Annotated in this window: 40 protein-coding genes and 2 pseudogenes (2 of these 42 only partly in view); 19 read left to right on the top strand and 23 right to left on the bottom strand. The window is 60.9% G+C overall.

Features of this window, described 5'->3' with window-relative positions; all coding sequences use genetic code 11:
• The 8 genes and pseudogenes from OKW43_RS39550 to OKW43_RS39515 form a co-directional block, all read left to right on the top strand.
• On the top strand, positions 1-907 hold the 3' portion of the coding sequence (locus tag OKW43_RS39550) for an AMP-binding protein (protein ID WP_429454125.1). 626 nt of this gene lie to the left of the window's left edge; the window shows 907 of its 1,533 coding nt (coding positions 627-1,533); its start codon lies off the left edge, out of view; the stop codon is at positions 905-907.
• Between the two features lie 97 nt (positions 908-1,004).
• Positions 1,005-3,263: an AMP-binding protein gene (locus tag OKW43_RS39545; RefSeq protein ID WP_429454123.1), complete on the top strand. Its 2,259-nt coding sequence runs from the start codon at positions 1,005-1,007 to the stop codon at positions 3,261-3,263.
• A gap of 40 nt (positions 3,264-3,303) precedes the next feature.
• Positions 3,304-8,961: a type I polyketide synthase gene (locus OKW43_RS39540; RefSeq protein WP_429454121.1), complete on the top strand. Its 5,658-nt coding sequence runs from the start codon at positions 3,304-3,306 to the stop codon at positions 8,959-8,961.
• Positions 8,958-13,766, top strand: a complete 4,809-nt coding sequence (locus OKW43_RS39535; RefSeq protein ID WP_429454119.1) for a condensation domain-containing protein — start codon at positions 8,958-8,960, stop codon at positions 13,764-13,766. Before OKW43_RS39540 ends, OKW43_RS39535 begins: the two co-directional genes overlap by 4 nt.
• Positions 13,767-13,867: 101 nt before the next feature.
• Positions 13,868-18,292: a thioester reductase domain-containing protein gene (locus OKW43_RS39530; protein WP_429454117.1), complete on the top strand. Its 4,425-nt coding sequence runs from the start codon at positions 13,868-13,870 to the stop codon at positions 18,290-18,292.
• Between the two features lie 13 nt (positions 18,293-18,305).
• Positions 18,306-18,521, top strand: a complete 216-nt coding sequence (locus OKW43_RS39525; RefSeq protein ID WP_429454115.1) for a hypothetical protein — start codon at positions 18,306-18,308, stop codon at positions 18,519-18,521.
• Between the two features lie 97 nt (positions 18,522-18,618).
• Positions 18,619-22,614 (top strand): DUF3683 domain-containing protein, encoded by a 3,996-nt coding sequence (locus tag OKW43_RS39520; protein ID WP_429454113.1) that lies wholly within the window; start codon positions 18,619-18,621, stop codon positions 22,612-22,614.
• 34 nt (positions 22,615-22,648) lie between these two features.
• Positions 22,649-23,268: pseudogene (locus tag OKW43_RS39515) on the top strand (DDE-type integrase/transposase/recombinase); the annotation flags it as partial.
• Here the strand turns inward: OKW43_RS39515 and OKW43_RS39510 are convergent.
• Positions 23,259-24,044, bottom strand: a complete 786-nt coding sequence (locus tag OKW43_RS39510; RefSeq protein ID WP_429454111.1) for a thioesterase II family protein — start codon at positions 24,042-24,044, stop codon at positions 23,259-23,261. The pseudogene OKW43_RS39515 and the gene OKW43_RS39510 sit on opposite strands and share 10 nt — an antisense overlap.
• Positions 24,045-24,331: 287 nt before the next feature.
• Between OKW43_RS39510 and OKW43_RS39505 the strand changes: the two genes are divergently transcribed.
• The 7 genes from OKW43_RS39505 (at position 24,332) to OKW43_RS39475 (ending at position 29,887) form a co-directional block, all read left to right on the top strand.
• Positions 24,332-24,739, top strand: a complete 408-nt coding sequence (locus OKW43_RS39505; RefSeq protein WP_429454109.1) for a hypothetical protein — start codon at positions 24,332-24,334, stop codon at positions 24,737-24,739.
• A gap of 518 nt (positions 24,740-25,257) precedes the next feature.
• Entirely contained in the window at positions 25,258-26,097 is an 840-nt protein-coding gene (locus OKW43_RS39500; protein WP_429454107.1) for a hypothetical protein, read from the top strand.
• A 216-nt stretch (positions 26,098-26,313) separates the two neighbouring features.
• Positions 26,314-26,640 carry a hypothetical protein gene (locus OKW43_RS39495; RefSeq protein ID WP_429454105.1) on the top strand — a complete coding sequence of 109 codons (327 nt, stop codon included), beginning with the start codon at positions 26,314-26,316 and terminating at the stop codon, positions 26,638-26,640.
• A gap of 218 nt (positions 26,641-26,858) precedes the next feature.
• Positions 26,859-27,101, top strand: a complete 243-nt coding sequence (locus OKW43_RS39490; RefSeq protein ID WP_027803752.1) for an AbrB/MazE/SpoVT family DNA-binding domain-containing protein — start codon at positions 26,859-26,861, stop codon at positions 27,099-27,101.
• Positions 27,098-27,529, top strand: coding sequence for a PIN domain-containing protein (locus tag OKW43_RS39485; RefSeq protein WP_429454103.1), 432 nt, complete (start codon positions 27,098-27,100; stop codon positions 27,527-27,529). The genes OKW43_RS39490 and OKW43_RS39485 overlap by 4 nt, the downstream gene beginning before the upstream one ends.
• Positions 27,530-27,901: 372 nt before the next feature.
• Positions 27,902-29,323, top strand: a complete 1,422-nt coding sequence (locus OKW43_RS39480; protein WP_429454097.1) for an ISNCY family transposase — start codon at positions 27,902-27,904, stop codon at positions 29,321-29,323.
• A gap of 249 nt (positions 29,324-29,572) precedes the next feature.
• Complete coding sequence (locus tag OKW43_RS39475) at positions 29,573-29,887, top strand: hypothetical protein (RefSeq protein ID WP_187639771.1); 315 nt, start codon at positions 29,573-29,575, stop codon at positions 29,885-29,887.
• 679 nt (positions 29,888-30,566) lie between these two features.
• Here OKW43_RS39475 and OKW43_RS39470 read toward each other — a convergent pair.
• From OKW43_RS39470 to OKW43_RS39430, 9 genes and pseudogenes are all read right to left on the bottom strand, one after another.
• Positions 30,567-31,049 (bottom strand): RES family NAD+ phosphorylase, encoded by a 483-nt coding sequence (locus tag OKW43_RS39470; RefSeq protein ID WP_018420328.1) that lies wholly within the window; start codon positions 31,047-31,049, stop codon positions 30,567-30,569.
• Positions 31,046-31,540, bottom strand: a complete 495-nt coding sequence (locus OKW43_RS39465) for an antitoxin Xre/MbcA/ParS toxin-binding domain-containing protein (protein WP_018420329.1) — start codon at positions 31,538-31,540, stop codon at positions 31,046-31,048. Before OKW43_RS39465 ends, OKW43_RS39470 begins: the two co-directional genes overlap by 4 nt.
• Before the next feature lie 87 nt (positions 31,541-31,627).
• Positions 31,628-33,110: pseudogene (locus tag OKW43_RS39460) on the bottom strand (UvrD-helicase domain-containing protein).
• A 163-nt stretch (positions 33,111-33,273) separates the two neighbouring features.
• Positions 33,274-33,702, bottom strand: coding sequence for a hypothetical protein (locus tag OKW43_RS39455; protein WP_429454101.1), 429 nt, complete (start codon positions 33,700-33,702; stop codon positions 33,274-33,276).
• 88 nt (positions 33,703-33,790) lie between these two features.
• Positions 33,791-34,528, bottom strand: coding sequence for a DUF7686 domain-containing protein (locus OKW43_RS39450; protein ID WP_429454099.1), 738 nt, complete (start codon positions 34,526-34,528; stop codon positions 33,791-33,793).
• A gap of 287 nt (positions 34,529-34,815) precedes the next feature.
• On the bottom strand, positions 34,816-36,237 hold the full coding sequence (locus OKW43_RS39445) for an ISNCY family transposase (protein ID WP_429454097.1): 1,422 nt from the start codon (positions 36,235-36,237) through the stop codon (positions 34,816-34,818).
• A 226-nt stretch (positions 36,238-36,463) separates the two neighbouring features.
• Positions 36,464-36,772, bottom strand: coding sequence for a type II toxin-antitoxin system RelE/ParE family toxin (locus OKW43_RS39440; protein ID WP_187639667.1), 309 nt, complete (start codon positions 36,770-36,772; stop codon positions 36,464-36,466).
• Positions 36,760-37,044, bottom strand: coding sequence for a CopG family ribbon-helix-helix protein (locus OKW43_RS39435; RefSeq protein ID WP_187639668.1), 285 nt, complete (start codon positions 37,042-37,044; stop codon positions 36,760-36,762). Before OKW43_RS39435 ends, OKW43_RS39440 begins: the two co-directional genes overlap by 13 nt.
• 336 nt (positions 37,045-37,380) lie before the next feature.
• Complete coding sequence (locus tag OKW43_RS39430) at positions 37,381-39,054, bottom strand: electron transfer flavoprotein-ubiquinone oxidoreductase (RefSeq protein WP_429454094.1); 1,674 nt, start codon at positions 39,052-39,054, stop codon at positions 37,381-37,383.
• A 439-nt stretch (positions 39,055-39,493) separates the two neighbouring features.
• Here OKW43_RS39430 and OKW43_RS39425 point away from each other — a divergent pair, with 439 nt between their 5' ends.
• The 4 genes from OKW43_RS39425 (at position 39,494) to OKW43_RS39410 (ending at position 43,486) form a co-directional block, all read left to right on the top strand.
• Positions 39,494-40,435: a PDR/VanB family oxidoreductase gene (locus OKW43_RS39425; protein WP_429454092.1), complete on the top strand. Its 942-nt coding sequence runs from the start codon at positions 39,494-39,496 to the stop codon at positions 40,433-40,435.
• A 58-nt stretch (positions 40,436-40,493) separates the two neighbouring features.
• Positions 40,494-41,714 (top strand): aromatic ring-hydroxylating oxygenase subunit alpha, encoded by a 1,221-nt coding sequence (locus OKW43_RS39420; RefSeq protein ID WP_187639606.1) that lies wholly within the window; start codon positions 40,494-40,496, stop codon positions 41,712-41,714.
• Between the two features lie 564 nt (positions 41,715-42,278).
• Positions 42,279-42,899 (top strand): TetR/AcrR family transcriptional regulator, encoded by a 621-nt coding sequence (locus OKW43_RS39415; protein WP_312893024.1) that lies wholly within the window; start codon positions 42,279-42,281, stop codon positions 42,897-42,899.
• A 104-nt stretch (positions 42,900-43,003) separates the two neighbouring features.
• The gene (locus OKW43_RS39410) at positions 43,004-43,486 is read left to right on the top strand and encodes a hypothetical protein (protein ID WP_429454089.1); all 483 of its coding nucleotides are present in this window, start codon (positions 43,004-43,006) and stop codon (positions 43,484-43,486) included.
• Between the two features lie 322 nt (positions 43,487-43,808).
• Here OKW43_RS39410 and OKW43_RS39405 read toward each other — a convergent pair whose 3' ends face one another.
• The 13 genes in view from OKW43_RS39405 to OKW43_RS39345 are tightly spaced (at most 54 nt apart) and all read right to left on the bottom strand, a layout consistent with a single transcriptional unit that may run on beyond the window.
• On the bottom strand, positions 43,809-44,930 hold the full coding sequence (locus OKW43_RS39405) for an aminomethyltransferase family protein (protein WP_187638441.1): 1,122 nt from the start codon (positions 44,928-44,930) through the stop codon (positions 43,809-43,811).
• Positions 44,931-44,944: 14 nt separating this feature from the next.
• Positions 44,945-45,892, bottom strand: coding sequence for an electron transfer flavoprotein subunit alpha/FixB family protein (locus tag OKW43_RS39400; protein WP_429454087.1), 948 nt, complete (start codon positions 45,890-45,892; stop codon positions 44,945-44,947).
• A gap of 14 nt (positions 45,893-45,906) precedes the next feature.
• Positions 45,907-46,656, bottom strand: a complete 750-nt coding sequence (locus tag OKW43_RS39395) for an electron transfer flavoprotein subunit beta/FixA family protein (RefSeq protein ID WP_187638443.1) — start codon at positions 46,654-46,656, stop codon at positions 45,907-45,909.
• Positions 46,657-46,710: 54 nt separating this feature from the next.
• On the bottom strand, positions 46,711-47,601 hold the full coding sequence (folD, locus tag OKW43_RS39390) for a bifunctional methylenetetrahydrofolate dehydrogenase/methenyltetrahydrofolate cyclohydrolase FolD (RefSeq protein ID WP_187638444.1): 891 nt from the start codon (positions 47,599-47,601) through the stop codon (positions 46,711-46,713).
• Between the two features lie 34 nt (positions 47,602-47,635).
• Entirely contained in the window at positions 47,636-48,511 is an 876-nt protein-coding gene (gene purU / locus OKW43_RS39385) for a formyltetrahydrofolate deformylase (RefSeq protein WP_429454084.1), read from the bottom strand.
• A 46-nt stretch (positions 48,512-48,557) separates the two neighbouring features.
• Positions 48,558-50,597 (bottom strand): FAD-dependent oxidoreductase, encoded by a 2,040-nt coding sequence (locus OKW43_RS39380; protein ID WP_429454082.1) that lies wholly within the window; start codon positions 50,595-50,597, stop codon positions 48,558-48,560.
• A gap of 17 nt (positions 50,598-50,614) precedes the next feature.
• On the bottom strand, positions 50,615-53,083 hold the full coding sequence (locus OKW43_RS39375) for an FAD-dependent oxidoreductase (protein WP_429454080.1): 2,469 nt from the start codon (positions 53,081-53,083) through the stop codon (positions 50,615-50,617).
• 34 nt (positions 53,084-53,117) lie between these two features.
• Positions 53,118-53,900: an SDR family NAD(P)-dependent oxidoreductase gene (locus OKW43_RS39370; protein ID WP_187638448.1), complete on the bottom strand. Its 783-nt coding sequence runs from the start codon at positions 53,898-53,900 to the stop codon at positions 53,118-53,120.
• Between the two features lie 2 nt (positions 53,901-53,902).
• A complete protein-coding gene (locus OKW43_RS39365) occupies positions 53,903-54,310 on the bottom strand; it encodes a hypothetical protein (protein ID WP_429454078.1) in 408 nt (135 codons plus the stop codon).
• Positions 54,267-55,163: a Tm-1-like ATP-binding domain-containing protein gene (locus tag OKW43_RS39360; protein WP_429454076.1), complete on the bottom strand. Its 897-nt coding sequence runs from the start codon at positions 55,161-55,163 to the stop codon at positions 54,267-54,269. Before OKW43_RS39360 ends, OKW43_RS39365 begins: the two co-directional genes overlap by 44 nt.
• Positions 55,160-55,981, bottom strand: a complete 822-nt coding sequence (locus tag OKW43_RS39355; RefSeq protein WP_187638450.1) for an SDR family oxidoreductase — start codon at positions 55,979-55,981, stop codon at positions 55,160-55,162. The genes OKW43_RS39360 and OKW43_RS39355 overlap by 4 nt, the downstream gene beginning before the upstream one ends.
• On the bottom strand, positions 55,978-57,381 hold the full coding sequence (locus OKW43_RS39350) for a transaminase (RefSeq protein ID WP_187638451.1): 1,404 nt from the start codon (positions 57,379-57,381) through the stop codon (positions 55,978-55,980). The genes OKW43_RS39355 and OKW43_RS39350 overlap by 4 nt, the downstream gene beginning before the upstream one ends.
• Positions 57,378-57,671: the end of an aminotransferase class III-fold pyridoxal phosphate-dependent enzyme gene (locus tag OKW43_RS39345; protein WP_376776492.1), read on the bottom strand. The gene runs 1,065 nt beyond the window's last position; the window shows 294 of its 1,359 coding nt (coding positions 1,066-1,359); the start codon falls outside the window, past its right edge — the gene reads right to left on this strand; its stop codon occupies positions 57,378-57,380. Before OKW43_RS39345 ends, OKW43_RS39350 begins: the two co-directional genes overlap by 4 nt.

Below are 57,671 nucleotides of genomic sequence, written 5' to 3'. Positions count from 1 at the left end.
CTGCCTCTACCACGGCGTCGACTTCGTTGCCGTACCGTTCCAGTTGCTGTTTGCCGGTCTGAAACTGCAGCGGCCCACCTTCGTGATCGCGCCACCGGTCCTGTACGAGACACTGCAGAATCTCGCGCGTGCCAGCGTCGGCACGCAGAAAGGCGATGATGCCGCGGGCCGTGGCGGGGCGCTTTCGCAGCGTCTCAAGGAACTGACGGGCGGCAACATGCGTTACATGATCACCGGCATGGCGCCCATCAAGCGCGCGGCGCTGGACTTCTTTTGGGAGTGCGGGATCCCGCTGTTTGAGGCGTTCGGCATTACCGAGGCAGGCATGGTTGCCTGGAACAAGCCTGGCTGCGTGCGGGTTGGGACCGTGGGCAAGCCGGCCGAAGCAGGCAGTGTGTCGTTGTCCGGAGAGGGGGAAGTGATCGTCACGCGAAAGGCGTTGTTGTCGTTGGGCTATTTCGAGTCGTCGGAAGAGGACGCACGCTCCACTTTCATCGGGCCGAATGCGGTGGCCACGGGTGATATCGGCGAGTTCGACGACGACGGTTTCCTGCGTGTGATCGGCCGCAAGAAGGACGCGATCGTCACCAGTAATGGCGAGAAGTTTCATCCAGAGCCGATCGAGACGATGCTCCATCAAGATCCGCGCGTCGAGGTCGCGGTCGTCATGGCGGGCCGGCGCGCCGGCTTGTGCGTCGTCATCTCAACCCGACGACATGACGATCCAGAGGTGACGCATGCATTGCGCGTGCATGTCGCAACGGTCAATGAGAAGTTGCCGGCGCAGCGGCAACTGACGCACATCGTGTTCACGGGCAGCGAGTTCAGTGTCGAGAATGGCTTGCGGACCAGCAATCTGAAGCTCAACCGGAGGGCTATCGCCAAGGCCTTTCTGCCGCCGGGATGAAAACCCGGCAGGAATAAGCCGCACCGTCGACGCAGCGCGGTGAACGTGTCGCGTCGCGCGCCGCGAAACCTGCCCGCCATCATTAGAGAGACCGCCCATGACCTCAAATCCGTTTCCGACCACACACAGACCTGCGTCCATCATCGAGACACTCACCGCATGGAGCGAGCGTGAACCGGATCGCATTGCATTGACGATCCTGCGCGACGGAGAGGCGATCGAAAGCGAAAGCACGTTCAGCGAACTGCATGCCGGTATGTTACGCGTGGCATCCGGTTTGCGCAGCCGCCTTGCCACCGGCGCGCGTGTTCTCCTCCTGTTGCCCACCGGTATCGAGTTTGTATGCACTTTCTATGGTTGTCTCGCGGCGGGGATGGTGGCGGTGCCGGCATACCAGCCACAGCAACCCCGCAAAATCGCGCAGTGGAAGAAATTGCAAGCCATCGCTGAAAACTGTGGCGCGACGCTGATTGTGGCGCCACAGAGTTCGATTGAAACGCTGTTGACGCTGCGCGAGAAGGAGGGCCTGTTCGGCCATTGTGCGTTCGATACCTACGAGGGGCTGTGGACGGCCGGCGCATCTGCGACACATCTCCCACTAAGACCGCCGTCGCACAACGATCTCGCGTTCCTGCAATACACGTCCGGTTCGACGGGCACGCCAAAGGGCGTCATGATCACCCATGCGAACATCGTCGACAACCAGTGCGTGATTGCAGGCCTCATGGGTCACACCAGTCAGTCGCGCGTTCTGTCATGGCTACCGCTCTATCACGACATGGGCCTTTCGATGGTGTTGCACCTCGCATCGATCGGCACCAGTATGGTCCTGATGTCGCCGGTTGCGTTCATCCAGCAGCCGGCGCGCTGGATGCGCGCGATTGCCGCTCATCGCGTGAACACGTCGGGCGGTCCGAATTTCGCCTATCAGCTTGCTGGCTCGGCATTGCAGCAGGAAGACGACCAGTCGCCACTCGATCTTTCCACGTGGAAGGTCGCCTTCTGCGGCGCGGAACCGATCAACCGCAATACCGTCACGGCATTTCTCGAAGCGGCGACGCCGCATCGCTTCGCATCAAAGGCATTTTATCCGTGTTACGGCATGGCCGAAGCCACACTGCTCATCACTGGCGCGAGGTGCGACGAGGGCGTTCGGTATCTCGAAGTCGACAACACGCAGCTGTCAGCGGGCGTCATTCAACGTGCGCAGCCGGGCAACGCGGACATCAAGAGTCTGGTGTCCTGCGGGACGACGGGACCTGGCACAGAGATACGCATTGTGAATGCCGCAGGCAACGCGGTGTCAGATCAATATCAGGTCGGCGAGGTCTGGGCACGCGGCCGCGGCATCGGCATCGGCTATTACGGCAATCCGGAGGAGACCAAAGACACCTTTGGCGCGAGGCTCGCGGGAGATACGGCCGAGGGCCTGCCGTTCATGCGCACGGGTGACCTGGGCGCTATCGTCGACGGCGAACTTTTTGTCACCGGCCGCGTAAAGGACATGCTGATCATCCGGGGCCGCAACCTCTATCCGCAAGATGTCGAAGACTGCGTGCAAGACGCCGTGCCGGCGTTGCGTCGCGGGTGCGGTGCCGCTGTGTCGGTACCGGTGGATGGGGAGGAGAAGCTGGTCATCGTGCAGGAGGTCGGACGCACGCAGCGCCGTACCATGGACGTGCCGACGACATTGCGAAGCATGATCGTGGCGGTGGGTGAGGACTTCGGCATTACCCCGCACGCCGTGGTGCTGGTTGAACCCGGCACCATCGAGAAGACATCAAGCGGGAAGATCGCGCGTGCACTATGCCGCCGGGCGTACCTGCAAGGCGAGTTGCGCGCGGTCGCGAGCTGGAGGGAAGGCGAGTATGAGATCGGCGAACAGCAAGTCCCGAGTCTGTCGCAGACCGGCCACGACGAGGTCACATCGGCCGCGCAGGTTCTGCGGCGGGACCTGGCGACGCGCATTGCGCGCATTGTCGCCGAGCACCTGAAGATCGGTGAACAGCAGGTGTCGCGCACGACACCATGGGTCGAAATGGGATTCGATTCGATGAGCGCGTTGCAATTCGCAATGAACGTGCAGCACCTGACGGGTCTTACTTTCGACGCTGCGGTGCTATGGGATTGCTCAAACATCGAACTACTGGCGGCGCACCTCGCCTCCATGCAGGGCGCCGGCAGCCTGATCGCGGCGCGCAACGCGGTAGCGGCGGTGAAGCCCGAGCGGAACGACGGCGCACCAGCGAGCTCCACGGCCGCCAACGAGGATGCCGCGCCGCGAATGGCTGAACAGTTGATGGAACTGTCGGACGCCGAGGCCGAGGCGTTGCTGATGAAGGAACTGCAACGCTAGACGCGGCGCAAGTCGAAAAGCGATTCTTGAGAGTGCGATGATGAACGAGCCTACCTCCGCAAAACTGACACCCGTCAAGCAAGCCTTGCTGAAGATCGAAGCCTTGCGGCGCGAACTGAACAACGCCCGCCTGGTGGCGAGTGAGCCGATTGCGGTGGTTGGCATGGGCTGCCGTCTTCCCGGCGGCGCCAATTCGGCTGACCAGCTGTGGGCGATGCTTGCCGCCGGCACGGACGCGGTCATCGAGGTGCCCGCCGAGCGCTGGACCGACGCGATCTACGATCCGCGCCCTGGACGACGCAATACCAGCTACAGCCTGCACGGCGCCTTCATCGACGAGGTCGACCGATTCGATCCGGAGTTCTTTGGCCTGTCGGGCCGCGAAGCTCACCATGTCGATCCTCAGCAACGCTTGCTGCTCGAGTGCTCGTGGCGCGCGATCGAGGATGCGGGATTCACCCGGGAAGGCATCGGCGCTTGCCGGACAGGCGTGTTCGTCGGATCGTCGCTTGACGACTATGCGCGCATTAGCGAACTGGTGCCTGGCGCCGATCTCAGCTATGCGCAGACGTCGCTCGGCACCGCTCGCCCCTTCGCGGCAGGCCGCATTTCATACCTGTTCGGCTTTCATGGGCCAACGCTGCAACTCGATACCGCGTGTTCGTCGTCGCTCGTGACCGTGCATCTGGCCTGCCAGAGCCTGCGTAACCGCGAATCCGATGTCGCGCTGGCGGGCGGCGTCAATCTGATGCTGTCGCCCGAGATGACGATCGCGTTGTGCGAGCTTCAGGCGCTGTCGCCGGATGGCCGGTGCAAGACCTTCGACGCGTCGGCCAACGGCTATGTGCGCGGCGAGGGTTGCGGCGTGATCGCGCTGATGCGCCTGGCGGACGCGCGTGCGCAGAAGCGCCCGATTCGCGCGGTGATTCGCGGTTCGTCGGTGAATCATGACGGCAGGAGCAACGGCATGACCGCGCCGAATGGCCGCGCGCAGCGCGAAGTGATCCGCGACGCGTTGACCCGCGCGGGCGTCGCGCCGGAGGAGGTCGACTACGTCGAGGCGCACGGAACGGGTACGCAGCTCGGCGATCCGATCGAACTGCGCGCGTTGCATGACGTCTATTGCCGCGACGTGCAGCGCAATCAGGACCTGTACGTCGGCAGCGTCAAGACGAACATGGGGCACCTCGAAGCGGCCGCGTCGGTGTCGGGCTTGATGAAGGTTATCTGTTCGCTCGAGAAGGCCGAAATACCGAAACATCTGCACCTGGACACACCGACGCCGCACGTCGACTGGCAAAGCAATGGCATCAAGGTTGTCACGCAGCACATGGCGTGGCCGTCGAACCGGCCAGGCAAGCGCGTCGCGGGGATCAGCTCGTTCGGCATGAGCGGCACCAACGCTCACCTGATCATCGAATCGTGGCAGGATGACCGTGCAGACGGGGCCGACGCGCACACTGCGGATGACCCCGCGCTCGTGCCATCGCTACCCGCGCGTCCCGAAATCTTTCCTTTCTCGGCACACACGCCGTCGACGCTCGCTCGCTCGCTGGCCGACTGCGCAGCGCAACTGCGCACGAATCCGTCCATTCGGCCACACGACTTCGCGCATTCGCTGCGGGTCGGACGCGACACCCAAAGACATCGCATCGCGCTCGTCGCAGGTACCCGCGAGCAACTTATCGAGGCGTTGACGCAGACCGAACACGCGTGTCGTGCCGAACGGTCTCCTCGGGCAAACGAGCCGGGCAAGCTTGCCTTTCTGTTTACGGGGCAGGGTGCGCAGCACGCGGGCATGGCGCGGCAGCTCTATCAGACGTTTCCGCTCTTTCGCGAAGCACTCGACGAGTGCGACGGCCACTTCGAGGCACTCGGCGAACACTCGCTGATCGATGTGCTGTGGGGCGACAAACAGACGCTGATTCACGAAACCCGCTACACGCAACCGGCGATGTTCGCAATCGAGATGGCGCTGGCGCGCCTGTGGATGCATTGGGGCATCGTGCCGGACGTGCTGATGGGACATAGCATCGGCGAGTATGCGGCCGCTTGCCTCGCGGGCGTGTTCTCTCTCTCGGACGCATGCCGGCTGGTCGTGGCGCGTGGGCAGCTGATGGAGACGATGACGCCTCCCGGCAAGATGTTGGCCGTGCTGACGCCGGCTGCGAACCTGGCTGGCTACCTGAGCGCATACCGTGGACGCGTCGAGCTGGCTGCGGACAACGGACCCAGCAATGTTGTCGTGTCGGGCGATGCCGATGATATCGACGAACTGGCGCGACAGCTCGAGCGCGAGGGCATCTCGACACGCGCGCTCAGTGTGTCACGCGCGTTTCACTCGCCACTGATGGAACCGATGCTCGATGCGTTCGGCGAAGTCACGGCGTCGGTCCGATATCAGCCGCCGCGCATCCGTCTCGTGTCAAACGTCTCGGGCATCTTCGAGGCAGAGCGGTTTTGCGATCCGGCGTACTGGGTCCGGCACGTGCGTGCCGCGGTGAATTTCCGCCAGGGCGTGGGTACGCTGTCGGCCGACGGCATACGGACATTCATCGAGATCGGATCGGGTAAGACGCTCACGAGCCTCGTCAAGGCATGTTGTGCCGTGCAGGGGGGAGGGCGCGCAATTAGCGCGCTGCATAGCTTCGGCGATCCGGAGAATGAATGCGAGCAGTTGCTCAAAACGCTGGCCGACGTGTACGCAGCGGGACGTCGCGTCGATTGGGACGCCTTCGAACGCTCGCGTGCGCAGCATCGCACCGCGCGCCGAGTCCTGTTGCCGCCATATCCGCTCGAGCGGGGCCATTACTGGATCGGCGCGCGTCAGGCGGTGGAGCGCGCGCGGCCGTTGAGTAGCGCTCTCGCCGCGGCTGCGCCAGCACACAACAGCCTGCTCGGTCAGCAATTGATGCTGCCAGCGCTCGACGGACGGCGTTACGAGAACCGCCTCTGCGTCAGCGAGCTGCCCTTTCTCGAAGGCCATGCAGTGCACGGAGGGCTCGTGTTTCCCGCTGCGGGGTTCATCGAGGTTGTGCTGGATGCGGCGCAGCGTGGCAAGTCGTCTGCCGATACCGCGGACGGGTCTCGTGCGCCGTGGTTGCACGTGCAGGAGCTGTCGTTCGACCATCCGCTTGTGCTCGATCGTCAGCGGCCGTTTCTGCTCGGCACGGTCGTGCACGCAGCAGAAAGCGCAAAAGGCAACGTGAAGGCGGCGCGCGCGCACCTGGAAATCTACTCACGAAACGCTGACGATTCAGAGCCGGCGCCGCAATGGGTCAATCATTGTTCGGCGTGGCTGCCTGAGACGGCGGATTGCACCCATGGCGACGCCGACACCCCGACACTCACGGCGTGCCGGGACGGTTGCACGCAGGAGCTGCCCGTCGACCTGTTCTACGAGCGGCTGCGTGGAACGGGGCTCGCGTATGACGGCGCGTTCCGATCGATCCGCCGCATCTGGCGCTCGGACGATGCGGCGCTGACCCGCATTGAGATCGATCCGGCGCACACGTGCGTCGCGGCGCGATCGATCCATCCCGCCGTGCTCGACAACTGCTTCCAGACAGTGGCCGCCGCGCTTTGGGACGCGGGGCTCAAAATGACGTACGTGCCGGTCGGCATCAATCACCTTGCTTGTCAGCCCATCCCCGACACGCGTGCGGTATGGTGCGCAGTGCGCGTCAAGTCGCGCCAGCATCTGGTGAGCGCAAATCTGTGGGTTTATGACGATGCAGGGCAATGCGTTGCGTCGATCGCACATCTGCAACTGCTGGCCGTCGATTCACGAAAATTCGCTGCGGCGCGTTCACACGCGAACCTTTACAGCCTTGCCTGGCGTGCGCTACCAATCGAGACCGGCAGCGCACTGCCTGCGCAGTCCAGTTATGTGCTGGTAACGGGCGATGCGGCGCCGGGCGACCAGATCGCAGCTCGGTTGAGTGCGGTCGGCAGGGATTGCCCTATTGTGCGGCAGTTCGCAGATCCGCCCGATGGCGACGACGAGTGCGTGCGGCGCTTTCGCAAGGCGTTTTCAGCAGTCGCGTCGCGTGCAGCTGCGTCCGATTCCGTTCAGATCCTGTATGTCTGGCCGCACGCTCCATCGGCGGGCGATGCGACGTCAAGCGAAGGGGAGTTGAGGCACGTCGCCGACGCGTATCGCCGGTTCGCGAACTTCTGGCGCGCCGTGCAGGCGACCGACTGGTCAGGTCGCCGGTTGATGGTGTGCATCGTCACACAGTCGGCCCAGTGCATTCCGGACCACGACCGGCTCGTCGATCCAGCCCAGGCCGCTGCCTGGGGCGTCGCGCGCAGCCTGATGCACGAAAGTGGCGATATCCGCGTGCTTGCGGCCGATCTGCACGGGCCGGACGCGGCCTCTTGCGAGGCATTGCTGGTGGCAATCGGCGAGTCGGTCCGGACCGGCGAAATGCAGTTTGCGATGCGCGGCCATGCGATGTATGTACCGCGCCTCGTGCGGCGTAACGTGCCCGCGGCGAAGCCGCTCGCACGCGGTGCGTATCTCGTCACGGGGGGGCGCGGCGCGATCGGCACCCGGCTGATCGAGTGGCTGATCGCAAAGGGGATGCCGAAGATCGTGTCGGTGAGCCGGCAACTGCCTGCGGAGGCGGAACGCGGCAGGCTGACCCAACTTGCCCTTGCGCATGACTCGATGCTCGAGTTCGTGGCCGCCGATATCGCATCGGCTGCGGAGGTGGACGAGCTGATCAAGTCCATCGAAGCGGATGCGGCCCGTCCACTCAAAGGTATCCTGCACGCGGCCGGCACGCTGGAAGACGGGCTGCTGCTCACGCAACCGATGTCGTCGGTGATGAAGGTGCTGACGCCGAAAATCGCCGGCACGTTGAACCTGCATCGCGCCACTGCCCATCTTGCCGTGAATCACTTCGTGTCGTTCTCGTCGATCGTGTCGTGCATCGGATCGCCGGGGCAGTGCGCCTACGCGGCAGCCAACGCGTATCTCGATGCGCTCAGCCTCGGGCGTAACGAAGAGGGTCTGTCAGGCCATGTGATGAACTGGGGGCTGTGGGGTGGCAAGGGCATGGCCGAACAGCTCGACGCACAGCAGCTGAGGCGAATCGAGACCTACGGCCTCAAGGTGCTCGACCCTGACGCGGCGCTGCACGACCTCGACGCGTTGATGGCCGAGCGCCAGGGTCATAGCCAGATCTGGAACGTCGATGTCGATACGTTGCTCAAGCGCAGCGCCAGCGGTTCGCTGCGAACGCTGCTGAAGGAAATCACGGATGGCCCGGCGAACGTCCCGGCCGGAACCGCCGGTAGCGCGTCGAGTCTCGGACAACGGCTCGCTGCTCTGTCAGACGGCGAACGTGAAACGGCCCTGCGCGATCATCTGGTCGGCGAGATCGCGGCAACGTTGCAGATTGCGCCCGAGCGCGTCAGCCCGAGCGTAGCGCTGATCGAACTCGGGCTCGACTCGCTGATGGCTGCGGAATTCCGTAACGCGTTGCGCGACGAACTGGGCATCGATATTCCGTTCGGGCGGCTTCTGGAAGGCGCCACGCTCAACGAGGTCGTCAGCACGATCGTCGACACCATGGGTCGCGGCGCGCCTGCGCCCACGGCGGTGCAGACAGAGCCGCGTTCGGCCAACCAACTCGACGTCGTATCCAGCGAAGCCACATTCGGCGTGGAAATGGAGGGTGGCGAACTATGAGTTCGATCGACTACATCAACGAACTCGCCGGACGAGGCATCCAGCTTTGGACGCAGGATGGCAAGCTGCAATACAAGGCGCCGAAGGATGCTGTAACGCCGGAACTGCTTGCCGAGCTCAAGCAACACAAGGCGACGCTGATCGCTCTGCTCGAACAGTTCGCCGGAACGGCGGGCAGCTATCCGCTCTCATATGCGCAGAAGTCGTTGTGGTCGCTGCACCAGCTCAATCCGGACAGTGCTGCCTATAACGTGACGTATGCAACCCGACTTGACGACTCGGTCGATCTGCCGACGCTGCATCGCTGCATCGACTATCTGATCGCCCGGCATCCGATCCTGCGCACCGTCTATCGCGTGATGGACGTGCAGCCACGCCAGCAGGTCAGCGCCGAGTCCAGCACGCGGTTCACCATCGACCGTGTCTTTGATGCCGACGATGCCGCGATCCGGCGCTGGATCGACCAGGAGGCGAACCGGCCGTTCGACCTCACACAGTCGCCGATCCGCATGAAGTTGCTGGTCAACGAGCGTAGCGAAACGACCGAGCAAACAATCGGACGTGTGCTGCTGCTTAACGTGCACCACATCGCGGCAGATTTCTGGTCGCTCGAAATTCTGATCCGTGAACTGCACGCGTTGTACCAGATGGCCATTGCACAGCCAGAATCGGAACAGCCGCTGAAATTGCCACGCCTGACACTGCAATACAAGGACTGTGTACAGCACGAGGCAGAGCGGCTGCAGAGCGGTGACGGTGTGGCGCTCGCCGAGTTCTGGCGACGCGAGTTGCAAGGCGAGTTGCCGGTGCTGAATCTCGCGACTGACCGCATCCGGCCGTCGCTGAAAACCGAGAATGGCCGGGTACATAGTGTTGCGCTCGGCATGGACCTATCGAGAGGCGTCAAGGAAGCCGCGCGGAGCCTGCGTGTCACACCGTACATGCTGCTGCTCGCCGTCTATCAACTGTTCCTGTTTCTGCATACGGGGCAGTCGAGGCTGATGATCGGCACACCAACGGCGGGGCGCAGCGTTCCCGGCAGCGAAAGCGTGCTCGGACACTTCGTCAACACGGTGGTGCTCGCCTGCGAAGTTCGTGACAATGAGCCGTTCGGCGCTCTGGTGAAGCGCACGCGCGAGATGATGCTGCGCGTCCTGGATCATCAGGATTATCCGTTTCCACTGCTGGTCGAGACATTGCGGCCGCCGCGCGATCCGAGCCGGTCTCCGGTCTATCAGGTGATGTACAACTGGAACCAGGCGCGTAGCGAAGCGAATACCGATCGGCCGCCTCAGTCGGCGTTCTATCGGGAATTACTGGCCGCGTCGAGCACAGGCACGCGCGGCGCAACGCACGACCTGACGCTGAACATGCAGGACATGGGTGTCGAGTATGTCGCCGCATGGACGTTCAACACCGATTTGTTCGACGATGCGACGATCGAGCGTTTCGCGACCCAGTATGCTCGTCTTGTGGATCAAGTCCTGGCCCACCCCGACCGGCTGACAATCGAATACCGGATGGCGGCCCAGACGGCTCACGACGAAGCGTATGGGTGGATCGCGGATAGGGGTGTCAACGCCGGACAGTCGTCGTTGCGGCGCGTATCGCTCTTCCCGGATGCATCGAGGGATGCCCACCGGACGGCTTGGCAGTTCGACGGTCGTGCGATCGGCTATGCAGAATTGGCTGAAGCAGTTGATGTGGTGCGATCCCGATTGAAGGCGCTCGGAATCGGCGCGGGCAACACTGTCTCGCTTCAGCTGCGCAGCATCGCCGAGCTGGCCGCCATGTTGCTCGCCGTGCTCGAGGTCGGCGCATCTTGTCTGCTGCCGGACGAGCGGGCTCACGACGCCAATCATTCGAATGAACCGCACGTGTCCGTTGACGCGATCTGCCGCGGTGCGAGCGAAGCCTGGTCGGACTGGAATCCGCGTGAGATCGTCGTACTCAAGGGAACGGCGATGGACCCACCCGCAGGAGCGCATTGCGGCCATGGGGCCGAGCGGATCAAAGGGTTCATCGATGGGTTCGGCCAGCTGCTTCAGCTTGACGAAAACTGTCGCGCACTGGTTCTTCAAGGAACGGACCGGCAACTCGCGCTATCGATCATGGCGAAGGCCGTGCTCGAAGGCGGGTGGGTCCGCCTGTCCGAACGCGTCTCGATCGGCCAGCTTGTCGGTGACATCGGCGCGCAATCCGAACAGGCCCTGGCGGGTCTTCGCGAGTTGATTGCGAGCGAGCGTATCTCAGCGTTGCTGTTACCGGCTCTATTGCTGCCGGTCGCACCAACCGATCTCGAGAGTGTGAACGCACTGATCGCGTACGGCGATCATCCACACACACTCGAACAGTTGGCGCGCGTCCATTCGACACCGTGGGCGCTGTATTTCATGCCATTGCGCTGTTCCGATGCGTGGACGGGACCCGTCGCGTTCAGCCCGTCGCGCGGCGATTGGCACCTGGCACCGTTGCAGGGCTCCTATCATTTTCCAATCGTGCTCGGTCAGTTCATGCGTCTCGCCGACGAGCGACAAGCCGGACGGCTCCATCTGGTACGCCGTGCGGGGGCTCGAGCGCAGCCGGCAGACCACATAACGGGCTCGCAAGCCGATCAGGCGGCCGAGGTACAGCGCAGCCCCGGCTCCGACGACGAGCTGGCGCGCGCGCTGATCGACGGCGAGATTGTCGCCACGCCCGTAATGATCACGAAGCGGTCCGGCTGCATGGTATGCCTCGATCCGTCATCGCGCGTCGTGACGCACCGTTTGGCGCCGTTTGCCATCGGCCCCGTGGAGCGCTTCATCGCATCTCGTCCGGGCGTGCAAACAGCGGTCTGTCACATGATCGAATCGGACGGGACGGCCGTTTTCGCCGCCTACCTGCTGCCGGAGGCTGGCGAATCGCCCGCTCAGCTCGAAAGTGCACTACGGAAAAGCCTAAAGCAGAGATTTCCGGACTACATGCATCCGGAGGCTTTCATGATGCTGGAGCACCTGCCGCTCAATCGCGCCGGTGCACTCGACGCCGGCCGCCTGCCGTTGCCGCAACGCTCTTCGGCGGCAAGCCGCGCCGCAATCAGCGACATTGAGCAAAAGCTCGCGGCTATCTGGTGCGAAGTGCTAGGGAAAACATCGGTGGGCATCGATGACGACTTTTTTGCGCTCGGTGGAGATTCGATACTTGCGGCCGTCATCGTCTCCAAGTCCACGCTCGAGGGCATGTATCTGAAGCCGAAGGATATCTTTGAACACCCGACGATCGTCGGCCTCGCGGGCGCGGTGAGCGCGGTTCCCGGCATCCAGGTGGAGCAGGGGGCGGTCACGGGCGAGGCCGTGCCAGGTCCCGCGTCGCAATGGTTCTTCGATCAAGTCAAGGTAGATCGCTCGCACTTCAATCAGGCACTTCTCGTCAGTCTGCGCGAGGCGCCGGACCTGGCCCTCATGCGGGAAACGCTGCGCCTCGTGTCGCGCCATCATGACGTCCTGCGCTCACGCTTCGAAGAGCGCGCAGACGGATGGCGTCAGGTATTCACCCCGGACGATGACCAAGCGTGCGAGCCCGACTGGGCCGTCGTCTCATGTACGACGAACGAAGGCCTGCCCTGCGCGAAAACCTGGAAGCAGGCGATTGCCAGCGCCCAGGTGGCACTCGATATCGAACGCGGCCGACTCTTGAGCGTGCGCTGGCTCGAAAGTACGACGCCGAGCGCGAGCCGGCTCCTGATTGTCGTGCATCACCTCGTCATCGACGGCGTGTCGTGGAACATCCTGCTGCAGGACATCGGTGACATTTACATGCAATTGCGTGAGCAGTCAGCGGTGAAGTTGCCGCTGAAGACCAGTTCGGCCAAGGCATGGGTCGAGCAGTGGACCGCGCTCAACCAAAGCGATGCACTGGACGACGATCGCAGCTACTGGCAGAGCTTCTCGGCCCACGTGCATGGCGCGCTGCTGGACCAAACCAAGGTCGCGCTGATGCGGCATGGCCTCGCACCTATCGTGCACCATACCTACAACGAATCTTCGGGAAGCTGTACCACCACGCTCGACGCTGAACTGACGGAAGCGTTTCGCACCATCGCCCATCAGGCATACGGAACGGACGCCAACGATCTGCTGATCGCGGCGTTACATGCGGGTTTCCGCTCGTGGAGCAGCAGCGACGCGTTGCTTGTCGATCTGGAAGGCCATGGCCGCGACGCGCTTGCCGATGTCGTCGATCTGAGCCGGAGCATCGGCTGGTTCACATCGATTTACCCGGTTCTTATTGAAGCGTCGGCATCTGACGATCCCGGTCGCCTGATCAAGCAGGTCAAGGAGCGGCTGCGGCAAATCCCACACAAAGGGGCCAGCTTCGGTGTTCTGCGATATCTTGACGCGCCTCTACGTGAGTCTCACGATCTGGACCGACCGTCGCTGGCTTCGCTGCCGAACTCGCCGGTACTGTTTACGTATCTCGGTCAACTAGACCAGATGGTCGGGTCGCCGACGTTTTATGGTGAGGCGCTCAAGCCGGCACTTGGCATCCGTAGCCCGCGGCAACGCCGTACGCATCTGCTGGACGTATGCGCCTACATCGCGGACGGCCGGCTCACGATCGAATCGAGCTTCCACGGCATGCCTGGCGTCGACGAGAGCATCGGCTGTCTGATGGGCCGGGTCAACGATGCACTGACGATGCTGATTCGACATTGCTGCACCGAAGGCGCGGGTGGGCTGACACCGTCCGACGTTCCGCAAATCGACGTCGACCAGGATGGGCTCGACGAACTGCTGGACGAGATCGAAGCGCTTGAGCGCTAACAATGGCTTGTGGCGGGCAATCCCGGTCGCCAGGTGCCACGCGTCACGGCGCGTTGCACCGCCCGCACGCTAAACGCACGAAACCGAGGCAGGAAGCCGAGATGAGCAAAAACGTCGACACTATCTATTACCTCACGCCGCTGCAACGCGGCATGCTGCACCATTCGCGCATGGATCCGGAATCGGGCGTATATGTGGAGCAGTTCTCGTGTGTACTCAAAGGATCGTTCGATATCGAGCGCTTCAGGCATGCGTGGGAGACCGTCGTCCATCGTCATGATGTCCTCAAGACGCTGTTCATTCGCCTGCATGAAGAAAGGCCCATGCAGGTGGTGAGAAAGAATGTCGTCTTGCCGTTCGAGACGCTGGACTGGAGTGGCTTCGACGTCGCCGATCAACAGCGATGCTTCGATATCCTGTTAGCCGAAGATCGGGCAAGGGGATTCGACTGGAGCGTGGCGCCGCTGATGCGGTTAACCCTTGCGGCGCTGGGACGGGACACATTCCGTTTTCTCTGGACTTACCATCACGCAATTCTTGATGGTTGGTCGATGCCGATCCTGCTCAACGAGGTGTTCCAGTTCTACGCGCGGCCGGACAACTTGCTGCCGGCTCCTTCGACGGACTTCCGGCACTACGTGGCGTGGCACCGTGTGCAGGACACTGCACAGGCTCGCAAATACTGGCAGGAAACGTTGAAGGGGTTTCGCACCCCGTTGAGCTTTTGTGCGTCGATGGCGCCAGCTTTGAGGCAGTTGAGCGACGGGCGGCGACGCCTCGCGACCGTGTCCCGCGCAATGTCGTCAGAGTGGACCACAGCAGCGACAAAGCTGTGCCGGGACAACAAGCTAACGATGAATACCCTATGCCAGGGAGCGTGGTCCGCGCTGCTCGGACGCTATTGTGATAGCGACGATGTAGTCTATGGCATGGTGATGTCGGGGCGTTCTTCAGAGATCGATGCCGTCAATGCAATCGCCGGGTTGTTCATCAACACATTACCGGCGCGCGTACGGCTTGATGGAGAGCTCGACACGATGGAATGGCTGCACCGCATTCAGTCGACTACGCAACAGGCCGAGCGCTTCGCCTATAGCTCGCTCACGGACGTGCTGCAATGCAACGCGCTGCCACGTCAACGCGCGCTGTTCGAATCGTTGTACGTCTTCGAGAACTATCCCGGTCAGGAAACCTTCGGCGCGGTGGCGACCGACTGCGGACTGGCGATCGAGGAATTGCATGCCGTCGAGGAAACAAACTATCCACTCGCGCTGATCGTCCTGCCGCAGGAGCCGCTGACATTCCAGCTGACCTATGATACGGCACGCTTCGACGGCTCAGCCATCTCGCGCATGGCTGATCAGTACCGCGCGCTCGTTGAAAGAATGCTGCTTGCTGAAGGATATCGCGTAGGCGATCTGCATCTGCAAGCCGCGTGCGTGTCGAGCTTTCATAAAAGCGCAGAGCTTCCCGCTCGAGCGGACTCGCTGCTTGCGATGATCGCCCGCCACGCCGACGTCACGCCCGACCGGCTGGCGTTCTCGGCGTCAGCAATCAAGTGCACGGGCAGTTCCACACTGACGCTGTCGGCCAGTCTCAGTTACTCGATGCTGCGTTCCCGGATCGTGCGGGCCATATGGCAATGGCACAGATTGGGATACCTGCCCGGTGATCGGGTGCTCGTGCTGTGCAAAGAGCCGGTGGCAGGCCTCGTGATACTGTTGTCCGGTCTTGCATATGGTGTCGACTGCGTACTGCCTGACCCAGAACTGAGCGTCGATACGCTGACGAGTTCGGCAAAAAAGGCGTGCGGCCCGGAACAGCTGCGTGGCTGCGTCAGCACCGCGAGTTCCGTGTCGATCCCAGGTATGCAATGCGACGTGTTCGTTGAGCGTGATCCGGTGGATGGCGATGGCGGCGAACGCGCCGGTGACTTGGCGATGCCCAGCGTGGCCGACTTTGCACGAGGAGCGTGCTCGTTGCTGGGCAGAAGTGAGTTGGGCGCATGGAAGCTGCTTCGCTACCATCAATCGCAGCTGGTCCGCGCGGCCGAATCGTTTTCTCGAACGTATCCCGCGAATTCAGCGCTCGACATGGCGCTATGCTGCTCGCCTCTCGCCCACTCGACGATATGGACAGCGCTGGCGGGCTTGTGCGCAGGCCTCTCCCTGCATCATGTAGCGTGTCCTGAGGAAGAAATGTTCCTGCCCATGTTGGCGTCACCGGACATGCATTGGCATAGCATCGTGTTGCTTTCGACGCATACGCGACGCATTGGCCGAGCTGCGGCAACGCTCGCAAGCAGGACGATCGACACCGATTACTGGATCACGGACGCCTGTGGACTCACCCAGCGCGACGCTCGACGTCTTGAGGCAATAGCGCCAGGGGCCCGAGTGATGCGCGAATTGCGCTGGCCAGCGCAGTCCCTTGCCCATTCGATGATGACGATGAACGATCCGGCAGACGCCAACAGCCCGGCGCCGACCGATGTCGGTTGGTCAGCTATCGGCACCGTCATTGGCGTGCTTGACAGGCATCTGCATCCTGCCGGGGTGGATGCGCGAGGCCATCTGGTCATTTCGGGTTGGACGGTTCCCGATATGCTGCTGAGCAACGGAAAGCCGGATCTCGATGCATGGATATCGACACGAGAGGGGGTTCAATTGCGCACCGGACTGCGCGCATGGATGACCGAGGCCGCGTGTCATACCGAACTCCCGAACGCCGAGGCCACGCTCGACACCTTGACTGAAGCTTGGGTGGAGCGGGAAAGTGAACTCGCCACCCGCGCTGCTGTATCCGAAGTGGCCATCGTCGAGCGTGTGTCAGATGCTGGCGATTGGGAGTGCGCAGTTTACTATAGCGGGCGCGACGACGAACCGACCGGGGAATACGCTGAGCGGATATGCGAGGCAAGCGAGTCGTGCGGGATTCACGCCTCGGCGTGCGTGGAGCTCAGCAAGTTGCCGCGCAATGAGTGCGGTGTGGATCGCCTGTCCCTGTTGCACGGCGATGTGGCACCGCTGCGCAAGGGGGCTGATCTGGCGCCGCGCGATGCCGTCGAATCCGCAATACACGAAATCTGGTCCGCGCTGCTGAATTGCGATCGAATCGGCATTCACGACAGCTACTTCGATCTCGGCGGCGATTCGTTGCAGGCCACGGTGATGTTGTACCAGATCGAGGAGAAGTTGAGGTGCAAAGTCGACATGGAAACGCTGCTTGGACGCCCCACGATCGCCGGTCTTGCCGAGGCGATTTCGAGCGGAAGTGACGGCGAAGGTCGAGCGCAGCTCGACTTGCCCGCAGATGCGATCCTGGAAGATGACATCGTTCCCGCGAACGAATATCGTCCTCGCGCCTACCAACAGGTTCTGCTCACAGGCGCAACAGGTTTCCTCGGCGTTCATCTCCTCGCAGAATTGCTGAAAAGTACGCAAGCAAGCGTACATTGCCTGGTGCGTGCGACTGACGAAGCGTCAGGATTCCGGAGGCTCGTCGACGCGCTCAAGGAACATGGTCTGTGGGATGAAAATCAGGCGGCGCGCATCGTTGCGGTGCCGGGCGACCTGGGCCTGGCGCGCCTCGGCATGTCAGAGCAGGCATTTTCGGCTCTGGCGCGCGATATCGACGCAGTCTATCACAACGGCGCGCTTGTCAATTTTGTCTACCCATACAGTAATCTCAAACAGGTCAACGTTGTGGCCACACGGGACGTCCTGCGCCTCGCGAGCCTGCACAGGACCAAGCCGGTGCACTACGTGTCGACTGTCGGCACACTCGACCGATTCGCCGAAACGATTCCCGAGACCCTTGCGGTTGGTTTGCACGACAGGCTGATGAGCGGCTACGAACAAAGCAAGTGGGTTGCTGAGCAAACCCTGTCGATTGCCGCCCAACGAGGCCTGCCTGTCACGATTTATCGTCCGTCACGCATTGTCGGTCATTCCGGAACTGGAAGGATGAACGTTGACGATCTCTTTTGCCGTCTCATCAAAGGCATCGTGCTATTCGGCAAAGCGCCGCGTGACACAGGCTTCGACAACATGCTTCCCGTCGATCTCGTCAGCCGCATCATCGTCAAGGCATCGCTACAGCCGACTGCGTCCGGCAAGGCCGTGCATGTGATTAACCCACAATGGAATTCCATGGACGCGCTGGTCGATTTCATCGAATCCGAGGGGTACGCCATTCAACGCATGGACTACGAAGGCTGGCTAGACGCGCTCACCGCTCACGTTCGGCACGACCAGACCCATCCGTTGGCGATGTTGATTCCGGTGCTCAAGAAATTGAACCCTGTGGTCGACCCGTCAGTCGGTCGCCAGCTTCCGATCGCGATCGATCATCTCAATCTGCTCGCAGGCGATGTTATCAGCGAAGGGGTAAGGCCGGCCAACGAATGGTTGCGCGTGTATTTCGACTACTTCTACAACACGGGCTATCTTGCGCGTCCGGCCAGCGGCCGGCGAGCGCCAGCATCATGCGGTAACACGCTGCCTCACGACGTGGTCGGGAATTAGTGATCTAGTTTGCGTGGGTGAAATTTCGAATCGAAGAAAATTTGAACAGGTCATCGCTGCTTCTACCACCCGCTGCAGTCTATATCCCTCGAAGAAGCTCAATCTGCCGCTGGTCGGCCGCATCTTCCTTGGTGCGACGGCGATCGTCACACCGCCTTTCATCGGCGGCGAGACGATCGTGATGCTCAGATCCGCGCTGGACCTCCTTCGTACGATGTTTATGACCTGACCTGACCTGACCTGACCTGAAGCGAGGCGCTCCCGTCGTTTGGACACGGCGCAGAGGACAAGCAACGCACAACCGGAACAGATATTGGTTGATTTCAATGAACGCCCATTTGCCCACGGCACTCCTACGCGCTGATACCCACATTGCTGTTGAAGCGAACGTAAGATTTCGAGACATTCCATACAACTACACATCTTTCTCTGATCGTGAGATCGTTGTTCGTCTTTTGAATGAGGCGGCATGGGACGCGCTTTTAGGCCTGCGCGCCGACCCGAAGTTCCGACAATCGCTGCGACTTCTCCACTTGCTGCTCGGCGATATCTGGGTCGTACGCCGCAATCCGTATCTGCAGGACGACCTGCTCGACAATCCGAAGCGCCGCGCGCTGCTGATCGAGGCGCTCAATCACCGCCTCCCCGAAATCGAGAAGCGCCGTCGCGCCGATCTGCGCGAACACGGCGACGAAGCTGGCGTCGAGCGCGCCGCGCGGGTCGAAAAGCTGGTGCAGGCCGCGCGCCGCGCGATCGACGAGTTCGCCAGCGAATTCCAGCAGACCTACGACCTGCGCCGCCGCGCGACGCGCGTGCTCGGCAAGGTCACGCAGAAGGACAACATCAAGTTCGACGGCCTGTCGCGCGTCTCACACGTGACCGACGCGACCGACTGGCGCGTCGAATACCCGTTCGTCGTGCTGACGCCGGATTCCGAAGCCGAGATCGCCGGCATGATCAAGGCCTGCTTCGAACTTGGCCTGACCGTGATTCCGCGCGGGGGCGGCACGGGCTATACGGGCGGCGCGGTGCCGCTCACGCCGTTCTCGGCCGTCATCAACACCGAAAAGCTCGAACAGCTCGGCCCTGTCGAAATGACCCAACTGCCGGGCGTCGATCGCAAGGTGGCGACGATCTTCTCGGGCGCGGGCGTCGTCACGCGGCGCGTGACCGAGGCGGCCGAGCAGGCCGGCTTCGTGTTCGCGGTCGACCCGACCTCGCTCGACGCGTCCTGCGTCGGCGGCAACGTCGCGATGAACGCGGGCGGCAAGAAGGCGGTGCTGTGGGGCACGGCGCTCGACAACCTCGCGTGGTGGCGGATGGTCGACCCGGAAGGAAACTGGCTCGAAGTCACGCGTCTCGCGCACAACATGGGCAAGATCCACGACATCGAAGTCGCGCGTTTCGAGCTCAAGTGGTTCGACGGCAACTACGCGCCGGGCGAGAAGCTGCTGCGCACCGAAGCGCTGGACATCAAGGGCCGTGTGTTCCGCAAGGAAGGCCTCGGCAAGGACGTCACCGACAAATTCCTGGCCGGTCTGCCAGGCGTGCAGAAGGAAGGCTGCGACGGGCTCATCACGTCGGCGCGCTGGGTGCTGCACAAGATGCCCGCGCATACGCGCACCGTCTGTCTCGAGTTTTTCGGCCAGGCGCGCGAGGCGATTCCGAGCATCGTCGAAATCAAGGACTACCTGTTCGAGACGTCGCGCCAGGGCGGCGCGATTCTCGCGGGTCTCGAGCATCTGGACGAGCGCTATCTGCGCGCGGTCGGCTATGCGACGAAGAGCAAACGCAACGCGTTCCCGAAGATGGTGCTGATCGGCGATATCGTCGGTAGCGATGCGGACGCGGTCGCGCAGGCCACGTCGGAAGTCGTGCGCATGGCCAACGGCAAGAGCGGCGAAGGTTTCGTCGCCGTCAGCGCCGAGGCCCGCAAGCGCTTCTGGCTCGACCGCAGCCGCACGGCCGCGATCGCCAAGCACACCAACGCGTTCAAGATCAACGAAGACGTCGTGATTCCGCTCGACCGCATGGGCGAGTACACGGACGGCATCGAGCGCATCAACATCGAGCTGTCGCTGAAGAACAAGCTGCAACTGGTCGACGCGCTCGAAGCGTTCTTCAAGGGCGGCAAGCTGCCCGAATTGATCAATGCGGGCAAGAGCGACGACGCGAACGAAATCCCGAGCGCCGAGCTGCTCGAAGACCGCGTGCAGCAGGCGCTCGATCTGCTCGCGCGGGTGCGCACCCGCTGGGAATTCGTGCGCGACAAGCTCGACCTGTCGCTGCGCGAGGCGCAGTACTATCTGGTTGGTCTCGGCTATGAATCGCTCGCCGAGCGGTTCGCCGACCGGGTCGACGCGCAACCCGACGCAACCGTGTTCCACCTCGCGCAGGACCGCACGATCCGCGTGTCGTGGAAGCAGGAAATCCGCGCCGAATTGCGGCAGATTTTCAACGGCGGCGAGTTCAAGCCGATCCTCGACGAAGCCCAGGCGATCCACAAGCAGGTGCTGCGTGGCCGCGTGTTCGTCGCGCTGCAGATGCACGCGGGCGACGGCAACGTCCACACGAACCTGCCGGTCAACTCCGACAACTACGAGATGCTGCAGGACGCGCACACGGCGGTCGCGCGCATCATGAAGCTCGCGCGTTCGCTCGACGGCGTGATCTCCGGCGAGCACGGCATCGGCATCACGAAGCTCGAATTCCTGACCGACGACGAGATCGGCGAATTCCGCAAGTACAAGCAGCGCGTCGATCCGCATGGCCGCTTCAACGCGGGCAAGCTGCTCGAAGGCGCGGACCTGCGCAACGCGTACACGCCGAGCTTCGGCCTGATGGGCTACGAATCGCTGATCATGCAGCAGTCCGATATCGGCGCGATTTCCGAGTCGATCAAGGACTGCCTGCGCTGCGGCAAGTGCAAGCCCGTCTGCGCGACGCACGTGCCGCGCGCGAACCTGCTGTACAGCCCGCGCAACAAGATTCTCGCTACGTCCTTGCTGGTCGAGGCGTTCCTGTACGAAGAGCAGACGCGCCGCGGCGTGTCGATCAAGCACTGGGACGAATTCAACGACGTCGCCGATCACTGCACCGTGTGCCACAAGTGCGTGACACCGTGCCCGGTGAAGATCGACTTCGGCGACGTGTCGATGAACATGCGCAACCTGCTGCGCAAAATGGGCAAGAAGAAGTTCAACCCGGGCAACGCGGCGGGCATGTTCTTCCTGAACGCGACGAATCCGCAGACCATCAACCTCGCGCGCACCGCGATGATGGGCGTCGGCTACAAGGCGCAGCGTCTGGGCAACGAGGTGTTGAAGAAGTTCGCGAAGAAGCAGACCGCGCATCCGCCCGCCACGGTCGGCAAGCCGGTGATCACGCAGCAGGTGATCCACTTCATGAACAAGAAGATGCCGGGCAACCTGCCGAAGAAGACCGCGCGCGCGTTGCTCGATATCGAGGACAACAAGATCGTCCCGATCATCCGCAATCCGAAGACGACCACCGCCGACACCGAAGCGGTGTTCTACTTCCCGGGCTGCGGCTCCGAGCGGCTGTTCTCGCAGGTTGGTCTCGCGACCCAGGCAATGCTGTGGGAGGCGGGCGTGCAGACCGTGCTGCCGCCGGGCTACCTGTGCTGTGGCTATCCGCAGCGCGGCTCGGGCCAGTACGACAAAGCCGAGCAGATCGTCACCGACAACCGCGTGCTGTTCCACCGCGTCGCCAATACGCTGAACTACCTCGACATCAAGACGGTGGTGGTGTCGTGCGGCACGTGCTACGACCAGCTCGCCGGTTACGAATTCGAAAAGATCTTCCCGGGCTGCCGGATCATCGACATTCACGAGTATCTGCTCGAGAAGGGCATCAAGCTCGATGGCGTGAACGGCGTGCGCTACATGTACCACGACCCGTGCCATTCGCCGATCAAGACGATGGACCCGGTCAAGCTCGTCAACCAGCTGATGGGTTCGGAGAAGGACGGCTACAAGATCGAGAAGAACGATCGCTGCTGCGGCGAATCGGGCACGCTTGCGGTGACGCGTCCCGACATCTCGACTCAGGTGCGCTTTCAGAAGGAAGAGGAACTGAAGACAGGCATTGAGCGTTTTCGTGCAGCGAAATTTGATGGCAACGTGAAGGTCCTGACCACTTGCCCTGCGTGTCTTCAAGGTCTTTCACGCTACTCGGAAGACATAGACGCTGCCTCCGAGTATATCGTTGTGGAGATGGCAAGGAAAATTCTGGGGGAGGACTGGCTCGCAAACTACATCAACCAGGCTACTCGAGGTGGTATTGAGCGTGTCCATATGTAGGTCGGTTAGTCGGGTCTTGTCATGCTGGAACTGGATGATGCGCGTTCACGGTCTCCTGTTACAGCGCAAAGCCCCCCCACCACGCCCGCAGCGCCGATATGATGGCAAGGTCGCAGTGGCGAAGAGCAACCAGCGCTGGTGCTCGGACGGCTTCGAGTTTCGTTGCGACAACGGTGAGCCGCTGCGTGTCACGTTTGCTCTGGATTGCCGTGACCGTGAGGCGATGATCTGAGTAGCGACAACTGGTGGCCGCAGTGGCGATGTGGTGCGCGACGTCATGCTGGCAGCCGTCGAGAAGCGCTTTGGCAACGTCCCGAAGGCAACGTCCCGAAGGCACCGGCTGAAATTGAATGGCTGACGGACAACGGCTCGGGTTATACGGCGGAGAAAACCAGGACCTTTGCGTCCGACATTGGTTTGAAGCCATTGACCACACCGATGTGCAGCCCGCGAAGTAAAGGCATGGCGGAAAGCTTCGTGAAAATGATGAAGCGTGATTATTTCGCCTTCATGCCAAAGCCAGATGCAGCAACCGCAGCGCGCAATCTCGCCGTCGCGTTCGAGCATTACAACGAGCAGCACCCTCATAGCGCGCTGAAGTACCGCTCGCCACGCGAGTTCAGGCGCAGGGCCGATTCATCAACTCATGTGTGAGGCGGGCAAATCCCAGCAACGTTGTCATGCACCATGGAGAGGTCAGTGAGAATATGTGACATCACTTCTACTGCCGATGTGTGTATGAAGAAGTGTCCCCCTTCGACGAGCCGTAGCTTGAACGGCCCGTCACTGTAAGTCTCCCAGGCCAGGAGCGACCCGATTTCGACATTTGTATCGAGAGTCCCTCCAAAGACAGAAAGCCTGCTAGGTAATGCAAGAGGTGTGCTTGTGCAGTAGCGCTCAGCAATTCGCAAATCTGCTCGAATCGTTTTCAAGAACGGCCGTAACCATTCTGGTCTAGCGAGAAGCTCCTCGGACGTACCTCCCAATTCCGCAAGACGCTGGACGAGTTCATGGTCGGTCAGCATGTGGACTGGATCCTTGCGTGGCTCGATATGTGGCGCTCTATGCGCCGAACAGAACATGTGTATCGGAGCCGGCTTTCCTTTCTGCACAACGTTGCGCACAAATTCGACACTTACGATGCTGCCAAGGCTATAGCCAAACGTTGCGTATGGCTTTCCCATAAGGGCGTCCGTGGCGTCAGTCAAGGCGTCGACTATTTCGCCGAGTCCGCCGGGAGGCGGCTCCGACAATCTCGTTTGACGTCCGGGCGGTTCGACAGCGACGACTTCGATATGCGCTGGCATGTCCAAGGCCCAACGACGATAAAGTCCAGATCCGCCACCCGCATAGGGAAAGCAGAACAATCGGATTCGAGCTTCGGGGCGCGGCTCGTGCAGAATCAACCATGGTGTTTTCTTGACGAGCATGATTCTGCGAACAACCTTTTGATGGAGAAGGTCAGGAAAGTGAATCGCTGGCCGTGTGGCCGAGCGCTCGGAACCAATAGCATAAGCGCCGACATCAAGAACCGTCCCCCGTCCTTTAGTACAGGGTGGGTCTGCTGTGTCATGGACTGGCGTAATCGGGCCGAGTCAGGATCGGCGGAGTCGAGCCACGCATCACACTCGTCGATAGGAGACCGCGCCAAATCGGGGGCGAAGTCGGGTCCCAGGAATATGGCCGATCGGAATTTTATAGTGGGTCGCGGGAACGCTTGCTCAATGGGGCGGGCCAGGTCTTTCTGGTCGGCGAATCGCTGGGCGCCGGCATGGCGTCGCAAGTGACGAAAGGCAACGAGGCGGCGGTAGCGGGCGTCGTGCTTATCACGCCGTGGGACTCGCTCGCCGATGTCGCCGCGGAGAAATACCCACTTTTCCCGGTGCGCTGGCTGCTGCACGATCCCTTCGATTCGGTCGCCGCGCTGTCGCGCTACGACGGGCGGGTCGTCATCGTCGGTGCGCAGCAGGACACGTTGATTCCCGTCGCGCATGCACGCCGGTTCGCGAGCGAACACGATCACGCGCGGCTTCTTTTATTACCGACGGCCGATCATGACGACTGGTTCGGGGCCATGAGGCAGGGCGACTGGAAGCAGATCTTTGCGTGGCTTCGCGCCGGGTGAAGCGGCCCACGCCGCAAGCTCAAGCATATGAAGCGCAACGCCCGAGAGATACGGAATTTTACATAAAAGCAATGACCACTTTTTCGTGTGCTATGTGTAGGATCACTAATTATTTGTCGTCTTGCTCCATACGTGCCTTACTTCACCGATGCCTGTTTCCCCGTCTACGAATCCGTCGGGAGCCCAGTCGTTTCACGCCAGTAACAACGCCGGCTCGACTGGCCGGATCAGGGCATCCATTCATCTATCGGAAGCGCAGTGCTTCTGCCGACGGCTGGTGATCGGCGCGTGAACCATGCATCCACGATGCAAACGTCAGGAGCTGCGGCTTCGCGCAGTATGTGGCGGCACATGTCTTCCGATCGCCGGTGATGGGCGCGATAATGTAAATTCTTGATCGGATGCGCGTACCTGGGCGCCGAAGACTGTGGAATGGATGCCAAATCCTAGGCGGTCATTGGCGTGGAGTGCCTCGCAAGCCCTGCTGATCGAGGCGGCGATGAAATGAGGAACGGGACATGAGCATGCCCGCGGTCGGTTCGTCCTTGTGGATCAAAGGCGAAGTCCGGCGTTACCTGACAAGGGGCGACTATGACGGCTTCTTTGCCGGCTGGCCGGGAAGCACAGTGATTGATATCGCGAGCGACGCCACGCAACGGCTCCGGGCGGCGCTTGTGGAAGTCACACTGCGCCGGGCGCGTGGTTTCGAGCGATCGGTGCCATTGCCGGAGCCGATCGATCCATGGCTGCGCAGCAAGCTCAGCCCCATGGTGCAGGGACTGTTTACCGTCCATGAGCGTAACTGCGTGCTCGACGCGCTCGCAGGGGGGATCATCTTCCTCACACCGCACAATATCGTCGACGTGCTTACCACGGAACCGTGGCTGTCGACCGCGTGGCGCCTCGCGAATCTGTATCTGGACAGCCTGGGCGCGCAGCGGCTCGGCTCGCAGGCCGGCGAGCTGGTCGGATTAAGCCAGGGCACCACCTGCTACGTGTCGCTCGCGTACTTTGACCAGACCGATCCGTTTGCGGATTATGTCGTGCACGAGGCGGCACACGTACTGCACAATTGTCGCCGCACAGCGATCGGTCTACCGGAGCGTCGTCACTGCCCAATGCCGCTCGACATCGCTTTCCACCAGCGCGAGACCTTTGCCTACGCGTGTGAGGCCTACAGCCGGATTCTTGCGATGGGGCGCGATGGCGAGTCCAGAGAGACGGCGCTCGAACGGCACAAGGCGTCGGAGTTGCCGCCGGATGAGCGGGTCGATCACGGAACATACCTGGCAATCCTGGCGGAGGCAGTTCGCGCGCGCAATGGATGGCGATGCATCGCAAAGCGGTGTGCGCCGTAATGACGAGTTCAGGACGCGGCCGCATCCGGGATCCGCGTGCTGCGTGCCCCCTGTGATCGCAAGCGAGAGGGCGAGGGTGAGAATCGCGTCGAGGATTGGGGCAGATCGGCACGAAAGCAGAAATGTAGCGTCGACTCGATTTCCGGCACGACGGCGATGATCAGGCAAAGCACTTCCACCTGCCGCCTGCGGCACGCGACAGCAACTGGAGCCCACTTGGATGTCGGGGACTGGGGAAAAACGGCAGAGCAGGGCTGGATGCCCATGAATTCAGGGGGGGCTGATACGATGGCAGCACCAAGTTTTGTCTATACGATCTCCTGTGTCGCAAAGATGCTCGGAGAGCCGGAGGATTGGCTGGAGGAACTGGCGAGCATGAACCTGGAGCCAGAGGACGGGTGTCTCGGGATCATCGAGGATCTGGACGTCCCTGCTGAGCAGTTGGCCACGGTAACCGCGTTCACGGATGCCGGGATCGAGGCGCTCAGGGAACTGGTTGCTGAAGCGAAGCGACAGTCTGGCGGGATGGGCAGCGAAGGGTAGATAGGCGCCGATCAGGTGGGGCGCCTCTTGCACCATGAGGCCAAAAAGACCCCTTGGGGGGGTGGGTATGCCGTGGGGCGCGCCAAAGCATGAGTTTGCGCTTGCGAGCGACGTGCCCGGATAGTCGCCCGCGAGGCAATCATCAAAACCGCCCTCGGGCTTGAAAAGCATTGGGTTGGATATACAATACGATTTATGTGTATCTATTGGAGATAATGATGCAAGTCGCCAAATGGGGCAACAGCCTTGCCGTCCGGCTGCCCGCGAGCGTCGTCGATGCACTGGGGTTGAAGGAGGGCGACGACATTGAGATCTATGCCGAACAATCGGGCGCGTTCTCGGTCAGCAAAAGGCCGACAGTCGCTGAGCGGATCGAGCGCCTGCGCAAGTACCGCGGACGACTGCCTGCCGACTTCAAGTTCGATCGGGAATCGCTCAGCGAAAGGGGAAACGCTGAATGACGGTTGAGGCACCGGCGCGATTTGCCGTCGATAGCAATGTGATTGCCTATCTGTTCTCCGGCGACGCCGCGAAGGCTGACCGGGCCGAGGCGCTGGTGCTGCAGGGGGCTCCGATGCCCGTCATCAGCACGCAGGTAATGAACGAGGTTACGCTCGTCATGAGCCGGAAAATGGGACTCTCGTGGCCGGAGATCAACGTTCTCCTGGGCGATGTGGAGGAGTTCTGCGAGATCGTGCCACTGACGCTTGAGGTCCACAAGGAAGCACGCCGTATCGCCGAACACTACGGATTCAGGTTCTACGATTCGTGCATCATCGCCTTCGCGTTGCTTGAAGATTGCGAAGTACTCTACAGCGAAGATATGCAACACGGCCAGGTCATCTTCGACCGGCTGACGGTGGTCAATCCGTTCCGATCACCCAGTTGACCGCCGCCTAATTCGTCATCGGGCGTCGCACGGTTTATAGCGTCGACGCTTTTTCCATCCGGCGCGGCGAACTGCTGCGCCAGGAAACGGTCGCCAGTCCATATCCACGCGCCGCTGTTCAGCTCGCAGAATTCCTTGCGCGAGCCGGTGAAGCGATTCGGCTCGCTTGTATCGACGCATGAACGCGACGGCCACGATCGCAAAAATGGGACTGCCTGCACTCTGCCCGCGCACTAATTTGACATAATGTTAATTATCAACAATCCGGATGTAGCGGCAATATGAGAATGTCGTGTTCTAGCAAGATACAAATGTCGTGTTTTACGGTGGCTGGCAAGCTGGCGTTTTGCAGCGTGATCGCAGGAGCCAGTCATGAGCCCAGCCGCACTGGTGACATTGAACATGCGCGAACTCGACCGTTTGAAGGTGATCCAGGCCGTGGTGGACATGGGGCTCAAGCCAGGGCGTGCCGCCGGGCGACTGGGTCTGACCGTGCGTCAGGTCGAGCGGCTGGTAACGCGATATCGGGAATCGGGCGCGGCGGGACTGGCTTCACGCAAGCGCAAGTCGCCCGGCAACCGGAAGCTCGATGAAGGACTGGCCGTGCGGGCCCTGACCACCATTCGCGAGCGCTACGCCGATTTTGGGCCGACGCTGGCGTGCGAGAAGCTGCGCGAATGTCATGGCCTCGTGCTGTCGAAGGAAACCGTGCGGCACCTGATGATGGACGCCGGCCTGTGGGTACCGCGCCGGCAGCGGCCACCGAAGATCTACCAGCCGCGTGCGCGGCGTGCATGCCTGGGTGAGCTGGTGCAGATCGACGGCAGCGACCATCATTGGTTCGAGGACCGGGCGCCGGCCTGCACGCTGCTGGTGTACGTCGATGACGCCACGAGCCGCCTGATGATGCTGCACTTTACGTCGACCGAATCGACCTTCAGCTACTTTGAGGCGACGCGCGCGTATCTTGAGCAGCATGGCAAGCCGGTGGCGTTCTACAGTGACAGGGCCAGCGTCTTTTACGTGAAGCGACGCTCGGAGACAGCGGGTAAAGGTGTTACACAGTTCGGCCGGGCGATGTACGAGCTGAACATCGACACGTTCTGCGCGAACTCAAGCCCCGCCAAGGGACGCGTCGAGCGCGCCCACCTCACGCTGCAGGACCGGCTCGTCAAGGAGCTCCGGCTGCGCGGTATCAGCACCATCGAGGCTGCCAACGCCTGGGCGCCCGCGTTCATGGCAGCCTATAACGCGCGCTTTGCGAAGCCGCCACGCAGCGCTTTCGATGCGCATCGACCCGTGCGCGCTGACGAGGATCTCGACGCGGTCCTGACCTGGCGGGTTCTGCGCAAGGTCTCGGATTCACTGACGCTGCTGAACGACCGCGTGATCTGGCTGCTTGACGATACGCCGGCCAACCGCAGGCTGATTCACCGCTATATCGACGTGTGGGAGTATCCGGACGGACGCCTCGAGATCCGTGCCGATGGTGTCGCACTGCCCTGTGTCCAGTACGACAAGCTTGCCGAGATCGACCAGGGCGCGGTGATCGAGCACAAGCGTCTTGGTCATGCGCTGCAGGTCGCGCAGGCGCTCCAGGCCCAGCGCGACAACCGCCGGATCTCCGGCTCACCGTCACGCACGAACCGCGGTGAACCCGTGCGTGCGAAGGCGCGGCTACCTGGCACGAAGAAGCAGCGCGAAGTGACGCTCGATGACTGGAATGCGGCAGTCATGGGGACACACCAGAACCCGGGAGGCTCGGTGCTAAAAACCCCCTCCAGAGAGATATAAAAGGACCGCAAGACAACCCTAGCCCAACACCCAGAACCGACCTCAACCCCGACATCTGTATCTAGCTAAGACCCCGACATTTCAATCTGGCTTTGACATTAGGGTCGCGATGTAATTTCGGATAGACCCGGTTTTCGGACGCGCTGTACATGTCCAGATCGTTTGTAGTGTGCGTTGCCGCCCCTAATTCGGCCCGACCTCGCGCTAACGTCTATCCATTCCACCTGTAGGGGCAGTCGGGAGGCGACGATGGAGCATTTGGTCAGAGTACACAACGAGAAGGACCGGCAAACGATGGAATGGCTGCGCCGGAATATTGGCGACGCAGCCATCGCTGCCGCCATCCAACGATGCGAGAACTCGGGCAAGCCGTATCTTTCCGCCGTCTGCCGGCAGCTGCGCGTCCGTGTTCCGGAGTTTCCTCTGCCACGGCGGGAAAGCCCAAGCCCGGTGGCGGAACAATCTCTCGCTACCATCCGGCACATCCTCGCAGCGCGCAACGCCTTGACCGTCGCGAAGCCGATCAGTGCGCGCCAGAAAGCGACTCCAACCCCATTCGCCTGATCGAGACGGGACAATGCGTCCTTTGACGCGATGCTTGTACGACGCTGGAACAGCGATTTTCGGACGCGGGCATGGCAAACAGCTCAACATCATCTGGATGGACCCGTCGCAAACACCCAAGGGTTGGCCCGAATTCCGTGAAGAAGTTTTCGGGGGCGCCTTTACTGACGCCAGGACTACATCATGAGTGTGGCCGGGAATGCCGGATTTGTCGCAGGTCAAATTCTCGGTCAGGACGGAGAGATTCTGGCAACCGTCGCTCCTTTGAAAAGCGTTCGCCTTCGCGGATGAACGATTCGTTTTCCAGAGCCGTGAACGGCCAACGTTCGCCGGTCCCCGCGCGAAAGCGTGCCGACTACGTTCCTCCGATCAGTGGGTCGTCCTGGTCGATTCGCCATTTGGGTCAAGCTGTCTACAGGCACCCGGTATCAACGATTCAGACAGTGAGCAGCGGGGCCGCACAAGTCCGTCCGGGATACGCCGGACGCAAACGGCGCAACAGGGCCACTTCCCGCGCCGGCGGATTTCCCCGCAGGAAACTTGCGCGGCTCGCCACCACGAAGCCAGCGGCACACCCCCGGGGGCGCTCCTGCCCACGAACGCAGACCACTATAGCTTTCAGTTTATGACGTTTGCTCCCGGACGCCTCGTCCTTGCGCTGGCGAGATCGACATCGGGCTCATCGCCTCACCTGACCAAACAGCCGCGGATCCAGCGTAAAGGGCTCGCTGCTGATGACCCTGACGCTTGCCATCTCCGGATGCATCGGGTTCAGCAGCAGATTGAAATCACTCGGACAGACGACCGACGGTACCCGCATCGCCAGCTGCTCGCCCGCTTCGAGCCATTGCCGCCCAAGCGTCCTTGTCGCCGCGGGATCGCGCGTCAGGTCTGCCCAACCTTCTGGCACATCCGGGACGAACGCGGCGGCGTCGACGGCGTCTGGCACCTCCAGCGTCACCAGGAAATATCCCCCGGCCGGCAGCAAGCCCGCCATGTGCACCAGCGCCTCCAGCAGCGCTGTCGACGCGTGGCAGCACGTGTACAGTACCCGCATGCCACGCGGGTTCCAGCGGCCTCCGGCGATCGCCGCACCGTTGCCGCTCAGATCATCGGCGCGGTAATACCCGCGCCGTTCCTTCGCCAGACGGTAAAGCCTCATGCGGACACGCCGTGGATGACGCGTAGCAGAATTTCACGCACGCGATCGTACCCCGGCTGTGAGTCGAGTACTTCGAGCGGGCTGAGCCCACCCAGCTCCGCGTTCGATCGCTGCATCCATTCGGTGGCCAGCGCCGGATCCTCGAACACCTCGACAGCAAGCTGGCGCACATAGAGCACGCGCGCGACGCGATCCGACTCGGCTGGCGACAGGCGCTCCTCGCGCGCCATCTTGCGCAGGATCGTCGAACTCGGCAGATTCAGGTTCGCCAGCAGCGTCTGCACGGGCACGTGCAGCAGGTCTTTCGCTACGCGTTCGATGATCGCCGCTTCCATGCCTTCGCGGATCTGCCGGCGCTGCTCGAGCGGGTCGAACTCGACGAGGAACGTTTCGATATCGTCAGGGTGGGCGCCGGACCGGCCAGAGCCGGCCAATGCCTTGCCGGTATGCGCTGCGGCCGGGTGACGACCTGACGGATGATGCACGGCCATAATGTGAGCCTCCCAGATGAGAACATCGTTATTCTCATTCTAGATTACTCTCAAACGGGAATCAAGATTTTCCCATTTGGTAACCTGCTACGCCGGCCGGTCCTGGCGCCGGAGAGTGAAAAGCCGCCGCAGCTCGTCGCGCAACTCCGAGATATCGAGGACATGCTGCGCCCGGGTCACGGCCACATAGAGGAGGCGGAGCTCATCGTCGTCCGGCATCGGGCTGCCATCGGCACCGCGCAGGCGGAAATCGTTGGCCACCTTGACCCGCTTCCATTCGAGGCCCTTGGCACGGTGCACGGTCGAAATCACATAGTCGGCGTCGCCTTCCGCCGCCGAGCGCTGTGCCAGCGCCCGCAGATAGCCCGTACCGAGCTCGTCGACGATGCGCACAACCGGCCGCAGGTCCTGGCCAAAGGCACTGCGCGCAAACGCCTGCGCATCGCTCCATGTCTCGAACAGCGAAAACGCCGCCGGGCGGAATGCCCGCTGGCCGGCAAGCAAGCGGTCCGCGCCGTCAGCGTAAGCGAGAATCTCGGCCGGACTCATGCGGATCGCAGGTCGATGTCCCGCCTCGAGTCCTGCGGCGAACTGCCAGATCGCCGTGACATTCTTCCGGCACAGGATTGCGTCGACCGGCGGCGCAAGCGCGGGATCGTCCACCAGGATCGAGCCGATGGTTTCCTGTCCCCGGAGGGGCGTGAGCTCACCGAGAAGTGCGAGCAGGCGACTGGCGAGCGCCGCGAACTTTGCGCCAAAGCGGAACGACTCCGTGAGCGCGCATTCGGGTGCGTCGATCTGCGCCATCGCATTGATTGCGCCCCGCCACTCGTAAATCTGCTGGTAAGGATCGCCCACGTAGATAATCTGCGCGTGGCGCTGCCGGCCAAGGACCGACAGCATCACACTGTCACTGTCCTGCGCTTCGTCGAAGAGGATGAAATCGGTCTCGATGCGTGGCTCCGAAAGCGCCCATAGCTTCAGGAGCACGTCAGGCGAAATGGCGCTCCCCGCGTGGGCAGCCCTGCTCTCTTCCCACAGACGCCGGACATAGGGCAGCAGGTAGGTGCGCAGTTGCGCGGCCAACATTTCGTCGATCTTTTCGTCGACAACAATATGCTGCGCTGCCGGCTGGATGTCAGCGGACCGGCAGAACCTGTCCCGCCCATCGGCAATCATCCGCCCGATCTCGAATGGAGCGATTTCGACGGCCGTGCCCGTTACTGTCCGCACTTCCAGCGGGCCCAGCCCGTAACGCGCGGCCAGTTCGTGCGGTGGCTCGCCCCTGAAGGCTCATACGATTTCGGAGCGACAGGCTGACGGAGGCCCACGCCAGCGAATGCATCGTCCTCGAGCCAACGTGAGACGGGAAACGCCGGGCTGCATTCGCCGCGATTTCCCGGTTGAACGCGAGGTACATGCCGCGCCGATGGCCGAAGTGCCCCGCCACGAGCTGGAGCGTGGAGGTTTTGCCCGCGCCGGCAAATGCCTTGATCTTCAGATCCCCGACTCGAAGCGCCGCCTCGACCACGGCTTGCTGCTCTTTCGTTGGAATAAAGCTCCTTTTCACGCGATTCCAGACGTCATGTGCGCCCGCTCCTGGCGATATGGGGTCGGCGATTTTCGCATGGCCTGTAGCCGGTCGGGCAAACCAGCGGGGGTCGCGTCACCAGAACCTTCGCTTTGATAAAAAGGGGATGGCGGGCTGGCACGGTGAAAGCTGACAGCACCCGTCACGTCTGAACAAGCTCAAGCCCGTTTTCGGCACACCATTGCGTCAGCGCGCCTTCGACAGCATCAGCTTCAAACGAATACCAGCGCTCCAGAACGCCTTCATGCTCCAGCAAATCCTTGAAACGCGCATAGGCCCCTTGCCGTCGGAAAAATGCTTCGACCTGCTCGTAATGCGCGGGCAACTCCTGTGTGACAAAGCGCAAGGCGAGACGTCTTCCCAGATCAAGCTCGTTCTTATGCGGTATGGCAAGGTAGCGGTCTGAAGTTTCAAGGTCGTCAGGGACCTCCTCGTCGAACGCGTCACTGGAATCGGAAGTCCACCAGATCTTGCCCGTATCGAGCGAGACATACGCGTTATGCTCCATTGGCGCCGCGTAGCTGACGAAATCGAAAGCCAAAGAAAGATCGTCGAGTCTGACTGCGATCATGGCTCTGCTCACATAGGTTGAACGTACCACGTGACATGCCGGCTCAGGGCCGGATATGCCGTCCGTATCGCCGCGTCGGCGACGCGACCTAAAGCTCTTCGCTCGGGTCAGCGATATCGAGCCGGAATTGCCATCCTTCCATGCTCATGAGCATTTGCCCAAGATCGTCCCACGAGACCTCCTTGCCGTCGACCACCGCGAGTGGCAGGTACCCCGCCTGCGACTCATCCCATTCGATCCGTCCGCGCACCGTGCTATCAATGATCCGGCGCTCCCGGAAATCGATGTGCCTGACCGATAGCGCGCGTCGCATCCTTTCGACCAGGCGTCCGAGCAGCACGAACACATCGTCGTCAGCTTCGCCGATCAGCTGGAACCGATAACCGGTGCGAAGTTCTCCGCGAAGCTCAAAGGCATCCAGTGCAATCCGGTCGCCCAGGAGCCGGAGCTGGAAATGGAACTGGTGGGCCTCCCCCTCGCAGTCAATCATCCGGATGGGGTCAAGCCGGACATTCTCGAAATCGGTGAATCCGGTGGACTCGGCTATCCTGGCGTTGAAGCACGAAGTGCAGAGCAACTCATAGCTGCCTTCGCCGGAGCCGCAGTGGATGGCGTCCCAGGGCGGCGTCGGGTTGCCGCATTGTTCGCATCGCTCATGTGCCATGTCGTGCCTGCTGTATTGGTTCTTCCTGCGATCGCCAGGATGTTGGTTGCCGGTGCCGTTCTTGACACGGTTGATCGCCCGTTGACGGCAACATGCGGCCCCGCGAAGACGCATTTGGGTGCGCAGCAACTGGCGGTCGGATGCCGCTATTTTGACAGACACTGCGAACTGCTCCTAACTGGCGCCGGGCGTCTTGCGCCGCGGGACCCGGACGGTGACGCCATCCATGATCGACGCGTTCGATGAGGTCGCACTGCACAGTGGCTTCCGTGCGGAGGCGTTACAGGGCTGATATGCCCGAAGCTCGTTAGCCGGCACCGCACCGATGCCACATACATAGGAATACGAAGCTGTCAAAGCCAGATTGAAATGTCGGGGTCTTAGCTAGATACAGATGTCGGGGTTGAGGTCGGTTCTGGGTGTTGGGCTAGGGTTGTCTTGCGGTCCTTTTATATCTCTCTGGAGGGGGTTTTTAGCACCGAGCCTCCCGGGTTCTGGTGTGTCCCCATGACTGCCGCATTCCAGTCATCGAGCGTCACTTCGCGCTGCTTCTTCGTGCCAGGTAGCCGCGCCTTCGCACGCACGGGTTCACCGCGGTTCGTGCGTGACGGTGAGCCGGAGATCCGGCGGTTGTCGCGCTGGGCCTGGAGCGCCTGCGCGACCTGCAGCGCATGACCAAGACGCTTGTGCTCGATCACCGCGCCCTGGTCGATCTCGGCAAGCTTGTCGTACTGGACACAGGGCAGTGCGACACCATCGGCACGGATCTCGAGGCGTCCGTCCGGATACTCCCACACGTCGATATAGCGGTGAATCAGCCTGCGGTTGGCCGGCGTATCGTCAAGCAGCCAGATCACGCGGTCGTTCAGCAGCGTCAGTGAATCCGAGACCTTGCGCAGAACCCGCCAGGTCAGGACCGCGTCGAGATCCTCGTCAGCGCGCACGGGTCGATGCGCATCGAAAGCGCTGCGTGGCGGCTTCGCAAAGCGCGCGTTATAGGCTGCCATGAACGCGGGCGCCCAGGCGTTGGCAGCCTCGATGGTGCTGATACCGCGCAGCCGGAGCTCCTTGACGAGCCGGTCCTGCAGCGTGAGGTGGGCGCGCTCGACGCGTCCCTTGGCGGGGCTTGAGTTCGCGCAGAACGTGTCGATGTTCAGCTCGTACATCGCCCGGCCGAACTGTGTAACACCTTTACCCGCTGTCTCCGAGCGTCGCTTCACGTAAAAGACGCTGGCCCTGTCACTGTAGAACGCCACCGGCTTGCCATGCTGCTCAAGATACGCGCGCGTCGCCTCAAAGTAGCTGAAGGTCGATTCGGTCGACGTAAAGTGCAGCATCATCAGGCGGCTCGTGGCGTCATCGACGTACACCAGCAGCGTGCAGGCCGGCGCCCGGTCCTCGAACCAATGATGGTCGCTGCCGTCGATCTGCACCAGCTCACCCAGGCATGCACGCCGCGCACGCGGCTGGTAGATCTTCGGTGGCCGCTGCCGGCGCGGTACCCACAGGCCGGCGTCCATCATCAGGTGCCGCACGGTTTCCTTCGACAGCACGAGGCCATGACATTCGCGCAGCTTCTCGCACGCCAGCGTCGGCCCAAAATCGGCGTAGCGCTCGCGAATGGTGGTCAGGGCCCGCACGGCCAGTCCTTCATCGAGCTTCCGGTTGCCGGGCGACTTGCGCTTGCGTGAAGCCAGTCCCGCCGCGCCCGATTCCCGATATCGCGTTACCAGCCGCTCGACCTGACGCACGGTCAGACCCAGTCGCCCGGCGGCACGCCCTGGCTTGAGCCCCATGTCCACCACGGCCTGGATCACCTTCAAACGGTCGAGTTCGCGCATGTTCAATGTCACCAGTGCGGCTGGGCTCATGACTGGCTCCTGCGATCACGCTGCAAAACGCCAGCTTGCCAGCCACCGTAAAACACGACATTTGTATCTTGCTAGAACACGACATTCTCATATTGCCGCTACAAAGCAAATCGCGATCATTGCTTATGTCAAATTGAGCGGATCGGTGGGCGCCCCACACAGGCGCCCATATTTACCGGTCTACCGGCACCACTTCTGAGGCCAGGCCTCCTTCTGTCCCTGTCGTTCAGTTGCCGGTACGCCGATACCGCAACTCCCTCTGGCTGCGAATGGCGGCCACCAGCACAACGTCCAGCTCAGCCACAAAACGATACAGCGCAAGATAACCATGCGCTCCATTCGAAATGACCAGCTCGCGCATTGCGCCGGGGCCACTAACAGGCCGTCCAATTTGAGGACTCGTCTGAAGGATGTCTAACGCGCGAACGATATCGTCAATGTGTTTTGCGGCGCTCGCGGGGTTGTGTTCAAACAGGAAGTCAAAGATCCGGTCAAAATCGTCGCGAACTTCAGGCGCAAGAACTATTCGCGCCATCGCTTGACCTTCGGTGTTCCCGGATCGCGCCCTGCGGCCCGCTGGCCCAGATAGTCGCGCATGTCGGCCCACTCAATCCCGAGGCCGTTCTTCAGCATGTTTGCGAGGCGATCGTTCCCTTCAGTGAGGAATTCGCGACGCAGTTCTTCGCTGGTGACCCTCTCGGCAATCGCCTCCAGCATGAAGCTGTGGACTGTAGTTCCCGATTCTTCAGCAAGTCTCGAGATCCGCTCGCGGAGTTCCGGCGGAAGGCGGAGCGTGGTGGTAGACATAGAGACCTCTCATGTGTCACATCTGTGCTACATCATACTCTCTCAAGTTTGCCAGTGCACGCAGTCGTCCAAACTGAAGCGAGGGAACCAAGAAAAAAGGGTCGCATCCGCATGAGGCTTAGTCAGAACCGGACATTCACATCGTGGAGATGCGGTCGAAGTCAGGGTAGAAAGCGCGAAAATCGGCTCGCTAAACCACGTCCAAACTATGCCTGAGCTTGGCGGCGGAGCGGACTGACAGGCGCCGCCGCCGGCGAAACCGATTCAACCAGCTCAAGCTTCGCTACCATCCATCGGCGCGGCAGAACCACGAAGCTTTTTTCCCCGGGAGCTTCACTACATGCCTGGATAGTTCGGCCCACCGCCACCTTCAGGCGTGACCCAGACGATATTCTGTGTCGGGTCCTTGATATCGCAGGTCTTGCAGTGCACGCAGTTCTGCGCGTTGATCTGCAAGCGGTCTTCGTTTTGCTCGTTCTTCACGAACTCGTAGACACCCGCCGGGCAGAAGCGTGACTCCGGCCCCGCATAGGTCTGCCAGTTCACGTTCACCGGCACCGACGGATCTTTCAGCGTCAGGTGCACCGGCTGGTTTTCTTCGTGATTGGTGTTCGAGATGAACACCGAGGACAACCGGTCGAACGTGAGCTGCCCGTCCGGTTTCGGATACGTGATCGGCTTGCACTGCGACGCCGGCTTGAGCATCTCGTGATCGGAATGCTGATGATGCAGCGTCCACGGCACGTTGCCGCCGAGCAGCTTCTGCTCGAAACCGACCATCAGCGTGCCGAGGTACAGACCCTTGCTCATCCACTGCTTGAAGTTGCGCGCGCGGTACAGCTCGGTATAGAGCCATGACGTCTTGAACGCTTCCGGATAGTCGGTGAGTTCATCACTGGTGCGGCCGGCCTGCACGGCGTCGAACGCGGCATCGGCGGCGAGCATGCCGGTCTTGATCGCGGCGTGCGAACCCTTGATGCGCGACGCGTTCAGGAAGCCCGCATCGTCGCCGACCAGTGCACCGCCCGGGAACACCAGCTTCGGCAGCGACATCAGCCCGCCTGCGGTAATCGCCCGCGCGCCGTACGACACGCGCTTGCCGCCTTCCAGAGTCGCGCGGATTGCCGGATGCGTCTTGTAGCGCTGGAATTCCTCGAACGGTGACAGATACGGATTCGTGTAGCCGAGGCCGACCACGAAGCCCACCACGACCTGGCTGTTGTCCATGTGGTAGAGGAACGAGCCGCCGTAGGTGTCGTTTTCGAGCGGCCAGCCGGCCGTATGCATCACCAGACCCGGCTTGTGCTTCGCAGGATCGATTTCCCACAACTCCTTGATGCCGAGGCCATAGACCTGCGGATCGGCGCCGTCGCGCAGCTTGAACCGGTCGTTAAGCTGACGGCCGAGGTGGCCGCGCGCGCCCTCGCAGAACAGCGTGTACTTCGCGTGCAGTTCCATGCCGAGCTGGAAGTTCTCGGTCGGCTCACCGTCTTTGCCGATGCCGAGGTTGCCGGTCGCGACGCCCTTGACCGAGCCGTCGTCGTTGTACAGCACTTCGGCCGCCGGAAAGCCCGGGAAGATCTCAACGCCGAGCGCCTCAGCCTGCTGACCCAACCAGCGCGTCACGTTCGCGAGGCTGATCACGTAGTTGCCGTGGTTCCTGAAGTTACCCGGCAGCGCCCAGACCGGCACGCTCTTCGCGCCCGTTGCCGACAGAAACAGGAAGCGGTCCTCGGTCACGTCGACCGTCAGCGGCGCGCCTTTTTCCTTCCAGTCGGGGATCAGTTCGGTCAGTGCGCGCGGGTCCATCACGGCGCCCGACAGGATATGCGCCCCGATCTCCGAGCCTTTTTCCAGCACGCACACGCCAAGCTCGACGCCTTGTTCGGCAGCGCGCTGCTTCAGACGAATGGCGGCCGACAGGCCCGCAGGGCCGCCGCCGACGATAACGACGTCATACTCCATCGACTCGCGCGGACCGTACTGCTCTAATAAGTTGGAGTGCGTCATCATACCTGGCAAAGAAACCGTGATTTATGATCCGAGCAAACGAAAAGCAATCCGCTTGCAGACGTCATTGTGTCCGCTGCCAACCTCTCCCTCAATCAACCGTATGGATGATTAAAAACCACGCATTACCCGGCGATCGACAACTGACGCCGCAAAAAATATGGTGACGAAGTCGACGTGCATGTCGCGTTCTGCAACGGTCTGATTCGTCTTGATCCTTGTGACATAACTAGCAGATCTGACACAAGAAGCGGCGCTCGATCAACTGAGCCCGGGAACACCGCTTCAACGACCAAACGCCTGTCGTTGCGGCCGCGATACCTCTCCGTCGACCACACCACTCCCGAGATTTCTCCCTCCATCCTGGTAATTTCCCCATTGACAGCGAGAACACAATAGCTAACTATACCGTCCAGACGGTATAGTTACGAGGCTGAACGTGCAAATCGAAGTTAGACACTCAAGTAGCATTGGAGCCGAAATGCGGCTCTTCGTCCTCCAACCGACGACCCAGGCTCCGCTTCCAGCCTATACGGCGGGCTCGCATATTGACGTTACAACGCCAAGCGGCTTGGTCAGACAATATTCCCTTTGTGGCGATCCGTCCGATCGTGCGCGTTTTTCCATACTTGTCAAAAAAGACCCCTGTTCGCGCGGGGGGTCCTTATCCATGCATCAGGTTTCGGTGGGCGACGTACTTGACATCGGTGAACCCCGCAATGCATTTGGCCTGAAAGACGATCACGGGCCCCATCTTCTGATCTCAGGAGGGGTCGGGATCACTCCATTGCTCGCGATGGCCCACGAACTCACGCGCCGAGGCGATCCGTTTATGCTTCATCACTTCGGACGACAGGAAGACCTCAGCGATCTCCGTGCGGAACTCGGGGTCGAGTGCTTCGGGCAGAACTTTGCAGTTCAGCTTGACGTCAGTCGAAATTCCGTTCCCGGTGTTCTCGACCAGGTGTTCCTCGCATCTTCAACTGCAAAACATATCTACACATGTGGCCCGTCGCCATTCATGGCAGCAGTCGAAGCCGCGGCTCGACATCATCTTCCTTCCGCTGCCGTTTATACGGAAAAATTCCAGGGTGCCGCCTGGACTTCGAATCCTTTGGGCGATTTTCAGTTAACACTTGCTCGAACCGGCTTGACGATCAATGTGAGATCGGATCAAACCTTGATACAAGCGCTCGAATCCAAAGGTGTTCTCCTCCCAACCGGCTGCCTCGAAGGCGTTTGTGGGGCCTGCGTGACGAAATTTCTGAACGGTGAGGTGGTGCATCTTGACGATGTGCTCACCGATGAAGAGCGAAACGAACAACATCTGATGTGCCCGTGCGTTTCCCGCGCCAAAGGTCATCTCACCTTGGACTTGTGAAAACGGCAGCTTCAAACTTACCACCCTAAACGATAAGCGAATTATGTCGGATAACGAAATGACTGCGATTGCGGACGAATGGCGCTCTGGATACTCGCTACCCCAACACATGTATTGTGACGATGGGATTTTCAAAAACGATGTCCAGTCCTTAGGACGCACTCAATGGCTCCTTGTGGACCACGAAAGCAGAATCCCTGAGCCTGGTAGCTATTTTACGGTCGAATTCGGCGGCGAAAGCATTATTGTTCTCCGTGACCGGCAGGGATCTGTACGTGCCCACTTCAACGTCTGTCGTCATCGCGGCTCCAAAATTTGCCTCGAAAAAGAAGGAACTGTTAGGTCGCTGACGTGCCCCTATCATGCGTGGAGCTACGATCTCGCAGGGAATCTTAAGTCCGCGCGTTTCATGCCGCCGGATTTTCCAATGGCGGAACACGGATTGAACCCTTGTGCCGTTGGCATTTTCAAGGGATTTGTCTTCCTCAACCTGTCAAAAGATTCGCCTCCGTCGTTTGAACAGTTTGTTTCTCGGTTTAAACCTATGCTTGCTCGGTATAACCTTGAACAAACAAAGGTCGCCGCGCGCCGGGTCTTTCCAACAGCGGCAAACTGGAAACTTGTGGTCGAGAATTTCTTCGAGTGCTACCACTGCAAACCAGCGCACGCGACTTACTGCTCCGTGCACGACGACATGAAGATGTTAGCTTTCGGCGCGGGCCCGGGATCGTCCAATGGACTGGCAGACGAATACATGAAGACTTTCGCACTTTGGGAGTTAGCGGAAAAGCAGACCGGACGGCAGCCAGATATGTTCGCTGACGGCCCCTCCACCCCATTCCTCCAGTCGGCCGGTCGGCTCCCCATAGGCAGAGGCAACCTGACCGAGTCGCTCGATGGAAAACCAGTCGCGCCTCTGATCATCTCGGATGCTGAATATGATGGGGCCCAGACTGGCTGCGTATTCAACCCGATCAGTGTGGTGCTCGCAAACAGCGACCACGCCATCGCATTTCGCTTTAATCCGAAAGGCCCACTTTCAACGGACGTCGAAGTTTTATGGATGGTCTCCAGCGACGCCCAGGAAGGTCCCGACTACGATCTCGAACGGATCAAAGCCGTGTGGCAAACAACATTACTTGAAGATAAGACAATTACCGAGAACAATCAGTCCGGAATCCAGTCACAAACCTACTCTCCAGGCCCCTATTCGGCGCAGGAGAGCAAGATCGCCGAGTTCGGCGCCTGGTATCACGAGCACATTCTCAGAGAAGACTAGAATTTTCCGCATGAGTACCCTGAAGCTTGATCACGCTGTACAGGCTAACCGCTCGAATGTCGATGGCGGCCATCGCTGTCGACATAATCTTCCATAATCAGTCTGGCAAGCCGCGGCTTCTCGCTGTCCGACTAACCGCACCATCACTTTGGTGCGGACGCGATGAAGAAGAATGGAAGCGACGACTGGATGAACACACATGCGAGTCGTCAGCGCGTTCCGAAACCAGCTAATACCATACTGCCATGCACGATTACCGCGGCCTCAGGACGGCGACGGAAGCACGCCAGGCGCAGTGCCTCCGTGACCGGTTCAACCATCATGTTCGACTGCATCGCCAGCCCACCGTGTGCGGGTTGAACGGTCGATGACGGCCACGAACTGTTCCCAGCCTTTCTTGTCATCAGAAAGTAACATCGCTCCTCCTGCCTCGCCCCTGGACGAAGTCGTCGTGGCTCACACATGGCGAACCGGAAAGCCCCGTGAGGGTATCGACGCCCGCCATGTTTCAAGCTTAAGCGTTAGTCAGCACGTTAAGTTCGCAGTCGACTCGACTATTTGAACATGTGGAAAAGCCTTTGTGATATAAATCCCCCGCGAATCATTCGGCATACTTCCGAGCGGCAATCAACGGGACACCACCAGATGCGACCCAACAATCGAGACTCAATACTGCGCGCAGCCGAAACTCTTGTCTTGCAGCGAGGCGCGGCGGCTCTGACGCTCGAGGAGGTAGCAGCGACTGCAAACATGAGCAAGGGTGGACTGCTCTACCATTTCAAGACAAAAGACCAACTCGTTCACGAACTCCTTGAGTTTGCATTCGCAAACTTCGAGGCTGCGGTTGATAGAATGGCGGAACAAGACAGGACGCCGGGAGGGTGGCTCAGGGCGTACGTCCGTGCGACATTCGAAACTGACCCAACAACGGAGGCGGAAAGTCTTGCTTCGGCGGCGCTCGTCGTCGCCTATTTCGGCCGAGACGCGTCTGTCCGGAAGCTATACGAAGACGCCCTCTCTCGTTGGAGCAATCGAGCAAAAAACGATGGCATCGACCGAGCAACTGCCGATGTCATTCGCATGGCAACTGATGGCCTGTGGCTCGCAGACGCGCTCGGCGTTTCCGGGTTCAGTAAAATCCGGAAGCGCGCTTTCGTGAACAGGCTGCTCATGCTGGTCGATTGACGCATCAAAACGGACTCATCGAAAAATCAGCCGATTGACGGATTTTTTGTCAGGGGTACTCTGCGGCACGATGGCCATATCGTCGAGTCATAGCGGAGTTACCCGTGCTTTCGAATCAACAAGCTGCCGACCTTCTTTTCCTCCATCAAGGAGAAGTAGAGGGCGAGGCCTTCTTCAATACCATGTTGGCGCAAGCTGAAGACCTCGACGAAAGATACAAACTCGCGATCATCCTTCAGGTCGAGAATGAGACGAAAGCCCGCCTGCGCTCGTGCCTGACTGCACACCAGATTTATCTGCCCGACCCCAGCGAGGCGATTTTAGAGGGCCGGCGCAAGGCGGCGCATTTAAAGACGCAGCCATGGTCCGAGTTCATATCCTGTTTCCGAAGCGACGTTTTGTATTACCGGGATATCTATCACGAGATCGCGCATCGTGGGGCGCTGACAGCCATGTGCGCACTCGCTGCAGCAGTCGCTCATGAAGACGCTTTATTATCATTTTGTACTATGGAACTCGCGGGCCTTGGGCATAAATCAGTGGAGCAGCTTCTGACATACCTGCGATTCGCGCCTACGCGCCGCTGAATATGTATCGCATCGCGCTGATTGCGCTGGATACGAGTCCATGCCGTGTAGGCATGCTGGTCGAAGGCGCGGCACACGACCTCGGAGCGTGTGCACGCGTCTATGGCGTGCGACTAACGTGCAATAGGTGAAGCGCTATCGGATGTCCTCGTATATGGGGGAGCAGACTGCGCTAAACAGTACTCGCGAATCTTCCGGTCAATGGCGACGCCCTGGAATCTTTGGTCGTTCCGCACAGACCAAATGCTCAAATAAATTGAACTAGTTTATCGCGAGCGGTCAGACGGACACTTTCTGAGTTCGCACTGTGGACCGCACTAACTCACGACGTCAACCGGCTCCGCATCGGATCATATGGTGCCTGAGACAAAACGGTGCCAGCGACCTTCCCGCTTTCGTCCGCAAGACCGATCTCCACCTCGGTGCCTTCCACTGCGAGCGCGGTCGGAAGGTATGCAAAAGCAAAGGTCTTCCCGAGATGAAAACCGGGATCACCCGAGGTCACCACCGCAACCTCCTCTCCGTTGTGGAATACCTTTTCACCGTGTAGGATTGGATTGATCGACCCTGTGTCGATCAACCGCAGCTGACTTGAGACACCCGTCGAGGCTAACAGATCGAGCGAGGAGCGTCCGACAAAATCCCGGTCGTCAAACCTGACCGTCCAGCCCAATCCGGCTGAGAGGGGGTCGGTGTTCTCATTGATATCAAGGCCATACAGCAAATACGACTTCTCGATGCGCAGCGAACGCATCGTTTTCATCCCACAAGGCCTGATGTCAAATTTCCTACCGGCATCCGCGACCGCATCCCAAACATGCTCGGCGTATTCGACCGGGAAGAAAAGCTCGTAGCCGAGTTCGCCCGAGTACCCGGTACGCGAAATCATTGCCTCCGGCACCTGAGCGACACTGCCCGTCTTAAACGAAAAATACTTGAGGGCGTCGCGCGAAACGTCGGCGTCGGTCAACTCAGACAACAATTCGCGGGAGTTGGGCCCCTGTATCGAAAGATATGCGTTTGAGTAACCAAGGTTAGTTACCGTCACACTTAATGAACCGATGAGTCGGCTGACCGCCTCGACGACTGCGTGAACCCTTGACGGAGTCGGCGAGAGCCAAAACTTGTTGCCGTCAAACCGGAAGCAGGTCAAGTCATCAACGATCCCACCCTTCTCATTGCAAACGGAGCTGTATAGCACGCCGCCGTCGCGCATCCGCCTCACGTCATTGACCAGTGCTCGCTCCAGCAATTTCTCTGCATCCTTGCCTTTTACCTCCACGCCAACCTGATAGTAGACATCGAACATGCCGACCCGCTCGCGCACGGCCGTGTTCTCGTCCGCGACGGACGAGAAGAAATTCGGCGTGGCGAATCCGCCACGATCCTGCAGCTTCGCTCCAGCCGCAACCAACTTGTGATAATACGGTGTGTGTTTAAGCATTTTTACTCCGCAGGTTAGCCAAGTTCATTTACTAGCGCTGGTGTCAAGTCAAAAAGATCCCCCACCAGTCCGTAATCGGCGACGCTAAAGATCGGCGCTTCCGGGTCCTTGTTGATCGCGACGATGACTTTCGAGTCCTTCATCCCGGCCAGATGCTGAATCGCACCCGAGATGCCCACCGCCACATACAGTTGCGGCGCGACGATCTTGCCGGTCTGGCCGACCTGGTAGTCGTTCGGCACGAAGCCCGCATCGACTGCCGCGCGCGAGGCGCCGAGCGCTGCGTTCAGCTTGTCCGCCAGCGGCTCGAGAACCTTCGTATAGTTTTCGCCATTGCCCAGCCCCCGGCCACCCGAGACGATGATTTTCGCGGAGGTCAGTTCCGGGCGGTCCAGCTTTGTCACTTCACGGCTTACGAACTGCGAGATGCCACTGTCTGCCGCGGCTTGGATCTTCTCGATTGCAGCGCTGCCGCCCTCGGCTGCCACCGCGTCGAAACCGGTCATGCGCACCGTGACGACCTTGATCGGGTCCTGAGACTGAACCGTCGCGATCGCGTTGCCCGCGTAGATCGGGCGCTCGAACGTGTCCGCAGAATCCACTGCGGTGATGTCGCTGATCTGCGCGACGTCGAGCTTGGCTGCGATACGCGGCGTAATGTTCTTGCCGTAAGCAGTCGCGGGCGCGAGGATGTGGGTGTAATTCTTTGCGATGTTCAGCACCGTCGCTTCGACGTTTTCCGCGAGACCAGCTTCCAGTTGCAGCGCGTCGGCGAGCAGCACTTTCGATACGCCGGCGATCTTCGCAGCCGCGTCGGCCGCGCCCTGCGCGTTGTGACCGGCCACCAGCACGTGAATTTCCTTGTCGAGGAAAGTGGAGATCACTGCCGCGGCCCCCATCGTGTTCAGCGTCGCGACCTTCACCGTCGCGCTATCGTGTTCCGCAATTACCAGAATCGTCATTTGCCTTCACTCCCTTACAGCACCTTGGCTTCGGTCTTCAGCTTCTCGACCAGCGTTTTCACGTCGTGCACCTTTACACCGGCGCCGCGTTTCGGCGGCTCGACCACTTTCAGCGTCTTCAGGCGCGGGGTGACATCAACTCCGAGGTCTTCCGGCTTCACGATTTCCAGCGGCTTCTTCTTCGCCTTCATGATGTTGGGCAGCGTGACATAACGCGGCTCGTTCAGGCGCAGATCGGTTGTGACCACGGCCGGCAGCGTCAGCGACAACGTTTCCGTGCCGCCGTCCACCTCGCGCGACACAGTAGCTTTACCGTCTGTCACGACAACTTTCGACGCAAACGTCGCTTGCGGCAGATTAGCCAGCGCGGCGAGCATCTGGCCAGTCTGATTCGAATCGTCGTCGATCGCCTGCTTGCCTAAAATCACCAACGAAGGCTGTTCCTTGTTTACCAGCGCCTTGAGCAGCTTTGCGACCGCTAACGGCTGCGGGTCTTCATTTGATTCGATCAGGATCGCGCGGTCCGCGCCGATCGCCAGTGCCGTGCGCAGGGTCTCCTGCGACTGCAGGACACCCGCGGACACCGCGATCACTTCGGTCGCCACGCCGGCTTCCTTCAGGCGTACCGCTTCTTCGACCGCGATTTCGTCGAACGGGTTCATCGACATTTTGATGTTGCTAACGTCAACGCCAAGCCCATCGGAACGGACTCGTACCTTGACATTCGAGTCTGAGACTCGCTTGACCGCGACCATCACCTTCATAGTTCCATCCCATAACTGTTTATTCCAGATGCCCGATCGTGTACGGGCTCGCTCTCAGAAAGTTGCGTCCGATGAGATGCCGTGGATTGCCAAGGTCGCCAGATAGGTGTTCGCGAGAAGGCAGGCGATTGTCATCGGTCCGACGCCACCGGGAACCGGTGTGACGCAGGCGGCCACTTCTGCCACTTCGCGATAGTCGACATCGCCCACAACTCTGTACCCCTCACCGCCAACGTTCAAAACACGGTTGATCCCGACGTCGATGACACAGGCGCCAGGTTTCACCCAGTCCCCCTTGATCATTTCAGGGCGCCCAACGGCCGCCACCAGGATGTCCGCTGTTCTCGCCAGCGCGGGAATATCCCGAGTACGGGAGTGTGCGACCGTAACCGTGCAGTTCTGCGCCAACAGCAACTGCGCCATCGGCTTCCCTACAATGTTCGATCGACCGACAACCACGGCGTTCATCCCGGCAATGTCACCCAGCGCGTCACGTATCAGCATCATCGAACCCATCGGGGTGCAAGGAACAATCCCGCCCTCTCCGCTCGCGACCCGCCCGACATTCTCGGGATGAAATCCGTCGACGTCCTTCGCGGGAGCAATGCTCTCGATCACCTGCTTGTCGGAGATGTGACCGGGCAGCGGTAGCTGCACCAGGATTCCGTGCACCGCCGGGTCGGCGTTTAGCCTTGCAATCAGGTCAAGGAGTTCTTTCTGGCTGACAGTCGGCAACAATTTATGCTCGAACGATTGCATGCCGACCTCGACGGTCTGCCGGGCTTTGTTGCGCACATAAATCTCGCTGGCTGGATCGTCCCCGACCAGAACGACGGCAAGGCCAGGGGTTATCTGGTGTTGCTGTTTCAATTTTTCGACGAGCCCAGCGAGCTTTTCCCGGATCGTCCGGGAGAGGGCTTTGCCGTCAATCACTTTTGCGGACATATCGCGTCTCAATAGCCTAGAGGTCAAATCGTGTTTAGGAGAAGACGATCGTCTTGTTGTCGTCGAGGAAGACACGGTCTTCCAGGTGCATCTTCAATGCCTTGGAGAGCACCTGACATTCCACGTCCCGGCCCATCGCCTGCATCTCCGCGACGGAGTAGCGATGGTCAACGCGGCGAATGTCCTGCTCAATGATGGGACCTTCGTCCAGCTCGCCGGTGACGTAATGCGACGTGGCGCCGATCAGCTTGACACCGCGTTTGTGCGCCTGCGCATATGGCGACCCACCTTTGAAGCTGGGCAAGAACGAATGGTGAATATTGATGCAATTCCCATGCAATTCGCGGGCAATATCGTCGCTCAGAATCTGCATATAGCGAGCCAGAACGATCAGATCAACCTTCTTTTCGTAAATGACCGCCCGCAGCGCATTTTCCTGTTTCGACTTCGTCTCCGGCGTTATGGGGATGTACAAGAACCTCAGGCCGTACCTGTCCGCGATCGGCTTGAGGGTTTCGTGATTCGATACGATTGCGGCCACTTCCATATTCAGCTCACCTGCCTCCCAACGGTATAGCAGGTCACGAAGGCAGTGATCAAACTTGGAAACCATCAACAGGACCCTCCGGGCGCGATCGGTTCGCCGAACCGACCACTCCATGGTGAAGCGGTCCGCCAGCATTTCGAAACCAACCAGCATGTCACGGTCATCGTCCGTGATCTCACCGTTCACCTGAAAAACGCAGCGGAGGAAGAAGCGCTGCGCTTCCTCGTCGTCGTACTGCGACATTTCGTTAATGTAATAGTTATGTTCGGCGAGGAAACCACTGATCGCAGCAACGATCCCCGTGGTGGCCGGACACGTCACGCGCAGTGTGTAGGTGTTTGGAAGCTTGGTCGTATATGTCATGTCTATCTCAACAGGTTCAATGAACTGGATCGTGCGGTACCGTGCGCTAAAGAACCGCGCGCTCACGCAGGAAAGACTCGCTGCGGCGCGCTTCTCCGAGCTCCCTGGCATAGGCCGCTCCCGCGTAGACCGCCGCGGCAACCGTTCCCGGCGCCATCGCGTCCCCTATCAGGTCGACAGACTCGACGCCCGCGTTCTGCCATTCGCTGCGCCGAGCCTCCAGTTCGTCCATCAGCATTCGGTCTGGGATGCGCAGAGTCACGGGCACGAACGTGCCGCATGCTATGCTCGATTCCTTCCTTCCGCTGGCGAGGAGTAAGGCGCCGGAACGCCCCGCCTTGATCCTCGTCTTCGTGACACACGTAATTCCAGCATCCTCCAGACGCTCCTCGATCCGCCTGAGCTCGAGCGTGTAGTACGACCATTGGGAGACATCGGCCAGAGGCGTGACAAGCGTGACGTCGTAGCCCTTGGCGCGCAACCACTCAGCAACCGCATGTCCTACGTAATAGTGATCGTCGTCGTACACCACAACCGGCCCCGCAATTGCAGCACCGCCGACAACTGCTTCGGGTGACAGGATATGAACATGCTCCAGCCCTGTAATTCCATTCGGTGTCGCCGGCCCCACGCCATCCGTCCTCCAGTGGGATCCCGTCGCGAGCACAATGCGCTGGGCGCCGAACTGCAGAATGTCGTCAACACCAACCGGCGAGCGCCGGTAGATCTGAACATTGCTCATGCGCTCCAGCTGATAGATGCGATGATCGCGCACCCGTGCGAGGGTCTGCGCCCCATGGAGCTTCGACTCCCATTCGATCCGTCCGCCGAGATCACTCTCGCGATCAACGATCGACACCTCTACGCCCCGTTGTGCCAGAGTCAGTGCTGCCTCAAGTCCCGCAGGACCAGCGCCTATGATCAGCGCGCTTTGCTGACCGGGGAACTTGGACGTCCGCTCCGGATGCCAGGCCTTGCGCCACTCTTCGCCGATGGTTGCGTTCTGCGTGCAGCGAATCGGCACACCGTACATTTCCGTTGACGCACACACATTACAACCAATGCACTCGCGAATCTCTTCAATTCGCCCGGTTCGCACCTTTTCTGGAATGAACGGATCGGCAATCGAGGGGCGAGCAGCACCCACGAAGTCGACGAGCCCGCGCCTGATGCGAGACACCATCGCATCAGGAGACGTAAAGCGGCCAACGCCTACCACTGGCTTCGATGTGAGCGCCTTAACAAAGCCGATGTACTCGTCCTGAAAGCCCTCTTCGGCGAAACGGGCAGTTGATGAGTCGAACGACCACGGACTGACATTCACGTCCCATAGATCCGGCAACTCGCCGAGCGCCTCGATCACTGCGCGTCCTTCTTCCTTGGCGGATATTGCTCCAGTGAAGTCATGCACCGCGAAGCGGACCGCCACGGCACAACGCCCCCTCACTTCGTCGATCGTATCTTCGATCAACTCCTTCAAAAGACGCATGCGGTTCTCCAATGAGCCGCCATATTCGTCCGTGCGTTTGTTGTAGCGGGTCGACAGAAAATGGAGCGGGAGTGCTCGGTCGTGTGCGGCGTAGACATAGACAATGTCGTAACCAGCCGCCACCGCTCGCCCGACGGCGCGGCGATGTGCGGCGCGAAACGCCTGGATGTCCGCAATTGTCATGGGCATGGACTGCGTCGGCACATATGACGAGGTACATTTCAGACTGCCCGGACCCAATGCAGGTACACGGCTGTACAGGTTTCGGGCACCGAGACCGAGATGGGCCAGTTCGACTGCGGCGAGGGAGCCGTGCTTGTGAATTTCATCGGTTGCCAGCCGATGACAGGCGACGTCGTGATCGTCCCAAAGGCGATCGTTCTGATGGCCCATCATGTCCGACGTCTCATCGATCTCGCAGACTCCGGTACACACAACTGCCCAGCCGCCCTCCGCCTTCATCGCGCGAAGCGCCGCGGTTGCATGGGGCTGTGCAAAGCCCATTCCGGCGCTATGAGCGACGGCAAAGAATCGGTTTTTCGCCGTGACTGGGCCGATCTTCACCGGTTCAAACAGCACGTTGTATCGTTCATCCATCTCGAGTTCCTCAGGGGTCAGCCGCGCATGCGCTCGCTTTTCGGGTCGTAGTAGCCGCTAAACTGTAGATCTACCGAATGACGGACGCCGGCTACCTCCGCCTCGAATCCACCCTCGCGCAGCCACTCAGGGGTGACCCCGCCCTTACGTTTGACGGACGCCATGCCAAACGAGCCGCCGAGCCGGAAACCCCACGCTCCGGACGTTACATAGCCCACCAGCTCGTCGCCCTTCCAGACAGGCTCGTTACGGTACAGATACGGGCCATCGTCAAGGTTCGCTTCGCGCACCTTGAGGTTCACCAGCCGCACTTCGAGAGGCCCGGCGTCACGCTGGCGTTCCAGCGCATTGCGGCCGATGAAGTTCACATCCTTGTCCCACGCGACTGCGAACCTGAGACCCGCTTCCAGCGGTGTATCGTCTTCGCCGATGTCGTGACCGAAATGCACGAAGCCCTTCTCGAGGCGACAATGGTTCATTGCCAGGAAGCCTCCAAGGCGCATGCCACGCGGCTCGCCAGCGCTCATCAATTCGCCGAAAACGTGCCTCGCGACGTCGTTCGTCGGATAGAACTCGTATCCCAGCTCTCCAAGGAAGCTACGGCGCAACACCCAGCAGCGGGCCAGTCCGACGTCCATTAACCTCGCCTGTCCGAAAGCGAATGCCGCATTGGAGACATCGGCGTCGGTTACCTGCTGCAGGATCTCGCGGGAGCGCGGACCGCTCAACGAGAACATGGCATACGCTGTCGTGACGTCGTGGATCTGAACGTTCCACGAAGCGTCCAGATGAGCTTCGAACCAGCAGCGGTCGCGGACCTGGCTTGGGTGCCCCGTGACAACAAAAAACTCTTGCTCGGCGAGGCGCGTGATGGTGATGTCGGCCTCGATGCCGCCCCGGTCGTTCAGCCAATGCGTATAGACGGACTGCCCCACCGGTACGTCAATACGGTTGGCGGACCCGTGTTCCAGCGCCTTCAGCGAATCGCGTCCCTTGACGAGCAGCTTGCCATAGCAGCTCTGATCGACGAGCAGTGCCGCATCGCGGGCGGCCAGGCATTCGCGCTCCACCATCGGGAACCACGCCTGTCGCTTGAGGCTGGGCTCGTCGGGCAACTGTGCGCCGGGCTCGTCGAAATACAGCGGAAACTCCCAGCCGATTCGCTCGCCCATTACTGCGCCGGCTGCAATGAGTCGGTCGTGAAGCGGGAAGTGGCGCACCCCTCGCGCAGTATGTACGTGGTGGCCGGGCCAGTGCAGCGTCATATGCATGCCAAGCGACTCTCCCACCCGTTCGCGCAAGTAGCGGTCGTTGGCCTGGAACGGCAAGGCTCGCTGCGCGTGCAGCGCACCCATGCTGACGGGCGGCAGACCGTTGATCAGCCAGTCCGCCATCACCTTTCCTGCGCCGCCAGATGACAGGATGCCGTTCGAATTGAACCCGGCGGCCACGTACACACCGCCGACCTCCGCGCTCGGACCCATGTAGGCCCGGCCGTCCGGTGTGAAGCTTTCGGGACCGCAAAAGAATAACTGGATTCCGGTATTCTGCAGCACCGGCACTCGATCGAATGCTGACAGGAGCTGTGGCTCCATATGGTCCATATCCGGCGGGAGTTCCGAAAATGAGAAGCTCGACGGAATCTCCATTCCCCGCTTCGGCCACGCATTTCCCGTTGCTTCAAAGAAGCCTACGAGCAGTTTGCCGGCGTCTTCCTTGTAGTAGGCACGTTCGTCGGCGACCGTGAGCACCGGCGTCGTACGCGCGAGCCCAGGCAACGCTTCCGTCACGATGTAATAGTGCTCAGCCGCGTGCAAGGGCACGGAAATGCCGAGCCTTTTCGCGAACGCGTGGGTCCACATACCGCCGGCCAGAAGCACCCGTTCGCAGGCAATATCGCCATGCGTAGTCTTGACCGCCTGGACTTTCCCGTCCTTGACAACGACGTCAACCACAGGCGTGTTCTCGAAGGCCTTCGCGCCTTTCTGCTTTGCACCCTTTATGAGCGCGGCCGTCACGTCGAGCGGGTTCACCTGACCGTTTGAAGGCACGAATTGGCCGCCCAGCAAGTCGTCCGTTCGCAGCAGCGGCCACCGCTCCTTGATCTCCTCCGGCGTGAGGTAGAGACAAGGCACGCCCATCCGCTTGGCAGCTGAAACATTGCGACGAATCAGTTCCAGGCGCTGGGGCGTGAGCGCAACGGTCATCGACCCGTTTTCCTTATAACCCGTGGCCTGTCCGGTTTCCTCTTCCAGAGACTGGAACAGTCGCGTCGTGTACTGTGCAAGCTCCGTTTGCGCCTTCGAGTCACGCAACTGACCAACGATACCCGCAGCATGCCAGGTGGTACCGCTGGCAAACCGGTCCCGCTCTAGCAGCACAGCGTCGGAAATGCCCTTGTGGGCCAGGTGATAAAGAGTTGAAGCGCCGATGATGCCGCCGCCGATCACGACGACACGGGCACGTTCAGGCAGAGATTGAGTCATAGTAAACACCTTCGGTATCTTGAATCCGGTCGCACTAGTGCAAACGAGAGAGGGCTGCGGTACGCGCTCCACCGTCGGCCACCAGGGCTGCGCCTGTCACAAAGGATGCGTCGTCGGAAGCGAGGAATGCGATGCACGTCGCTATTTCCGATGGAACAGCCACACGGCCGAGCGCGATGCGCTGGGCCACCCGCCCAAACTCCTGTTCGACTGTCGTTCCATTCGTCTCGGCAAACTCTGCCATTTCGGCCTCGCTCATACGCGTGCGCACCCATCCCGGGCAAACGCAGTTTGCGCGAACGCCGTCGGCGCCATAGCGGTTCGCCAGGGCCCGCGTCAGCGCAACGAGGCCCGACTTGCTGGCGGCATAAGACGCCATGCCCGCCGACGCATTGAAGGCGGCGACCGATGAGACGTTGACGATCGAACCTCTCCTGCGGCGACGCATGTGAGGCAACACTGCGCGGCACATGCGCATAGTGCCGGTGAGGTTGACATCGAGGATGGTGTTCCATGTCTCGTCGCGGATCTCCTCGACATCGTCTGCCACCATCACGCCCGCTGCGTTGACCAGGACGTCGATTTGACCCCAACGATCGATTGCCATGCTCACGACGCGTTGAACGTCTTCGTCACCGCGAACGTCGAGCAACACCTCGTCCAGATTGAGTTGAGCTTTGAGCGGTAGCTTTCCATCGAACCCAATGTCCGCAGCGATGACATTCGCGCCTTCCCGCTGTAGCTGACATACGAGCTCAAGACCAATCCCGGAGGCTGCACCCGTGACGAGCGCCGTCTTGTCCTTGAAACGAGACATCCTCAAACTCCTGTAGTCGTCGGAACGCCCGACTGAATCAAACCAGTTTCAACCCAGTGGTCGAAAATGCCGAGTGCCTCTTGTACGAAGGAAGAGTCGTTGATATGCATGTCGAGCACGCGAAGATCGACAGGGAGCTTGATCAGCTTCCTGTACTCGTCGATGAACACTTGATGGCCTTCCGGATCATGCAGCGCCTCGCCAGGGGCATCCCACGCGTGGATGCCTTTCAGCGGCAGCAGGAACGCGGTTGGCCCCTTCGCCGAGTTCACTTTTTTCGCGACGAAGCCTGCGAGCTCACGACGCTCCTCGTGCGTAGTCGTGACCGATGCGATCAGGCGGTTGTGAGCGTGGTATGGGCGGCCCTTATAGGCCTCGGGCAACGGTGCCCACGTCTGCACGTCCACCATGTCGCTGGCACCGGGCGGCGATAATTTGCGGGACGCCGAGTCTGCCCGCCGTCTCCAGCCTCGAAGTCCCGGCGTTGACGACGGATCCGCGCAGGACATTGCTGACCTCACACAACGCGAAATCGAAGACTGCGACGAATGTGCCCTGCTCGATCAGCGATTCCATCGCACGGCCGCCCATGCCTGTGCAGTGGAAGACGACGGGCTCGTAGCCGCGTTTTTCCAGCTGCGGCGTAAGCTCCACCATGTAGCTAAGGCAGGATTTCCCCAGCCCCCCGACAGCAACGCGGGGCCGCGCGGATTTCGACGTCACCACCGTGCTGCACGCGCCGAGAACGGCCCCCGCCGCCTGGCTGAGGGTGGCCTTGCAGATTGAATTGAGGCCATAGAGCCCGCCGGCCCAGAGAATCATCATGACGTCGGGGGCCAGCCGATCCGGAGGGACAAGATGTGAATAGGCAACTGTAGTCACGATGAACTTCGGCATGCCGAGCGGCAGCGAAGCTGTGACGTCCAGGGCGAGATCTGTGCCCATCGTGCCGCCGAGGGCCAGCACACCCTGGACCTTCCCTTTCGCGTAGAGGTCAAGAGTGAGCCGCACAGCCCCCTCGGCCATTTTGGTCATTGCAGCATTTTCGTCGCCCAGAGTTGCTACATCTTTCAATGCCATCCCCGCGGCTGCGGCGACCTTGGCATTGGAGATTTCGGGGTCGAAGGCAGGGGTACCGAGCACACCCACGTCCATGATGGCGGCACGAGCACCTTCGCGCTCGATGCACTGCTTCATGAACTGAAGCTCGTCGGCCTTTGTGTCAGCAGTGCCGATAATCAGGATATTCAATCCCGGTTTCATTTCTGCCCTCCTGGAGATACCTTGTGCGAGGAAGTCCAAAGCTCCTCCATTGCGTACCCCGACTCGGGCAGCGTAGTGCCGCCGTCGATCACGATCGTCTGTCCGGTAATCCAACCAGCCTCCCGACTGGCCAGGAACAGCACAGCGGACGCAATGTCTTCGGGCGCCCCCGGGCGCCCCAGGGGGATGTAACGGGTGAGCCGCGCCAGAGCCTCCGGTCGGCTCAGGCGGCCCCGATCCTTCGCCACCAGCCCCGGTTCGACACCATTTACCGTGATGCCACTGCTTGCCAGTTCCAGCGCCGCGGCCTTGATAAAGCCATTCACGCCCGCTTTGGCCGCAGCGTAGTGGGAGGCACCAACCATTGCCACCCGTGGCCCGGTGATCGATGAGGTGACGATAAAACGCCCTGCCTCGCTGCGCCGAAGCGCAGGAAGGGCAGCCTGAAGGAGCCAGAAGCCGCTCGTCAGATTAAGCGCGAGGGTTTCGTCCAGGACAGGCTCATCCAAAGCGTCGAGGCCGAGCCACTGACACCCGCCTGCGTTGTGGCAAACCACGTCCAGCCGGCCGCCGGTCGCGGACAGTGCCTGATCGATCATTTCCCGAATCCCGGCGCGATCGACGCTGAAGGGAACGACGTGAGCGGGGATGCCTTCCGCTTCGAGCTCGTGCGACACCTCCTGCGCAGCAGAGAGCGTGCGATTGGCCAGCACCACCTCTGCGCCGGCGCTTCCCAGTGCATGAGCGATCGCCCCACCGATTCCTGGCCGTGCACCGGTAACCAGGGCGACGCGCCCGGTCAGTCGAAAGTGATTCATGCACGCACCTCGCTCTCGCTGCACTCCGTGACAACGAATTTGCAGAATTCCTTGAGAACCTCGACGTACCTGTCGGCGTCAGCTGTCGCGGAGGCAGGGCACATCAGGAGCATGCAGTGGAATGGCGTGATCAGCACTCCACGGTTAAGGAAATACACGTGCAGCAGGGCTTCGAGATCTCCGTCGCGCCCAGCGTTTACGTCGGCAGCATTCATCGGGGGCGCCGGCGCAAACATGGTCTCGACGCGTGCCCCCAATTGCTCCACGTACCACGGCAGCGCGAATTCGCCGAGTACCTGCCTCATGCGCGCGGCCAGACTTTCAGCGAGGCCGACCATGTGGGCGAATGCCGCTGGAGTCAGCACCTCCGCAAGCACGGCACGCACGGCCGCCACCTGCAGGGCACTGCCCGCCAGCGTGCCACCGAAACCAAGATGTGCGCTTTGACGCACCTTTGTCGGATCCACCTTGGGCACCGCGTTCCACATCCGGCGCGCGACCTCTGCGTTGACACCATAAAGCCCAACCGGAATGCCACCTCCCACTGCTTTACCAAGGACAAGCATGTCTGGCTCGAGCCCATGGAGTTGGGAATAACCGCCAGGCCCGCTGGAAAACGTGTGGGTTTCGTCGATCAGCAGAAGCGTGCCATGGCGACGGGTCGCTTCACGCAACGCCTGGTGGAATCCCGGCGCGGGTGCGACCATTCCGTAGTTCGTCATGAATGGCTCGGTCAATACACATGCAACGTCTTTTGTCGCGAGCTTTTCTTCGAGCGCCTCAATGTCGTTGAATTCGACCACGACCGAGACGCGTTCATGATCCACAGCGTTCGGGTGGATACCATTGCGCATGACCATCGTGCCCGCGGCGTCCAGCGCAACGTGCGCCTCTTCAACCGACCCGTGATAGCATCCGTTAAAAACCAGTACTTTTTCGCGACCGGTGATCATCCGTGCCATGCGAATCGCCGCGCGATTCGCATCACTGGCCGAGGTCGTAAATCCCCAATACGGCAGGCCAAACCGCCACGTCAACTCCTCCCCGACCCACGAAGCATCCTCGGTCGGCAGCATGAGCGTCGCACCGCGGTCGAGCTGCTCGGACGCGGCCTTCGCCACGGCGCGCGGTCCGTGGCCGCACATGGCGCCTGTGTCTCCCAGACAGAAGTCAACGTAGCGCATACCGTCGACGCAGCGTAGCTCCGCCCCGGATGCTTCTTTCGCAAACACAGGAAACTTGCCGGCCCAGCGACGAAACCAGTGCGAAGGAGCTCCGTAAAGGTAGTGACGATGACCTTCTTCGAACAGCTGTCTCGAAAGTGGATGCAGCCGCGCGAACTCTTCCTGTTCGCGCTCGAGGGCTTCACGGACTCGCCGTGAGCTAAGGCGAATCGTCACTGTTCCTCCACGGCCTTGAAGGCGCCCTCGAGGACATCACACAGGAAATCGACCTCTTCCTTGTTTATCGTTAGCGCCGGGGACAAGATGATGTTGGATCCCGAAGTGCGGACCATCGCGCCGCGCACGTATGCTTCCCGCGCCACCCGTGACACTTCCTTAGCCCCGCGACCGAACGCAGCCTTGGTTTTCTTGTCCGCCACCATCTCCAGACAGACCATGAGACCGGCCCCTCTGACATCGCCGATCAACCGGGACTTTCGACCAAGGTCTGTCAGTCGCTCCATCAG

This window comes from Paraburkholderia sp. WC7.3g (genome assembly GCF_050436345.1).
Taxonomy (GTDB): domain Bacteria; phylum Pseudomonadota; class Gammaproteobacteria; order Burkholderiales; family Burkholderiaceae; genus Paraburkholderia; species Paraburkholderia podalyriae.
This window is presented reverse-complemented; position numbering and strand designations above follow the sequence as displayed.

Bases quoted from the DNA above. Each gene is read 5' to 3' on its own strand.
- OKW43_RS39375 (WP_429454080.1), bottom strand. From the start codon at position 53,083: ATGACTCAATCTCTGCCTGAACGTGCCCGTGTCGTCGTGATCGGCGGC.
- OKW43_RS39435 (WP_187639668.1), bottom strand. From the start codon at position 37,044: ATGTCTACCACCACGCTCCGCCTTCCGCCGGAACTCCGCGAGCGGATC.
- OKW43_RS39405 (WP_187638441.1), bottom strand. From the start codon at position 44,930: ATGCTTAAACACACACCGTATTATCACAAGTTGGTTGCGGCTGGAGCG.
- OKW43_RS39485 (WP_429454103.1), top strand. From the start codon at position 27,098: ATGACGGTTGAGGCACCGGCGCGATTTGCCGTCGATAGCAATGTGATT.
- OKW43_RS39540 (WP_429454121.1), top strand. From the start codon at position 3,304: ATGAACGAGCCTACCTCCGCAAAACTGACACCCGTCAAGCAAGCCTTG.
- OKW43_RS39420 (WP_187639606.1), top strand. From the start codon at position 40,494: ATGACTGCGATTGCGGACGAATGGCGCTCTGGATACTCGCTACCCCAA.
- OKW43_RS39445 (WP_429454097.1), bottom strand. From the start codon at position 36,237: ATGAGCCCAGCCGCACTGGTGACATTGAACATGCGCGAACTCGACCGT.
- OKW43_RS39475 (WP_187639771.1), top strand. From the start codon at position 29,573: ATGGAGCATTTGGTCAGAGTACACAACGAGAAGGACCGGCAAACGATG.
- OKW43_RS39535 (WP_429454119.1), top strand. From the start codon at position 8,958: ATGAGTTCGATCGACTACATCAACGAACTCGCCGGACGAGGCATCCAG.
- OKW43_RS39360 (WP_429454076.1), bottom strand. From the start codon at position 55,163: ATGAAACCGGGATTGAATATCCTGATTATCGGCACTGCTGACACAAAG.
- purU (WP_429454084.1), bottom strand. From the start codon at position 48,511: ATGACATATACGACCAAGCTTCCAAACACCTACACACTGCGCGTGACG.
- OKW43_RS39520 (WP_429454113.1), top strand. From the start codon at position 18,619: ATGAACGCCCATTTGCCCACGGCACTCCTACGCGCTGATACCCACATT.
- OKW43_RS39430 (WP_429454094.1), bottom strand. From the start codon at position 39,054: ATGACGCACTCCAACTTATTAGAGCAGTACGGTCCGCGCGAGTCGATG.
- OKW43_RS39440 (WP_187639667.1), bottom strand. From the start codon at position 36,772: ATGGCGCGAATAGTTCTTGCGCCTGAAGTTCGCGACGATTTTGACCGG.
- OKW43_RS39510 (WP_429454111.1), bottom strand. From the start codon at position 24,044: ATGCTCGTCAAGAAAACACCATGGTTGATTCTGCACGAGCCGCGCCCC.
- OKW43_RS39500 (WP_429454107.1), top strand. From the start codon at position 25,258: ATGAGCATGCCCGCGGTCGGTTCGTCCTTGTGGATCAAAGGCGAAGTC.
- OKW43_RS39400 (WP_429454087.1), bottom strand. From the start codon at position 45,892: ATGACGATTCTGGTAATTGCGGAACACGATAGCGCGACGGTGAAGGTC.
- OKW43_RS39365 (WP_429454078.1), bottom strand. From the start codon at position 54,310: ATGGTGGACGTGCAGACGTGGGCACCGTTGCCCGAGGCCTATAAGGGC.
- OKW43_RS39395 (WP_187638443.1), bottom strand. From the start codon at position 46,656: ATGAAGGTGATGGTCGCGGTCAAGCGAGTCTCAGACTCGAATGTCAAG.
- OKW43_RS39470 (WP_018420328.1), bottom strand. From the start codon at position 31,049: ATGAGGCTTTACCGTCTGGCGAAGGAACGGCGCGGGTATTACCGCGCC.
- OKW43_RS39545 (WP_429454123.1), top strand. From the start codon at position 1,005: ATGACCTCAAATCCGTTTCCGACCACACACAGACCTGCGTCCATCATC.
- OKW43_RS39415 (WP_312893024.1), top strand. From the start codon at position 42,279: ATGTGGAAAAGCCTTTGTGATATAAATCCCCCGCGAATCATTCGGCAT.
- OKW43_RS39530 (WP_429454117.1), top strand. From the start codon at position 13,868: ATGAGCAAAAACGTCGACACTATCTATTACCTCACGCCGCTGCAACGC.
- OKW43_RS39380 (WP_429454082.1), bottom strand. From the start codon at position 50,597: ATGGATGAACGATACAACGTGCTGTTTGAACCGGTGAAGATCGGCCCA.
- OKW43_RS39480 (WP_429454097.1), top strand. From the start codon at position 27,902: ATGAGCCCAGCCGCACTGGTGACATTGAACATGCGCGAACTCGACCGT.
- OKW43_RS39465 (WP_018420329.1), bottom strand. From the start codon at position 31,540: ATGGCCGTGCATCATCCGTCAGGTCGTCACCCGGCCGCAGCGCATACC.
- OKW43_RS39355 (WP_187638450.1), bottom strand. From the start codon at position 55,981: ATGAATCACTTTCGACTGACCGGGCGCGTCGCCCTGGTTACCGGTGCA.
- OKW43_RS39455 (WP_429454101.1), bottom strand. From the start codon at position 33,702: ATGATCGCAGTCAGACTCGACGATCTTTCTTTGGCTTTCGATTTCGTC.
- OKW43_RS39490 (WP_027803752.1), top strand. From the start codon at position 26,859: ATGCAAGTCGCCAAATGGGGCAACAGCCTTGCCGTCCGGCTGCCCGCG.
- folD (WP_187638444.1), bottom strand. From the start codon at position 47,601: ATGTCCGCAAAAGTGATTGACGGCAAAGCCCTCTCCCGGACGATCCGG.
- OKW43_RS39370 (WP_187638448.1), bottom strand. From the start codon at position 53,900: ATGTCTCGTTTCAAGGACAAGACGGCGCTCGTCACGGGTGCAGCCTCC.